General features: G+C 66.9%; 56 protein-coding genes, 4 tRNA genes and 1 pseudogene (1 of these 61 running past the window's edge). 27 read left to right on the forward strand and 34 right to left on the reverse strand.

What is annotated here, in order from left to right; genetic code table 11:
• Positions 1–213 precede the first annotated feature (213 nt).
• Positions 214–1,110 (reverse strand): M48 family metallopeptidase, encoded by an 897-nt coding sequence (locus V3B41_RS12655; RefSeq protein WP_100443791.1) that lies wholly within the window; start codon positions 1,108–1,110, stop codon positions 214–216.
• Positions 1,111–1,198: 88 nt separating this feature from the next.
• On the reverse strand, positions 1,199–3,091 hold the full coding sequence (locus V3B41_RS12660) for a formylglycine-generating enzyme family protein (RefSeq protein WP_049429330.1): 1,893 nt from the start codon (positions 3,089–3,091) through the stop codon (positions 1,199–1,201).
• Between the two features lie 84 nt (positions 3,092–3,175).
• Here V3B41_RS12660 and rnd point away from each other — a divergent pair, with 84 nt between their 5' ends.
• Both rnd and V3B41_RS12670 read left to right on the forward strand, forming a co-directional pair.
• Positions 3,176–4,255, forward strand: a complete 1,080-nt coding sequence (rnd, locus tag V3B41_RS12665; protein ID WP_049429329.1) for a ribonuclease D — start codon at positions 3,176–3,178, stop codon at positions 4,253–4,255.
• Between the two features lie 150 nt (positions 4,256–4,405).
• On the forward strand, positions 4,406–6,445 hold the full coding sequence (locus V3B41_RS12670) for a DUF4034 domain-containing protein (RefSeq protein ID WP_329861301.1): 2,040 nt from the start codon (positions 4,406–4,408) through the stop codon (positions 6,443–6,445).
• A gap of 88 nt (positions 6,446–6,533) precedes the next feature.
• Here V3B41_RS12670 and V3B41_RS12675 read toward each other — a convergent pair whose 3' ends face one another.
• Both V3B41_RS12675 and V3B41_RS12680 read right to left on the reverse strand, forming a co-directional pair.
• Entirely contained in the window at positions 6,534–8,864 is a 2,331-nt protein-coding gene (locus tag V3B41_RS12675) for a TonB-dependent receptor (RefSeq protein WP_329861303.1), read from the reverse strand.
• Positions 8,865–9,072: 208 nt separating this feature from the next.
• Positions 9,073–9,654 carry a TetR/AcrR family transcriptional regulator gene (locus V3B41_RS12680; protein WP_049429326.1) on the reverse strand — a complete coding sequence of 194 codons (582 nt, stop codon included), beginning with the start codon at positions 9,652–9,654 and terminating at the stop codon, positions 9,073–9,075.
• A 101-nt stretch (positions 9,655–9,755) separates the two neighbouring features.
• Here V3B41_RS12680 and V3B41_RS12685 point away from each other — a divergent pair, with 101 nt between their 5' ends.
• The 4 genes from V3B41_RS12685 (at position 9,756) to V3B41_RS12700 (ending at position 12,812) form a co-directional block, all read left to right on the forward strand.
• On the forward strand, positions 9,756–10,811 hold the full coding sequence (locus V3B41_RS12685; RefSeq protein ID WP_049429325.1) for a sugar phosphate isomerase/epimerase family protein: 1,056 nt from the start codon (positions 9,756–9,758) through the stop codon (positions 10,809–10,811).
• Positions 10,812–10,832: 21 nt separating this feature from the next.
• Complete coding sequence (locus V3B41_RS12690) at positions 10,833–11,726, forward strand: alpha/beta hydrolase (RefSeq protein ID WP_049429324.1); 894 nt, start codon at positions 10,833–10,835, stop codon at positions 11,724–11,726.
• A complete protein-coding gene (locus tag V3B41_RS12695) occupies positions 11,716–12,642 on the forward strand; it encodes an alpha/beta hydrolase (protein ID WP_329861306.1) in 927 nt (308 codons plus the stop codon). The genes V3B41_RS12690 and V3B41_RS12695 overlap by 11 nt, the downstream gene beginning before the upstream one ends.
• 94 nt (positions 12,643–12,736) lie before the next feature.
• Positions 12,737–12,812: transfer RNA gene (locus tag V3B41_RS12700), tRNA-Ala, on the forward strand.
• Between the two features lie 62 nt (positions 12,813–12,874).
• Here V3B41_RS12700 and V3B41_RS12705 read toward each other — a convergent pair.
• Positions 12,875–13,048, reverse strand: a complete 174-nt coding sequence (locus V3B41_RS12705; protein WP_180848969.1) for a hypothetical protein — start codon at positions 13,046–13,048, stop codon at positions 12,875–12,877.
• A gap of 158 nt (positions 13,049–13,206) precedes the next feature.
• On the opposite strand from V3B41_RS12705, the gene V3B41_RS12710 reads away from it, so the two are divergent.
• Positions 13,207–13,692 (forward strand): hypothetical protein, encoded by a 486-nt coding sequence (locus V3B41_RS12710; RefSeq protein ID WP_049429321.1) that lies wholly within the window; start codon positions 13,207–13,209, stop codon positions 13,690–13,692.
• 6 nt (positions 13,693–13,698) lie between these two features.
• Here the strand turns inward: V3B41_RS12710 and V3B41_RS12715 are convergent, their stop codons facing one another.
• The gene (locus V3B41_RS12715) at positions 13,699–14,460 is read right to left on the reverse strand and encodes an SDR family oxidoreductase (protein ID WP_329861308.1); all 762 of its coding nucleotides are present in this window, start codon (positions 14,458–14,460) and stop codon (positions 13,699–13,701) included.
• A 132-nt stretch (positions 14,461–14,592) separates the two neighbouring features.
• Here V3B41_RS12715 and V3B41_RS12720 point away from each other — a divergent pair, with 132 nt between their 5' ends.
• Positions 14,593–15,435, forward strand: a complete 843-nt coding sequence (locus V3B41_RS12720) for a methylated-DNA--[protein]-cysteine S-methyltransferase (protein WP_049429319.1) — start codon at positions 14,593–14,595, stop codon at positions 15,433–15,435.
• A gap of 61 nt (positions 15,436–15,496) precedes the next feature.
• Here V3B41_RS12720 and V3B41_RS12725 read toward each other — a convergent pair whose 3' ends face one another.
• Positions 15,497–16,522 (reverse strand): NADP-dependent oxidoreductase, encoded by a 1,026-nt coding sequence (locus V3B41_RS12725; protein WP_329861311.1) that lies wholly within the window; start codon positions 16,520–16,522, stop codon positions 15,497–15,499.
• Between the two features lie 367 nt (positions 16,523–16,889).
• Between V3B41_RS12725 and V3B41_RS12730 the strand changes: the two genes are divergently transcribed.
• From V3B41_RS12730 to dxs, 7 genes are all read left to right on the forward strand, one after another.
• Positions 16,890–16,965, forward strand: a tRNA-Phe gene (locus V3B41_RS12730).
• Between the two features lie 72 nt (positions 16,966–17,037).
• Positions 17,038–17,113 (forward strand) — tRNA-Phe (locus V3B41_RS12735).
• Positions 17,114–17,230: 117 nt separating this feature from the next.
• Positions 17,231–17,782: a lipocalin family protein gene (locus V3B41_RS12740; protein WP_049430349.1), complete on the forward strand. Its 552-nt coding sequence runs from the start codon at positions 17,231–17,233 to the stop codon at positions 17,780–17,782.
• Positions 17,783–17,946: 164 nt separating this feature from the next.
• On the forward strand, positions 17,947–18,423 hold the full coding sequence (locus V3B41_RS12745; protein WP_049430351.1) for an LEA type 2 family protein: 477 nt from the start codon (positions 17,947–17,949) through the stop codon (positions 18,421–18,423).
• Between the two features lie 65 nt (positions 18,424–18,488).
• Complete coding sequence (locus V3B41_RS12750; RefSeq protein WP_197632664.1) at positions 18,489–20,279, forward strand: acyl-CoA dehydrogenase C-terminal domain-containing protein; 1,791 nt, start codon at positions 18,489–18,491, stop codon at positions 20,277–20,279.
• A 288-nt stretch (positions 20,280–20,567) separates the two neighbouring features.
• Positions 20,568–21,233 carry an HNH endonuclease gene (locus V3B41_RS12755; RefSeq protein ID WP_019336875.1) on the forward strand — a complete coding sequence of 222 codons (666 nt, stop codon included), beginning with the start codon at positions 20,568–20,570 and terminating at the stop codon, positions 21,231–21,233.
• 105 nt (positions 21,234–21,338) lie between these two features.
• Complete coding sequence (dxs, locus tag V3B41_RS12760) at positions 21,339–23,246, forward strand: 1-deoxy-D-xylulose-5-phosphate synthase (RefSeq protein WP_049430382.1); 1,908 nt, start codon at positions 21,339–21,341, stop codon at positions 23,244–23,246.
• Between the two features lie 171 nt (positions 23,247–23,417).
• On the opposite strand, the gene V3B41_RS12765 is transcribed toward dxs, so the two are convergent.
• The 3 genes from V3B41_RS12765 to V3B41_RS12775 form a co-directional block, all read right to left on the reverse strand.
• Positions 23,418–23,621 carry a hypothetical protein gene (locus V3B41_RS12765; protein WP_049430354.1) on the reverse strand — a complete coding sequence of 68 codons (204 nt, stop codon included), beginning with the start codon at positions 23,619–23,621 and terminating at the stop codon, positions 23,418–23,420.
• Between the two features lie 168 nt (positions 23,622–23,789).
• Entirely contained in the window at positions 23,790–24,353 is a 564-nt protein-coding gene (locus V3B41_RS12770) for a DUF3011 domain-containing protein (protein ID WP_049430356.1), read from the reverse strand.
• Between the two features lie 129 nt (positions 24,354–24,482).
• On the reverse strand, positions 24,483–24,689 hold the full coding sequence (locus V3B41_RS12775; RefSeq protein ID WP_049430358.1) for a hypothetical protein: 207 nt from the start codon (positions 24,687–24,689) through the stop codon (positions 24,483–24,485).
• 404 nt (positions 24,690–25,093) lie between these two features.
• Between V3B41_RS12775 and V3B41_RS12780 the strand changes: the two genes are divergently transcribed.
• The 4 genes from V3B41_RS12780 (at position 25,094) to V3B41_RS12795 (ending at position 26,635) form a co-directional block, all read left to right on the forward strand.
• A complete protein-coding gene (locus V3B41_RS12780) occupies positions 25,094–25,378 on the forward strand; it encodes a hypothetical protein (protein WP_049430361.1) in 285 nt (94 codons plus the stop codon).
• Positions 25,379–25,390: 12 nt separating this feature from the next.
• Complete coding sequence (locus V3B41_RS12785; protein WP_049430363.1) at positions 25,391–25,624, forward strand: DUF1653 domain-containing protein; 234 nt, start codon at positions 25,391–25,393, stop codon at positions 25,622–25,624.
• A 92-nt stretch (positions 25,625–25,716) separates the two neighbouring features.
• The gene (locus V3B41_RS12790) at positions 25,717–26,289 is read left to right on the forward strand and encodes a TetR/AcrR family transcriptional regulator (protein WP_111113478.1); all 573 of its coding nucleotides are present in this window, start codon (positions 25,717–25,719) and stop codon (positions 26,287–26,289) included.
• Between the two features lie 13 nt (positions 26,290–26,302).
• Positions 26,303–26,635 carry an SMR family transporter gene (locus tag V3B41_RS12795; protein ID WP_049430384.1) on the forward strand — a complete coding sequence of 111 codons (333 nt, stop codon included), beginning with the start codon at positions 26,303–26,305 and terminating at the stop codon, positions 26,633–26,635.
• A gap of 24 nt (positions 26,636–26,659) precedes the next feature.
• On the opposite strand, the gene V3B41_RS12800 is transcribed toward V3B41_RS12795, so the two are convergent.
• The 3 genes from V3B41_RS12800 to V3B41_RS12810 form a co-directional block, all read right to left on the reverse strand.
• Positions 26,660–26,833, reverse strand: coding sequence for a DUF1328 domain-containing protein (locus V3B41_RS12800; protein ID WP_049430366.1), 174 nt, complete (start codon positions 26,831–26,833; stop codon positions 26,660–26,662).
• A gap of 94 nt (positions 26,834–26,927) precedes the next feature.
• Positions 26,928–27,569: a LysE family translocator gene (locus V3B41_RS12805; RefSeq protein WP_329861319.1), complete on the reverse strand. Its 642-nt coding sequence runs from the start codon at positions 27,567–27,569 to the stop codon at positions 26,928–26,930.
• A 97-nt stretch (positions 27,570–27,666) separates the two neighbouring features.
• Entirely contained in the window at positions 27,667–28,299 is a 633-nt protein-coding gene (locus tag V3B41_RS12810; protein ID WP_329861321.1) for a cation transporter, read from the reverse strand.
• A 151-nt stretch (positions 28,300–28,450) separates the two neighbouring features.
• Between V3B41_RS12810 and V3B41_RS12815 the strand changes: the two genes are divergently transcribed.
• Positions 28,451–29,143, forward strand: a complete 693-nt coding sequence (locus tag V3B41_RS12815) for an aspartate/glutamate racemase family protein (RefSeq protein ID WP_106548812.1) — start codon at positions 28,451–28,453, stop codon at positions 29,141–29,143.
• Between the two features lie 24 nt (positions 29,144–29,167).
• Here V3B41_RS12815 and V3B41_RS12820 read toward each other — a convergent pair whose 3' ends face one another.
• The gene (locus tag V3B41_RS12820; protein ID WP_197620259.1) at positions 29,168–29,563 is read right to left on the reverse strand and encodes a hypothetical protein; all 396 of its coding nucleotides are present in this window, start codon (positions 29,561–29,563) and stop codon (positions 29,168–29,170) included.
• A gap of 240 nt (positions 29,564–29,803) precedes the next feature.
• Here V3B41_RS12820 and V3B41_RS12825 point away from each other — a divergent pair, with 240 nt between their 5' ends.
• The gene (locus tag V3B41_RS12825) at positions 29,804–30,313 is read left to right on the forward strand and encodes a DUF3011 domain-containing protein (protein WP_099551918.1); all 510 of its coding nucleotides are present in this window, start codon (positions 29,804–29,806) and stop codon (positions 30,311–30,313) included.
• Between the two features lie 38 nt (positions 30,314–30,351).
• Positions 30,352–30,534 (forward strand): annotated as a pseudogene (locus V3B41_RS12830) (GNAT family N-acetyltransferase); the annotation flags it as partial.
• On the opposite strand, the gene V3B41_RS12835 reads toward V3B41_RS12830, so the two are convergent.
• The 11 genes from V3B41_RS12835 to thrS all read right to left on the reverse strand — a co-directional run bounded on the left by V3B41_RS12835 (position 30,513) and on the right by thrS (position 38,962).
• Entirely contained in the window at positions 30,513–30,854 is a 342-nt protein-coding gene (locus tag V3B41_RS12835; protein WP_049430374.1) for a phosphotyrosine protein phosphatase, read from the reverse strand. The pseudogene V3B41_RS12830 and the gene V3B41_RS12835 overlap by 22 nt on opposite strands.
• On the reverse strand, positions 30,851–31,051 hold the full coding sequence (locus V3B41_RS12840; RefSeq protein WP_014037933.1) for a hypothetical protein: 201 nt from the start codon (positions 31,049–31,051) through the stop codon (positions 30,851–30,853). Before V3B41_RS12840 ends, V3B41_RS12835 begins: the two co-directional genes overlap by 4 nt.
• 117 nt (positions 31,052–31,168) lie before the next feature.
• A tRNA-Pro gene (locus V3B41_RS12845) sits at positions 31,169–31,245 on the reverse strand.
• Positions 31,246–31,313: 68 nt separating this feature from the next.
• Positions 31,314–31,670, reverse strand: coding sequence for a MerR family transcriptional regulator (locus V3B41_RS12850; RefSeq protein ID WP_005410431.1), 357 nt, complete (start codon positions 31,668–31,670; stop codon positions 31,314–31,316).
• Entirely contained in the window at positions 31,651–31,950 is a 300-nt protein-coding gene (locus V3B41_RS12855; RefSeq protein WP_005410432.1) for an integration host factor subunit alpha, read from the reverse strand. The genes V3B41_RS12850 and V3B41_RS12855 overlap by 20 nt, the downstream gene beginning before the upstream one ends.
• Before the next feature lie 27 nt (positions 31,951–31,977).
• Positions 31,978–34,359 carry a phenylalanine--tRNA ligase subunit beta gene (pheT, locus tag V3B41_RS12860; RefSeq protein WP_049430388.1) on the reverse strand — a complete coding sequence of 794 codons (2,382 nt, stop codon included), beginning with the start codon at positions 34,357–34,359 and terminating at the stop codon, positions 31,978–31,980.
• Between the two features lie 87 nt (positions 34,360–34,446).
• A complete protein-coding gene (locus V3B41_RS12865; RefSeq protein WP_005417865.1) occupies positions 34,447–35,442 on the reverse strand; it encodes a phenylalanine--tRNA ligase subunit alpha in 996 nt (331 codons plus the stop codon).
• Between the two features lie 193 nt (positions 35,443–35,635).
• Positions 35,636–35,995, reverse strand: coding sequence for a 50S ribosomal protein L20 (rplT, locus tag V3B41_RS12870; protein ID WP_005410435.1), 360 nt, complete (start codon positions 35,993–35,995; stop codon positions 35,636–35,638).
• Positions 35,996–36,006: 11 nt separating this feature from the next.
• Positions 36,007–36,204, reverse strand: coding sequence for a 50S ribosomal protein L35 (rpmI, locus tag V3B41_RS12875; protein WP_005410436.1), 198 nt, complete (start codon positions 36,202–36,204; stop codon positions 36,007–36,009).
• Between the two features lie 265 nt (positions 36,205–36,469).
• On the reverse strand, positions 36,470–37,012 hold the full coding sequence (infC, locus tag V3B41_RS12880; protein ID WP_019660568.1) for a translation initiation factor IF-3: 543 nt from the start codon (positions 37,010–37,012) through the stop codon (positions 36,470–36,472).
• A gap of 48 nt (positions 37,013–37,060) precedes the next feature.
• A complete protein-coding gene (gene thrS / locus V3B41_RS12885; RefSeq protein ID WP_049430379.1) occupies positions 37,061–38,962 on the reverse strand; it encodes a threonine--tRNA ligase in 1,902 nt (633 codons plus the stop codon).
• 428 nt (positions 38,963–39,390) lie between these two features.
• Here thrS and V3B41_RS12890 point away from each other — a divergent pair, with 428 nt between their 5' ends.
• The 3 genes from V3B41_RS12890 to V3B41_RS12900 are packed head-to-tail and all read left to right on the forward strand — an operon-like array spanning position 39,391 to position 41,520.
• Complete coding sequence (locus tag V3B41_RS12890) at positions 39,391–39,687, forward strand: hypothetical protein (RefSeq protein WP_049434122.1); 297 nt, start codon at positions 39,391–39,393, stop codon at positions 39,685–39,687.
• Complete coding sequence (locus V3B41_RS12895) at positions 39,687–39,950, forward strand: hypothetical protein (protein WP_049427283.1); 264 nt, start codon at positions 39,687–39,689, stop codon at positions 39,948–39,950. Before V3B41_RS12890 ends, V3B41_RS12895 begins: the two co-directional genes overlap by 1 nt.
• Positions 39,951–39,960: 10 nt before the next feature.
• Positions 39,961–41,520, forward strand: coding sequence for a PepSY-associated TM helix domain-containing protein (locus V3B41_RS12900; protein ID WP_329861325.1), 1,560 nt, complete (start codon positions 39,961–39,963; stop codon positions 41,518–41,520).
• Between the two features lie 24 nt (positions 41,521–41,544).
• Here the strand turns inward: V3B41_RS12900 and V3B41_RS12905 are convergent, their stop codons facing one another.
• Positions 41,545–41,949, reverse strand: a complete 405-nt coding sequence (locus V3B41_RS12905) for a VOC family protein (RefSeq protein WP_197620254.1) — start codon at positions 41,947–41,949, stop codon at positions 41,545–41,547.
• Between the two features lie 83 nt (positions 41,950–42,032).
• Complete coding sequence (locus tag V3B41_RS12910; protein ID WP_197632661.1) at positions 42,033–43,223, reverse strand: glycosyl hydrolase family 18 protein; 1,191 nt, start codon at positions 43,221–43,223, stop codon at positions 42,033–42,035.
• A 222-nt stretch (positions 43,224–43,445) separates the two neighbouring features.
• Between V3B41_RS12910 and V3B41_RS12915 the strand changes: the two genes are divergently transcribed.
• Positions 43,446–44,453, forward strand: a complete 1,008-nt coding sequence (locus tag V3B41_RS12915) for a hypothetical protein (protein ID WP_285310378.1) — start codon at positions 43,446–43,448, stop codon at positions 44,451–44,453.
• A 106-nt stretch (positions 44,454–44,559) separates the two neighbouring features.
• Positions 44,560–45,624, forward strand: coding sequence for a serine hydrolase (locus V3B41_RS12920; RefSeq protein ID WP_080354967.1), 1,065 nt, complete (start codon positions 44,560–44,562; stop codon positions 45,622–45,624).
• Here V3B41_RS12920 and V3B41_RS12925 read toward each other — a convergent pair.
• The 7 genes from V3B41_RS12925 to nusA all read right to left on the reverse strand — a co-directional run.
• Positions 45,593–47,161, reverse strand: a complete 1,569-nt coding sequence (locus tag V3B41_RS12925) for a winged helix-turn-helix domain-containing protein (protein WP_049427273.1) — start codon at positions 47,159–47,161, stop codon at positions 45,593–45,595. The genes V3B41_RS12920 and V3B41_RS12925 overlap by 32 nt on opposite strands.
• A 133-nt stretch (positions 47,162–47,294) precedes the next feature.
• Positions 47,295–49,403, reverse strand: a complete 2,109-nt coding sequence (gene pnp, locus V3B41_RS12930; RefSeq protein WP_329861331.1) for a polyribonucleotide nucleotidyltransferase — start codon at positions 49,401–49,403, stop codon at positions 47,295–47,297.
• Between the two features lie 151 nt (positions 49,404–49,554).
• A complete protein-coding gene (gene rpsO, locus V3B41_RS12935) occupies positions 49,555–49,815 on the reverse strand; it encodes a 30S ribosomal protein S15 (RefSeq protein ID WP_005410445.1) in 261 nt (86 codons plus the stop codon).
• 173 nt (positions 49,816–49,988) lie between these two features.
• Complete coding sequence (gene truB / locus V3B41_RS12940) at positions 49,989–50,897, reverse strand: tRNA pseudouridine(55) synthase TruB (protein ID WP_197620257.1); 909 nt, start codon at positions 50,895–50,897, stop codon at positions 49,989–49,991.
• Positions 50,898–51,002: 105 nt separating this feature from the next.
• A complete protein-coding gene (gene rbfA / locus V3B41_RS12945; protein ID WP_005410447.1) occupies positions 51,003–51,386 on the reverse strand; it encodes a 30S ribosome-binding factor RbfA in 384 nt (127 codons plus the stop codon).
• A 125-nt stretch (positions 51,387–51,511) separates the two neighbouring features.
• Positions 51,512–54,157, reverse strand: coding sequence for a translation initiation factor IF-2 (gene infB, locus V3B41_RS12950; RefSeq protein WP_049427045.1), 2,646 nt, complete (start codon positions 54,155–54,157; stop codon positions 51,512–51,514).
• 92 nt (positions 54,158–54,249) lie between these two features.
• Positions 54,250–55,061 carry the 3' portion of a transcription termination factor NusA gene (gene nusA / locus V3B41_RS12955; RefSeq protein WP_006458580.1) on the reverse strand. It continues 700 nt past the right edge of the window, so the window shows 812 of its 1,512 coding nt (coding positions 701–1,512); the start codon falls outside the window, past its right edge; it ends in the stop codon at positions 54,250–54,252.

Raw genomic sequence — 55,061 nt, forward strand, 5'->3', positions numbered from 1 at the left:
TGGGTCCGGTTGCGGGAGTGTCCGCGGCATGGATGCCGCGGCCAAGCCCCCATGGACGGGTTTACGGCGTCTCCCGCAACCGGACCCACCCCGCCATCCCACGGAATGCACGCTGTTGCTGTTGCTGTTGCTGTTGCTGTTGCTGTTGCTGTTGCTGTTGCTGTTGCTCTGGCTTCGGCAGGTGCAGGGCTGCAAGCCCTGCCGAACACCCCCCTACTTTGCCTGCTCGCAGAACTTCTGCCGGTACTCGAGCGCCTTCGGCATCAGCGCCTGCAGGTTCTGGATGCGGGTGCCCGGGTTCGGGTGGGTGGAGGCGAACTCCGGCGGCGCCTGGCCGCCACTGGCCTGGCCCATGCGCTGCCACAGCGGCACCGCCTCGCGGGGATCGAAGCAGGCCGCTGCGGCCAGCATCAGCCCCACTTCGTCCGCCTGCGTCTCGTGGCTGCGCGCATAGGGCAGCAGATATCCATAGCCCATCGCCGACATCATCATCTGTTGCTGCTGCGCATCCATGCCACTGGCGGCGCCGGCCACCTGCCCGATCTGGGTCAGCTTCTGCTGTGCCATGCGCTGTGCACCATGGCGCAGCAGCGCGTGGGCGATCTCATGACCCATCACCACCGCCATCGCATCGCGGGTGCGCGCTACCGGCACCAGCCCGGTGTAGACCGCCATCTTGCCACCCGGCAGGCAGAACGCATTGGCCTGCTCGGACGGGATCACGTTCACTTCCCACTGGAAATCCCGCGCGAAATGCGCTGGCTGCACGCCATGCTCCTGCGCCAGCGCGGTCTCCACCACGTCCACCTTGGCGATCAGCCGCTGGGCGATGTCGCGCACATCGCGCGCGATCGGTGCATTGGGGTCCATCGGCCGTTCCTGCGACAGGATCTGCTGGTAGGCCTGCAGTCCCAGCGCGGTTTCCTGGCGCGCGTCCAGGCTGCTGTCGATCATCACCTTCTCGCCGGTGTACGGATCGACCGTGCGGTTGGAGAACCAGTAGAACAGCGCATAGCCGGCGGCAAGCAGCAGCACCCACCAGCGGATGTTGCCGAACAGGCCACGCCGCTGCGGACCTTGCGACGAGCGGGAGAAGGGATCGTTGCGCATCGGGGGACTTCCTGCTGGCCCCGCCGGCCGGCGGGCACGGCGCAATCTTAGTGCGCCACTGCCCGCAGCGGGTGAAGCCGGGTGCCGCTCAGATGCCGCGTACCAGGCGGAAGCCGATGCGGGCGTTGGTGGTATCCGAATCCTGGGACTGCCGCCAGGCCGCACGGGTCTGCTCGGGGGCATTGGCCCAGTTGCCACCGCGGATCACGCGCGACCGGCAGCCCGGGTTGAACCAGGCGACGCCATCGGACGGTGCGCGGCGGTAGCTGGCATGCCAGCAGTCGGCCACCCATTCACTGAGGTTGCCGCCCATGTCGTGCAGGCCGAATGCATTGGCCTGGAAGCTGGCCACCGGCGCCGGTCCCCACCAGCCATCGCCATACCCGATGAACGCGTTGTGCCAGTGCCGGCCCGAAGGCGAAACGTCCTTGCTGCCGGTAAAGTTGCCGCTGCCTGGCGGCGGCACGCCTGCATCGCCCCACGGATAGCGGCCACTGCTGCCAGCGCGCAGCGCGTACTCGAACTCGGCTTCGCTGGGCAGCCGGTAGCTGCGGCCGGTCTGCTCGGACAGCCACGCCGCATAGTTCTCGGCATCACGCACACTGACGTGCATCACCGGCGAGTTGCCCAGCGCGCGGCCGCCGTCATAGTCCGAGCGCCAGTCCACGCCACTGCGGCGGATGAAATTGCCGCTGCGTTCGTCGTAGACCACCGAATGGCCGCGCCGGGTCGCGCGTGGACGCGCATTGGATGCTTTCACGTAGCGCTCGAAATCGCTGACGGTGATCTCGGTGATCGCCATTGCAAAGCCACGATCGAAGCGCACGTAGTGCGACGGACGCTCGGCATCACTCGAGCCCGGCTCGGCATCGCCCGCGCCCATCTGGAAACCACCGTGAGGCACCACCACCATCTGCGGCCCGCGCCCGCCATCGCGCATGGCGTCGCTGAACACCTGTCCTGGCCGGAAGCTGCCGTAATGGGTAGCCAGGTCGATGCGCTCGCGCAACTGCCCCACCACGGCGTCACCCGGCAGGGCGATGCGCAGCGCTTCGGCCAGTTTCTCGCGAGCCGGTTTCAGGCCCTGCGGCGTAGCGAGGTCGCGCAGGCCGTCATCACGCAGCTGCAGCAGCGTGGCGGCGCGGATCTGCTCGATGCGCTCGAACGCGTCGGCAATCGTCGGCGACGAATCGCGCACTTTGCTGGCTTCGGCCAGCCAGGTACCCGCGCTGGCGAAATCGCGCGCCCGCGCGGCGTCTTCGGCACGGCGGATCAAGCCGCTCTCGGCTGCTGCCAAGCCCTGCCGTGCGCGGCTGTTGTCTTCATCCAGCGCCAGCGCCTCACGGAAATTGCCGATGGCACCGTCGCCATCCTCGCCGATCCGATCCGAGCGCAGGTCCTCCTCGCCGGCACGGTTGTAGGCCACCACGCGCTGCGCCAGCTCCACCCGCGCCTGCAGCGCACGCACCTTCTCATCCTTCGGCGCCAGGGTCAGCAGCACCAGTGCCTGGCGGCTGGCCTCGGCCAGTGCCTCGCGCTGCTTCAGCGGCCGCACCAGCAGGGCATCGGCCAGCTGCTGCAGTCGCTGCCGGGCACGCTGCAGGCCCAGCCGGGCCTGGCGATCATCCGGGTCTTCTTCCTGCACCGCCAGCCACAGCGGAATGGCAGCGTCCGCATCTTCATAGAGCCGCCCTTCGGCGAACGCCTGCTCGGCGCCGCGACGCAACTGGGCCAGGCTGCGGCCCTGGCGGTCCACCCGTGGCGGCGTCCACTGCTGTACGTCCTCGGCGGCATCTTCACCGGCGATGGTCACGCTGCCCTGCCCGGCCTGCGGACTGGCATCGGTGCCGGTGTCGGCCCCCTCGGCCCCGGGCGCCTCTCCGCTGGCGGCCCTGTCCGCCGGCGCGGACGGCGACGGCGTGCAGCCGGCCAGGGCCACGGCCAGGGCGGTGCACAGCACGGGCGACAACGGAAAACGCAAGCAGAGCCTCCTTCGGCACGGACGCGGACCGACGTTAGGCTATTCTCCCCTGCCTGAGCAAACCCGAGTAGTAGGCCCTGACCCGTGGCAACCTGGATCACCACCCCCGCCGAGCTGGATGCGTACTTCCAGCAGCGCCCGACCCGCATCGGCCTGGACACCGAATTCATCCGTGAACGCACGTTCTGGCCGCAGCTGGCGCTGGTGCAGATGGCCGTTGGGCAGGACATCCTGCTGATCGACCCGCTGATTCCCGGCATGACCGAGGCGCTGGCGCCGTGGCTGGCCGATGAATCCATCACCAAGGTGATGCACAGCGCCAGCGAAGACCTGGTTGCCTTCAAGTGGGCCTGCGGCGTCCTGCCGCGACCGCTGTTCGACACCCAGATCGGTGCCTCGCTGGCCGGCATCGGCGGCGGCATGGGCTACCAGAAGCTGGTGGCGGAGATCACTGGCGTGGCGCTGGCCAAGGGCGAGACCCGCTCGGACTGGATGCGCCGCCCGCTGTCCGAGTCGCAGCTGCAGTACGCCGCCGATGACGTCGAGCATCTGTTCGCACTGCACGACGCCATCAATGCCAGGCTGCAGGCGCTCGGCCGCCAGCAGTGGCTGCACGACGATGGCGAGCGGCTGCTGGCCAGCGTCGCCAACGATGAAGACCGCTGGCCGCACCTGGCGATGCGCTCGGCACAGTTCCTTGATGCTGCCGCCCAGCACCGCCTGCTGCGCCTGCTGCGCTGGCGCGACGTGCAGGCACGCAACAGCGACCGCCCGCGAAGCTGGATCCTGGACAACGAACTGGCCGCCACCCTCGCGCGCACGCCACCGGCCGACGAGGCTGCGCTGGGCAAGCTGTTCGAGCAGTTCCCGAAGGCACCGCGCAAGCTGGCCGGCGCTGTCTGGCAGGCGCTGTCCACGCCGCTGGCCGATGAAGCCGACGCGCCGCTGGCGCTGCCGGCCAACGACAGCAACAAGCAGGCCCTGAAGAAGCTGCAGGATGCGGTGGCCGAGCGCAGCCGTGAGCTGGGGCTGCCGGATGGCATTCTCGCCTCGCGCAAGCATCTGGAAAGCTATCTGGAACGTCGCCAGTGGCCGGCCGCACTGGCCGGCTGGCGCCAGCAGGAACTGGAGTCGCGGCTGCAGGCACTGTTGCCCGCGCACTGAGATCAACCGGCGCCGGGCAAACCGGCGCCGGCACCGCAGACATGAGCATCTGCCACGCTTGCCGGCGCGCGCGTGGACCTGTCCAATAGCGTCCCCGCTATTGTTGGATTGCATCAGATGACAAATGGACTTGCGAAAGGCGGTCTTTCCATGGACGACCTGGCCTGGCGCGCGCAGGCGCGCAGCGCACTGCAGGAACAGGACTACGCAGCGCTGGATGCACTGCTGGCACCACACGAACAGGCCTGGCTGAACGGCGCTCGGCCACTGCCCGGCATCCGCTGGCGCCTGCGCAACCTGCAGGACACAGCGCTGCCCCTGGATGAGCGCCTGCAGCAGGCGCAACGGTGGGTTGCCGCCGATCCGCACAGCTATTACGCACGCCTGCGCCTGGGTGCCTGCTGGGAATCGGCCGCTGGCGCCCTGCGCAGCGCCGACGTGGCCGCACTGGTGGAAGACAGCCAGTGGCTGGCCGCACAGCAGGCGCGCGACCACGCCGTGCATGCCTATCTGCAGGCGATCGCGCTGTCGCAGCGACCGGCGCTGGCGCTGGATGGCATCAAGCGCATCACCAGCTACCTGCGCGAACCAAACTGGTTGCGCGCGCTCCAGGCAGGGCAATCGCCGGAGTCCGATGAAGCCGCCCTGGCCGAGCACTATCCGCAGGCGTGGCCGCAGGCATTGCAGTTGCTGTCGCGCTTCGGTGCGCCCCTGCAGCACCTGCCGGAATGCCTGCCGCCGCTGTTGCGCGATCGCAGCGAGGACGATTTCGATGCCCCTCTCGCGTACTGGATGCGCCTGGTGCTGGAACAGCGTCCGGACGACCTGGGGACGCTGGAAGACACCCTCTACTACCTGTACCCGCGCTGGGGCGGCAGCCACGAGGCGATGGAGGATTTCATCGAAGGCAGCTGGTGCCGCGGCCTGGATCTGGCACAGCGCAACGCATTGCGCTGGTGCAAGGAACAGGACTGGATGGGCGAGCTGCCGCGCCGCGGCGATGCCGAAGCGGTGGCCGTGCACGAGCGTGCGTATGCGCAGATCCTGGACTGGCACCTGGAGGGCTGCGTGCGCGCTGAAGTCCTGACCCAGCGTGCCGCACTCCGCTTTCATCTCGGGCGCATCGAGGAGATCGAAGACCAGGTGCAATGGGATGCCGGATGCATGCAGTCCGCGCTTGAGGACCTGCAGGAGGCCTGGGCACTGGATCGTGACATGGTCCTGCACGGTGGTTTCAGCAGCCTGGAGGCCTGCACCTGGTTCGCTCATGTTGAAGGGGCCGAAACGCTGTTCGCGCAGGTGGTGGACTACGCCGCCCGCGAAGGTGATTCCGCGCTCGGCCTGCTCTGGGCCGCCACCGCCATCGAGCATGGGCTGCTCGGCCAGGCAGCCGATCCGGCACGTGCGCAGCCCTTGCTGCAGCGCGCCCTGAAACTGGCCGCGCAGCAGAAGACGTCCACGGTCACCTTTGCGTCCAACCTGTTCTGCGATGTCTCGCAGGACGCAGGCCTGTCGTTGTTGCAGCGCATGGCCGACGACGGCGACGCCGGTGCGATGGCCGCGCTGTGCGACCTGTACAAGGGCCGGCTGGGCGGCCGCGACCAGCCGGACTTCGTTGATGCCCAGAAGGCCCTGTACTGGCAGGAGCGTGCCGTCGAAGGCGGCGACCTGATCGCCACGTACAACCTTGGCGTGCGCCTGGTTGCCGCCGGTGGCGCTGACAACGAAGCGCGTGCGCGCGAACTGTACCTGCGCTGCCTGCGCGAAGCCGACGCCGGTGAACGCGTGTGGGGCCCGACCTGCCGCAACCTGGCCTGCCTGGCCCTCGATGGCCAGAACGACGCGCACAAGCGCGAAGCGGTCGAACGCGCCCTGATTCCGCTGTGGTGGCGCGGTGAGGACAACGACAAGCTGTGGGCCGCCGGCTACCTGGCCGACATCTACCACTTCGGCAACGGCGTGCCGGCCAACGCCTTCCTGGCCCTGACCTGGCTGCAGCGCGCCAGCGAGATCGATAGGGAGTACGTGGATGTGGTGCGCATGGCGCCGCTGATCAACGGCGAAGGCCGCTGGTTCGGCGCCAGCCGCGCGCGCAAACAGCAGGCGCAGGACCGCCAGCAGGTGGACAGCGCCACCTGGGCCCTGACCTTCGGCCAGCGCAGCCAGGACAGCGACCTTACCGCAGTCTGAAACAACGAAAAGGGCGGCCCGGAACTCCGGGCCGCCCTTTGCATTCCAGCGGTGCGATGACGGGAGAACCCACCACCGCGCCAGAGCCTTACCAGTTCATGTTCAGCGAGACACCCACGGTGCGCGGTTCGTTGTAGACCGCGGCCATGTAATTCTCGATCACGCCCTTGAGGTTCTTCTCGTTGGTGATGTTGCGCGCGAACAGCGCCACTTCGTAGGCACCGTAGTTGCCCGAGTAGCCGATCTTCAGGCCGCCTTCGAAGTCACCCTTGGAGTTGAACTCCTTGCTGTCGTACAGCACGAAGCTGGTGTAACCCTGCTTGTTCCAGTCGGTGGAGACGAACATGGTGCCGGCGTCGCTGACCGGGAAGTCGTAACGGGCGGCCAGGTTCACGTTGTACTTCGGCGCGTTCGGCAGCGGGTTGCCGTCGATCTGCGCGAAGGTGTTGGCGCCGACCTTGATGGTCGGGTCATTCACCGTGCAGACCACCTGGCCGTTGAGGCCGCAGACCTGCGCGTACACGCGCTTGTCCTTGATCTCGCTGTGCAGCAGGCTCAGGCCGGCACTCAGGGTCAGGTTCGGGATCGGGCGCAGTTCCATGTCCGCTTCGAAGCCGTAGGCCTTGGCCTTGTCGGCGTTGAACAGCACGCCGTTGCCGTCCGAATCGTTGCCGTTGAGCTGGATGTCGTTGACGGTGTAGGTGAACGCGGTGGCGTTCAGGCGCAGGCGGTTGTCCCACAGGCTGCTCTTCACGCCCGCTTCCCAGGACAGGATGGTCTCGGAATCGGCGGTAGTGAAGTCGGCATTGAACACTGCCGAACGGCCCTGGATGGTCGGGCCGCGGAAGCCGCGGGCGACCTTCGCGTAGACGCTCACGTCCGGCGTGATCTGATACATCGCGCTCAGATCCCAGCTCGGGGTGGTGTCGGACATCTTGACGTCGGTGCGGCCCTTGTAGGTCACCACGCCGGCGGCGGTGTCAGCGGTCTTCAGCAGGCGGGTGTGCTTCTCGTCCTTGGTCTGGCGCAGGCCAGCGGTGACGGTGAACTTGTCGGTGAAGGCGTAGCTGATCTGGCCGAAACCGGCCCACGAGGTGTTCTTGTTGCGCAGGCGCACCCAGTTGTTCGGGTTACGTGCCGCGCCCTGCAGGAACCACGCGCGCTGGTAGAAGTCGGTGGTGTCGCTGCCGTTGAAGTAGAACGCACCGGCCTGCCACTGCAGCGCACTGTCGTCATGGCTGGCCAGGCGGAATTCCTGGGTCCACTGGTCCAGGTCGCGGATGCGGCCCATCGACTGGCCGTAGCCGTTCGGCACGCCGTTCACCGGGAAGTTCGCCGCTGCGCCACCGTCGGTGTCGCCACGGCTGTAACCGGAGGTGGTCTCGTAAGCGGTGATCGAGGTGAAGTCGATCGCACCGAAGTCGTAGCGTGCCTTCACCGAGCCGCCGTAGGTCTTGTACGCCTGCGGGTTGTTGTCGGCTTCGTCGTAGGCGACCTTGTCGCGCGGCACGTCGGTCTTGTTCGAGCCCTTGGTCAGCGCACTGCGCAGGAACAGGGTCGAGGTGCCTTCATAATCGCGGGCGTGGGCCGAGGCCAGGATCGAGAACTGGTCGCTCGGGGTCAGCAGCAGCTGCGCACGCACGTTGCGGTCATCGAAGCCGCCCATGGCGTTCTTCTTCGGGCTGACCGTGCCATCGGCGCTCGGGCCCTTGTAGGTGTTGTCGACGTAGTCGTCGCGGTGCTGGTACAGGGCCGACACGCGGAACGAGGCCACATCGTTGATCGGGCCGCCGAAGCCGCCGTCGATCGACACGCTGTTGTAGGTCGCATAGCTGGCGCTGACGCGGCCGGTGTAGTCCTGGGTCGGCTTCAGGGTGTCGAACTTGACGATGCCGGCGGTGGTGTTGCGACCGAACAGCGAGCCCTGCGGGCCGCGCAGCACTTCCACCTGGTCCACGTCATAGACCGGGTTGGACTTCAGCACCACGTGCTCCAGCACCACGTCGTCCTGGATGATCGAGACCGGCTGCGAGGCACCCAGGTAGAAGTCGATGTTGCCCAGGCCGCGGATGTAGAAGCGCGGGAAGATGCGGCCGGTGGTGGTTTCCGCATACAGGCTCGGCACGCGGCCGGACAGCGCCAGCAGGGTGTCGTCGCCGCCGGCGGTGAAGTCGCGCATGCGCTCGCCCTGCACCACACCGACCGAGACCGGCACTTCCTGCAGGTTCTGCTCGCGGTGTTCGGCGGTCACGGTGATCGTGTCCAGGCCGGTAGGGGTCGGCGCACTGTCCTGCGCGGCGGCACCGAAGCTGCCGACCAGGGCCAGACCGGCACAGGCCAGTGCCAGCGGGTGGCGGCGGAAGGAAACAAGGGAAGACGACAGACCCGACAGGCGGCGGGAATCGGTATGGGAGGGCATGCAATGCTCTGAGGAGGCGTCCGTGCGGCCTGCGCGGGCCGGGCGGCAAAAAGGAGGAAAACTGCGCAAGCGGCCATTATCCCCCAAATTGTTACGATTTCGTTGCGAAGCACCCAAACCCGGCGAAACAAGCGATTTCGGCACAGTCAGCCAGCACCGCCTGGGGTCAGATCCGTTTCCCAAGGAAAAACGGATCTGACCCCGGATCTCAGGGCAGCGGGGTCAACGCGACATCGACCATCGCCAGCAGGCGCTCGCGGCTGATGCCGTCACGCGCCTGCACCGAGATGCCATGCAGCACCGTGGCGAAGTGGTCGCCCAGCGCCTGCACCGCCGCGCCGTCGGCCAGCTCACCCTCGGCCTGCGCCTGCTGCAGCCGCGCGATGATCGCCGCCGTGCGCTGGCGACGATGGCTGGCCAACCAGTCCCGCACGCCTTCGCCATCGGGCGACACGCTGCTGGCCGAAGATACCACCAGGCAACCATGCGGACGCCCACGACGGGTGTAGGTCAGCACCGCCTCGCGCAGCATGGACCCGATCGCCTCACGCAGCGTGGCCTGCTCCAGCGCGCGCGGCGCGAAACCACCCTCGCCCTCTTCGTACAGCGCCACGGCTTCGCGGAACAACTGCTCCTTGCTGCCGAACGCGGCGTAGATGCGTGCAGAAGCAATGCCCAGCGTTTCGACCAGTGCCGACATCGACGTGCCTTCGTAGCCGTGCTGCCAGAACAGCAGCATCGCCTTGCGCAACGCCTGGTCCCTGTCGAATTCGCGCGGTCGCCCTGCCATCTGCCTGCCTGCTCCAGTGAGGCGCGCAGTGTAACGCGGGTGTTGACCATCGCGAGAGTCGCGCCTATTCTTTGTCGACCGACAAACAATTGGAGCAACACATGCAGACCCTCAAGGGCCCCAGCCTGCACCTGGCGCAGTTCGCCGGCGACCAGGCACCGTTCAACTCACTTGCCAGCATTGCCGAGTGGGCCGCTGGCCACGGTTTCAAGGCACTGCAGATCCCGGCCTGGGATGCACGCCTGTTCGACCTGGCCACCGCCGCCGACAGCCAGGACTACTGCGACGACATCCGCGGCACCCTGGCCGAGCACGGCCTGCAGGTCAGCGAGCTCACCACCCACATCCTTGGCCAGCTGGTGGCCGTGCATCCGGCCTACGATGAACTCTGCGATGGCTTCGCGCCGGAAGCACTGCGCGGCAACCCGAAGGCGCGCAGCGAATGGGCGCAGCAGCAACTGCACCTGGCCGCCCGTGCCTCCCGTCGGCTGGGCCTGCAGGACATGGGCACCTTCTCCGGCTCCTTCGCCTGGCCCTACCTGTTCCCGTTCCCGCAGCGCCCGCCGGGCCTGATCGATGCCGCCTTCGACGAACTGGCGCGCCGCTGGCGGCCGATCCTCGATACCTGCGAGGACAACGGCATCAACCTCTGTTACGAGATCCATCCCAGCGAAGACCTGCATGACGGCACCAGCTTCGAGCGCTTCTTCGAACGCGTCGGCCAGCACCAGCGCTGCCGCATCCTGTTCGATCCCAGCCACTTCGTGCTGCAGCAGCTGGACTACCTGGAGTACCTGGACATCTATCACCCGCTGATCCGCATGTTCCATGTCAAGGATGCGGAGTTCCGTCCCAGCGGCCGCCAGGGCATCTATGGTGGCTACGCCGACTGGACCGAACGGGCCGGTCGCTTCCGCTCGCTGGGCGATGGCCAGGTCGACTTCAAGTCGATCTTCTCCAAGCTGGCCCAGTACGACTACCAGGGGTGGGCGACGCTGGAGTGGGAGTGCTGCCTGAAGGACCAGGAAGCCGGTGCACGCGAAGGCGCTGCATTCATCCGCGACCACATCATTCCGGTCACCGACAAGATCTTCGACGACTTCGCCGGTGCACCGATCAGCACCGCGCAGATGCAGCACATGCTCGGCATCGCCTGAGCCCCCACGGAGCACTCCCCCATGACGACTTCCCTTCCCGCTGGCGCTGCCGGCGACGACACCCTGCACCACCACTACCTGCGCATCGATGGCCAGCGCGTGCATTGCGTCTCCGCCGGCCACGGCGAACCGGTGCTGCTGATTCCCGGCTGGCCGCAGACCTGGTATGCCTGGCGCCATGTGCTGCACGCCCTGGCCGACGCCGGCTTCGAAGCGATTGCCGTGGACCCGCCGGGCATCGGCGAATCCGATCGCCCCAGCCACGGTTACGACACCGGCAGCGCCGCCGCCGTCCTGCACCAGACCATGCAGGCACTGGGCCACGAGCGCTACCAGGTGGTCGGGCATGACATCGGCATGTGGATTGCCTATGCACTGGCCAGCGACCAGCCGCAGGCGGTGCGCCAACTGGCGGTCACCGAAGCGGTGATTCCCGGCCTGGCGCCGGAACCGGGCATCTTCGCCGCACCGGCCGACAACATCTTCCTCTGGCATTTCATGTTCAACCAGGTGGCCGACCTGCCCGAGGCACTCATCAGCGGTCGCGAGCGCGCCTACCTGGAATTCATGTTCGACCGCTGGTCATATCGCCGCGACGCGGTGGCTGCCGATACCTACATCGCCGCCTACAGCCGCCCCGGTGCACTGCGGGCCGGCTTCGCCTGGTACCGCGCGATTCCGGAAACCATCCGCCAGAACAAGGAACGTGCTCAGCGCCGGCTGGCGATGCCGGTGCTGGCCATCGGCGCCGAGCACGCCACCGCCGATGCGCCGATGCTGACCCTGCAACCGCATGCCGACAACGTGCGAGGCAGCATCGTGCCGGGCTGCGGCCACTTCATCATGGAAGAAGCGCCGCAGGCGTTCCTGGCGCAGCTGCTGCCGTTCCTGCAGGAGGCGCGCCATGCAGCTTGAACCCGCGCTGCAGCAGTTCGTCGATGCCGTTGCGGCCCATCCACTGCCGGACGACCTGCGCGAGCTGCGTGCGATCAGCGAGAGCGCGCTGCCTCAGCTGCAGGGCGCGCCGGAGCCGGTTGCGCATGTGATCGAGCATGCGGTGATCGCACGCGACGGCCACGCGTTGGAAGTGCGCCTTTACACACCGGAAGGGCTGCCCGATGGACCGGCACCGGCGTTGTTGTTCGCGCATGGCGGCGGATGGTTCCAGTGTTCGCTGGCGGTCTATGACGGCCCCTGCCGCGCGCTGGCCAATGCCAGCGGCTGCGTGATTGTCGCCGTGGGCTACCGGCTGGCGCCGGAACACCCGTTCCCGGTGCCGCTGCACGACCTTGCCGATGCCTGGTCGTGGCTGCAGGACAACGCCGAGCTCCTCGGGGTGGACCCGCAGCGATTGGCGATCGGCGGCGACAGCGCCGGTGGCAATCTGGCCGCCGCGTGCTGCCTGCAGCTGCTCGATCTTGGCCTGCCGCAACCGCGCCACCAGTTGCTGCTGTACCCGGCACTCGATGCAGGGATGGGCAGCGATTCCTACCGCGAGTACGCCAGTGGCTTCTACCTCAGTGCCGAACTGATGCAGCGCTGCTGGCAGGCCTATCTTGGCGAACTGCACCCGCCGCTGGCACAGGCCTCGCCGGCCCATGCAACGGATCTGCATGGGCTGGCGCCGGCCTCCGTGCTCAGCTGCGAGCACGACCCGCTGCGGGATGAGGCCGAACAGTACGCACGGCGGCTGCAGGCGGCAGGTGTCGACTGCACGCTCGAGCGCTTGCCCGGGATGATTCACGCCTGCATCCACCTGCACGCGGTCAGTGCCAGCACCGACGTGGCAGCACGTCGTGCCGGCGCGCTGCTGCGCCGGGCCCTGTCCTGAACCGGTCAGGGGCGGTAGCCGACGCGGCGCGACCACCGTCCCGGCCCGGCGCTTGGCAAGCCCGGCAGGCAGCGCTACACTGAAACCCTGCCGTGGGGCCATAGCTCAGCTGGGAGAGCGCGTCGTTCGCAATGACGAGGTCAGGAGTTCGATCCTCCTTGGCTCCACCACTATTCAGAAGAACCCGTAGATCCCCGTGATCTGCGGGTTTTTTCTTCCCAGCGCCCGCGGCTCAGGCCGGCTCCTCGCCGCCGTCCTTGCGCCGCGGACTACGCGAATGCGCATCACGCACCTGTTCATCACGCTGCGCCGGCCGGCGCTTTGCCACGTCATCCTGCTTCCGGTCCTGACGGCTTTCCTGAACGCCCTGCTTCGGGTCGCCCTGGCTGTTGTCGCGCTCACTCATCGACATCTCCCTCATCGGCGAAGATCCAACCTGCCATCACGCTAGACGCTGCAGAGTGATCTGCCGGTCAGCCTGGCGCGAACAGGGCGTGCAGCCTCGGCTTGCCGGTACTGTCCCCACGCCTCCAGAATCCGATACACCCGTTTCTGCGGTGCGCCATGCCCCTTTCTGTCCTGCACGCCTCGCAAGCACTGCCGATGCTCTTCGATGCGACCGACGGCAGCATCCGTCTCGGCAACCTGCCGACGCTGATCGGCCCCACCCTCTCGCTGGATGAGGCGCGCATCGCCTTCGCCACGCTGATGCATGGCGAGCGCGATGTCGGCACCGGCTATCACTGGCTCAGCCTGCACCGGCTAGGCCTGGCCGGTGCACCCGCTGGGATCAGCCTGTGCTTCCATGGGCAACAGCTCGACATGGTGACGATGGGTGTCGATCTGCCCGGTGCAGCACTGGAAAACGGCTGGCCGACCCAGGCGGCGATCGATGCCGAAGTAGCGTTCATGAAGCGTACGCTGGGCGCGGCGCTGGGTCGCAAGCTGGCGGGTGGCCACGCCCGGTTCGACTGGGGAGAAGCCTGGGCCCGTTTCGATCCGAAGGGCTTCATGGCCAGCAGCGGCCTCCGCTACTTACCACGCTCGTAACCCCACTCAGGTGCGCGTGATCGACACCCCACCCTCCACGCGCATCGCGGTACCGGTAACGAAACTGCTTTCATCGCTGGCCAGGAACAACGCCGCGTTGGCGATCTCCTCCGGCTCGGCCATGCGCTTCAGTGCGTGCAGCGAGCGCACGAAGTCGCGGGCGTCGCCGGTGGGAGCGGCCTGCCGCCCCATCTCGGTATCGGTGCCACCAGGCAACAACACGTTGCTGCGTACGCCGCGCGCGCCATACTCGGCAGCGATCACCTGGCTCAGGCCGATCAACCCTGCCTTGCTCGACGCATAGGCCGCCATGCCCGGGAAGCCCACGGTGTGGCCGACGAACGTGCCAACGAACACCAGCGAGCCGCCGCCGCGCGCCAGCAGTGCCGGCAACTGCGCGCGTGCAGCATGGAAGGCGGCATCCAGATTGGTCGCCATCACCTCGCGCCAGGCGTCCACGGGGAACTCCGCCGCCGGCACGCCCGGGCCAAGCATGCCGGCATTGTTGATGGCGATGTCCAGGCCGCCGAATGACTGCTGGGCCAGATCGACCAGCGCCTGCGCCGTGCCCGGGTCGGCGACGTCGGCGGCATGCACCACGGCGTCGCCACCGGCGGCGCGAATCTGCTCGGCCAGCGCCTGCAGCGGCTCCGGCCGCCGTGCATTCAGCACCAGCTTTGCCCCTTCGGCAGCAAAGCGCAGCGCGCTGGCGCGGCCGATGCCGGCGCTGGCTCCGGTGATGAGTGCGATCTTGTTGTTCAAGCGCATGGTCGTGGCATCCGTTGTGAAGTAGCCGCAACGATGCCCTGCCTCTGGACTGCCAACACTCCGTTTCCGGGCCTCGCTGGCAAGTGCAGGAAACGGAGTTTTCGTGGCTGCGGCACATGCCAGAATCCGCCCATGGACAGCACCGCCTCCCCCACCACCGACGCCCGCGTCGAACGGGTCTGCCGCCACCTTCAGGCCAGCCTCGACGAACCCTCGCTGCAGGAACTGGCCGACATCGCAGGCTGCAGCCCGACCCGCCTGCATCGCCTGTTCAAGGAGGCAACCGGGCTGACGCCGAAGCAGTACGCTGCGGCACTGCGCGCCGACCGCCTGCGCACCGGGCTGCAACAGCAGGAACGCATCACCGACGCCTTCCACGATGCCGGCTTCGGCTCCAGCGGACGCTTCTACGAGAACGCACCGAAGTTGCTGGGCATGACTCCCAAGCAATGGCGCGCAGGTGGTCGTGGCGAAGTCATCCACTTCGCGCTTGCCGAAAGTTCACTGGGCAGCGTGCTGGTGGCCAGCAGTGCCACCGGCGTGGTCGCGATCCTGCTCGGCGACGATCCGGAAGCGCTGCTGCAATCGCTGCAGCACCGCTTCCGCCAGGCCAAGCTGGTCGGTGCCGACAGCGGTTATGAACAACTGGTGGCACAGGTGGTAGGTCTGGTCGAGGACCCGACACGGGGCGCCACGTTGCCGCTGGATATCCGCGGCACCGCCTTCCAGCAGCGCGTGTGGCAGGCGTTGCAGCAGATCCCACGTGGCCAGACCGCCTCGTATGCCGACATCGCCACGCGCATCGGCGCCCCGCGATCAAGCCGTGCGGTGGCTCGCGCCTGCGCCAGCAATCCACTGGCGGTGGCCGTCCCTTGCCACCGCGTCGTACGCCGCGACGGCGACCTGTCCGGCTACGCCTGGGGCGTGGCGCGCAAGCGCGAACTGCTGCGCCGGGAAAAGGCCTCGACTGCCTGAAGTGGGTGCCGACCTTCGTCGGCACGCCCGGAGGTAGCGCCGGGCCATGCCCGGCGAACACTCAATCCAGCTTCACCACCAGCTTGCCGAAGTTCTGCCCCTTCAGCGCCCCGAAGAACGCCTCCGGCGCATTCTCCAGCCCTTCCACCACATCCTCGCGGTACTGGATGCGGCCCTCACGCAGCCACTGCGGCATCTCGCGCTCGAAGTCCGGCCACAGATGGTTGAAGTCGTGCACGATGAAACCGCGCACGGTCAGGCGCTGGCGCAGGATCTGGCTGAACAGCGCTGGCAACCGGTCCGGCCCGGGCTGTTCAACGCCGCGTTCGTTGTAGGTGGCGATGGTGCCGCACACCGGAATGCGGGCGAAGTCGTTGAGCAGCGGCAGCACCGCATCCAGCACGTGCCCGCCCACGTTCTCGAAATACACGTCGATGCCCGCGGGCACCGCCGCGCGCAGCTGTTCGGCAAAGTCGGCCGCACGATGATCCAGCGCCACGTCCACGCCCAGCGTCTGCAGGTAGGCACGCTTGGCTTCACCACCGGCGATGGCGACCACGCGCGCGCCTTGCAGTTTCGCCAGCTGCGCAACCGTTGCGCCCACCGGACCGGTCGCGGCCGCGACCACCAGCGTCTCGCCCGGCTTCAGGCGGGCGATCTCATGCAGGCTGGAATACGCAGTGAATCCGGGCATGCCATACACGCCCAGCGCCGTGCTCAGTGGCAGCCCGGCCGGATCGAGGCGACGCCCCAGTGCCTTGCCCGGCAGTACCGCATGGGTCTGCCATCCGCCTGGCGCCAGTACCAGCTCACCTGCGGCCACTCCCTCGGCGTTGGACTGCAGCACCTCGGCCACGGTCTGGCCTTCCATCACCGCATCGATGGCCACCGGTGCGGCATACGAGGGGCCCTCGTCCATGCGTCCACGCATGTACGGGTCCAGCGACAGGTAGCGGTTGCGCAGCAGCACCTCACCCTTCGCCAAGGCCGGCAGTGTCGCCTGTTCAAGGCGGAAGTTGGCTGCCGTGGGCGCGCCCTGCGGGCGCGAGGCCAGCACGATGCGGGAGGTAACGAGGGAATCGGACATGGTGACCGGCTCTGCTGTTGCCAGCATCAGGAAAGGAATACCGACACTACGCCGCAACGATCGCCGGAAACGGCCACGAAAACAGCGTTCCATCGCCCGCCCAGACGCGGCACCGACACAGGCCTTGCCGTTGCGGCATTGCCGATCACCGCGGCCTGCTGATTTCCGCCACAGGGGATGATCAGGATCGCGCCGGGGCGTCCGGATCGATTCCAGGCCCTTCCCGCCCTGCACCGCGACGGCGGATCAAGTACTTGCAGGCGCGCAGACGGCAATGTGAAGAATTCTTGGCAAAACGCTTGCCGAAGACTGCCGACCTCCGTAATATACGCCTCCTTGGCAGCGACCTCGCTGCTACGAAACATGTGGCCGAGTAGCTCAGTTGGTAGAGCAGGGGATTGAAAATCCCCGTGTCGGCGGTTCGATTCCGTCTTCGGCCACCACTTTCGAAGGCCTGCAGAAATGCGGGTCTTTTTTTTCCGGAAACCGCATTCACCGCGGTCGCCACACAATTTGGCCGAGTAGCTCAGTTGGTAGAGCAGGGGATTGAAAATCCCCGTGTCGGCGGTTCGATTCCGTCTTCGGCCACCATCTTCAGAGACCTGCAGAAATGCAGGTCTTTTTTTTTTGCCTGCGGCCGGTTGACGAAACATTTACACCGCTACCCGGCGCGGCACCTACGCTGCAGATTCCTGCCGGAGCCTGCCGATGCAACTGCGCCCCACCCTGCTCGCCTGCCTGCTGCTGGCCGCCGCCCCGGTGATCGCCGCCGAGCCATTGCGGGCGGTCGACAGTCTGGACATCGATCGCTACGCAGGCCAATGGCACGAGATCGCTCACCTGCCGGTGTCGTTCCAGAAGCAATGCGTCGGCGAGATCACCGCCAACTACGGGCTGCGCCGCGATGGTCGCATCAGTGTCACCAACGCCTGCCGCAGCGCCGACGGCGAACGCGTGGTCGCTGAAGGCGTGGCACGCCTGGTAGCCGGCCATCCAGGCCAGCTGCAGGTGCGCTTCGTTCCGGACTGGCTGAGCTGGGTGCCACTGGTCTGGGCGGACTACTGGGTGCTGGCGCTGGACCCGGACTACCAGTGGGCGCTGGTTGGTGAACCGGACCGGAAATACCTGTGGATTCTCTCGCGCCTGCCGGAAATGGATCGCGCCCGATTCGAGCAGCTCAAGGACAAGGCTGAAGCGATGGGCTACGACCTCGGTCCGCTGCGGGTGATGGCGCCACTGCGCGATACCCCCGCCGATTGAACCGCAACGCGATCCGCGCGCAGCACGCGCCCGATCCGGCGCCGCGCACGCCCGGCCGCCATCTTCACGCGCTACCCTCTGCGACGGGTCGCCACAGGCGATCCAAACGACCATACGCCGTAGTATGCTTATTCCAACGCACCGCCTCCAGAGGACCTGCGCCCATGCTCCACCGTTTCCGTATCGCCTTGATCGTCCTGAGCACCCTCGCCCTTGCCGCCTGTGGCAACGGCATCGTCAAGCGTGTTTCGGAACCGGCGGCCAGCCTCCAGCAGCTGACCGTGCGCGCCGACGGCAACTGGACCGTGGCCCTGCGCCTGCAGAACTTCAGCTCGATGCCGATGACCTTCGACGATGTCTCGCTGGCGCTGACCGTTGGCGACAGCGACGCCGGCACCCTGCAGGCCAAGCCGGGCATTTCCATCGGCGGCACCTCGGCCGACGTCATCAACGTCGACCTGGTACCCAGTTCGGCCGCACGCCTGGTGGTGGCCGATGCACTGGCCGGCAACCGCACCCTGGCCTATGGCCTGAAGGGAACAGTCGCGGCCACGCCGCAGGAAAAGAAGCAGCGCAGCTTCGATATCAGCAGCCGCAGCACCCTCAACCAGGCCCCGGGCCTGCCGGGCGTGCTGCGCTGATTCCCACCTTCCGTCGCGGCGCCTGGTGCCGCTCTCCCCTGCCCTGATCAAATCGAGACGTACCGATGAGCAGCTACACCGCCCCGCTTTCCGACCTCCGTTTCGCCCTGCACGACGTGCTCAAGGTCGAATCCCTGTTCGCCCGCCTGGGCTTCACCGACGCCACCGCCGACGTGGTCGATGCCGTGCTGGAAGAAGCTGGCCGTTTCAGCGCCACCGTGCTGGCCCCGCTCAACAGCGTTGGCGATGAGATCGGCTGCGTGCTCGACCAGGCCACCGGTGAAGTGACCACCCCGCCCGGCTTCAAGCAGGCCTACGACCAGTTCGTCGATGGTGGCTGGACCGGCCTGACCGCCTCGCCGGAACTGGGTGGCCAGGGCCTGCCGCACACCCTGGGCGTGCCGCTCAACGAAATGATCAACGCCGCCAACCTGGCGTGGGGCAACTTCCCGCTGCTCTCGCACGGCGCCATCGAAGCGCTGAAGCAGCACGGCGAGGCCTGGCAGCACGAGGCCTTCCTCAAGCCGCTGATCGAGGGCCGCTGGACCGGCACCATGTGCCTGACCGAGCCGCACTGCGGCACCGACCTGGGCCTGCTCAAGACCAAGGCCGAGCCGAACGCCGACGGCAGCTATTCGATCACCGGCACCAAGATCTTCATCACCGCCGGCGAGCACGACCTGACCGGCAACATCGTGCACCTGGTGCTGGCCAAGCTGCCCGACGCCCCTCCGGGCGCCAAGGGCATCTCGCTGTTCGTCACTCCCAAGTTCAAGGTCGACCGCGACGGCAACGTCGGCGAGCGCAACGCGCTGCGCTGCGGTTCGATCGAGCACAAGATGGGCATCAAGGGCTCGGTCACCTGCGTGATGAACTTCGATGGTGCGCAGGGCTACCTGGTGGGCCAGCCGCACAAGGGCCTGCAGGCAATGTTCACCATGATGAACACCGCACGCTTGGGCGTCGGCCTGCAGGGCATCGGCCTGTCCGAACGCGCCTACCAGAACGCGCTGAAGTACAGCCGTGAGCGCCTGCAGTCGCGCGCCCTCAGCGGCGCCAAGTTCCCGGACAAGCCGGCCGACCCGATCCTGGTCCACCCGGATGTGCGCCGCATGCTGCTGACGGTGAAGTCACTGGTCGAGGGCAGCCGCCTGCTGGCCCTGCACGCCGCCACCCTGATCGATGTCGCCCACCACGCCGAGGACGCCGCCGAGCGCGAGCGCGCCGACACCCTGGTGAGCTTCCTCACCCCGATCTCCAAGGCCTGCCAGACCGAGTGGGGTATCGAGAACACCTACAACGCCCTGCAGTGCTTCGGTGGCCACGGCTACATCCGCGAGCACGGCATGGAGCAGCTGGCGCGCGACGCCCGCATCACCACGCTGTATGAAGGCACCACCGGCATCCAGGCACTGGACCTGATCGGCCGCAAGACCGCGTCCAGCCAGGGCGCCGGCCTGAAGCTGATGCTGGCCGAGATCGAAGCCTTCGCCAAGGAACACGAGGGCAACAAAGCGCTGGCCGAGTTCATCGGCCCGCTGCGCGCCAAGGCGGCCGAATGGGGCAAGCTGACCCTGGACGTGCTGCAGCGCGCGGCCGCCAACCCGGACGAACTGGGCGCGGCCAGCTACGACTACCTGTTCTATTCGGGTTATGTGGTGCTGGCCTACTGGTGGGCCCGCAGCGTGGCCGCCGCCGATGCCAGCGCGCACGGCGCCGCCTTCGCCCAGGGCAAGCGCGAGACCGCGCGGTTCTACTTCGCCCGCGTGCTGCCGCGCACCCTCAGCCACGCCGCCGCCATCCAGGCCGGCGCCGCCCCGCTGATGGCGATGGACGACGAGCGCTTCGGCGCCTGAGCCCACAGGGTCGGATCCCTTTCCGCAGAAAAGGGCTCTGACCCTCGCATCCACACATGGCGTGGATCTGCCCGAATTGGGGTCAGAGCCTTTTCCCTGCGGGAAAAGGATCCGACCCCGGCCTGGCAGCCCCCAGTCTCTCTCTGGAGAAAAGCCCCCTTTTGTTAAAGGGGGCGCGCCGAAGGCGCGGGGAATAGGAAGAATGCGCGGACCTGAATCGTTGCGATTTGCGTATCGCCCACAGGCGATACACAAATCGTCAACATTCAGGTATAAGCTGTTCTCCCGATGGAGACAGACACTACACGCTTGGGTCTGATCGAAGCCGGAGCTCCGTTTTCTGCTCCGGGCGCCGAAGCATCGCCCAACGCCACGACGCTGCATCGACCCGGTTCCGTCCGGCTGCTCTCGCTTGATGCCCACGGACGCGTACTGGACTGGATCACCTGGCAGGACGCGGCGTGCCTCTACGCCCGCGAAGCCGTCGCCTGGACACTCGGCGATCCCTGCCTGCACATCCATGGCGGCACCAACCGCTTCAGCGGCCTGCAGAGCGGGATGGACCTGCACCCGATCATCGCCGCGCGCGGCCACGCCCGCTCCCGCGCGATCGACCCGACGCCGAACCTGACCAACCCGGCCCTGTTCGCCCGCGATGCCCATCTGTGCATGTACTGCGGCCAGCAGTTCAACCGCCCCACGCTCACCCGCGACCACGTCATGCCCTTGTCCAAGGGCGGCCTGGACTGCTGGGAAAACGTGGTCACCGCCTGCTTCCACTGCAACTCGCGCAAGAGCGACCGCACCCCGCAGCAGGCCGGAATGCCCCTGCTGGCGGTGCCCTACCGGCCCAGCTGGATCGAGCATCTGATCCTGTCCAACCGCAACATCCTGGCCGACCAGATGGCCTTCCTGAAGGCGCAATTGCCGAAGCGTTCAAAACTGAGCACTTGAATCGCCGAAAATGCAACCCTCACCGTCCTGTCACGGGCGGCGGCGTTTGCTTGCCCCACCCCCGTTTGAGGGCGAAAATGGGCATTCAGAACAAGTGCGAACATGATGATCGACTCTGCCCGCTATCCCCGCCTCGCGCGCATCCAGACACCGGATGACCTGCGCACGTTCGACGAATCCGAATTGAGGGCGGTCGCCGACGAACTGCGCGCCTACCTCATCGAATCGGTGGGCAAGAGCGGCGGCCACTTCGCCGCCGGCCTGGGCGTGATCGAACTCACCGTGGCCCTGCACTACCTGTACCAGACCCCGCAGGACCAGCTGGTCTGGGACGTCGGTCACCAGACCTACCCGCACAAGATCCTGACTGGGCGCCGCGACGAGATCCACACCGTCAAGCAGAAGGACGGCGTGGCGCCGTTCCCGAAACGTGAAGAGAGCGAGTACGACACCTTCGGCGTCGGCCATTCGTCGACCTCGATCTCCGCCGCGCTTGGCATGGCCATCGCTCGCCAGTCCGAAGGCGACAACCGCCAGGTCGTTGCGGTGATCGGTGACGGTGCAATGACCGCCGGCATGGCCTTCGAAGCGCTGATGCACGCCGGCGGCATGGAGCCGGAGCCGAACCTGCTGGTGATCCTCAACGACAACAACATGTCGATCTCCGAGGCGGTCGGCGGCCTGACCAAGATGCTCGGCCGCGCCACCGGCAGCCGCACGCTCAATGCACTGCGCGAAGGCGGCAAGAAGATCCTCGGCGACAAGAAGAACAACCCGGCGCGCTTCGTGAAGCGCTGGGAAGAACACTGGAAGGGCATGTTCGTGCCGTCCACGATGTTCGAGGAAATGGGCTTCCACTACACCGGCCCGATCGACGGCCACGACATGCCCGCCCTGCTGTCCACGCTGAAGACGCTGCGCGCCTCCAAGGGCCCGAAGCTGCTGCACGTGATGACGACAAAGGGCAAGGGCTACGAGCCGGCCGAAGGCGATCAGATCGGCTATCACGCGGTGGGTCCGTTCGATCCGGACAAGGGCCTGGTGGCCAAGGCCGGCGCCAGGAAGCCCACTTACACCGACGTGTTCAGCGACTGGCTGTGCGATGCAGCCGCCGCCGAGCCACGCCTCTACGGCATCACCCCGGCGATGCGCGAAGGCTCCGGCCTGGTGCGTTTCAGCAAGGAATACCCGCAGCGCTACTTCGACGTGGCGATTGCCGAACAGCACGCGGTCACGCTGGCCGCCGGCATGGCGACCCAGGGGGGCAAGCCGGTGGTGGCGATCTATTCGACCTTCCTGCAGCGCGCGTACGACCAATTGGTGCACGACGTGGCCATCCAGGACCTGGATGTACTGTTCGCGATCGACCGCGCCGGCGTGGTCGGCCCGGACGGTGCGACCCACGCCGGCAACCTCGACCTGAGCTTCCTGCGCTGCGTGCCGAACATGGTGGTGATGGCGCCATCCAATGAAGCGGAGTGCCGGCAGATGCTCAGCACCGGCCTGCAGCACCCGGGCCCGGCCGCCGTGCGCTATCCACGCGGCACTGGCACCGGCGTCGCCGCCGGCACCGACCTGTCCACCCTGCCGATCGGCAAGGGCGAGCTGCGCCTGCAGGGCAGCCGCATCGCCCTGCTCGCCTTCGGCAGCACCGTGGCCGCCGCCGAACAGGTTGGCCGCGAACTGGGCCTGAGCGTGGTCAACATGCGTTTCATCAAGCCGCTGGACCGCGAGCTGGTGCTGGCTGTCGCCGCCCAGCACGAGGGGCTGGTGACGATCGAAGACAACGTGGTGGCCGGTGGCGCCGGCTCCGGCGTCGGTGAGCTGCTCAATGCCGAAGGCGTGCTGCGCCCGATCCTGCACCTGGGTCTGCCCGACAGCTACCAGCACCACGCCAGCCGCGAGGACCTGCTGGCCGAAGCCGGCATCGACGCTGCGGGCATCCGTGCAGCGATACTCAAGCGTTGGCCTCAGCTGGCCGCGGGTACCCCACCGCTGAGCGCGGCGGGCTGAAGCAGCTCAGCAGACGGCGGATCCACGCATGGCGTGGATCTACCGGAGACACGCATCCATTCCCCGAACGGGTGCATCCACGCTACGCGTGGATGCCACACCCGGTAGATCCACGCCATGCGTGGATGGCATGGACAAAGCCCCCGGTTGCCGCCACCTGCGCCCCCGCGCTCAGCCGTAGCTGACCGCTTCCACGAAGGCGCCGCTGGCTTCCACGCGCACGGCAGCGCGCTGCCCGGTATCGACAAAGTGCAGGCGCGCCAGGGTTTCAGCGAAGTCGAAGGCCCGGGCACCGTCGCGGAAATCGATCGGCTCCGGCCGTTCCGGATGCAGCACGCGCCATTGGCGCTGTTCGCATTGCAGGCGGATCAACATGCGGCTCACTCCTTGAGTCAGCGTATCGACGGTAGCGGAACATTCCTGCCGATCACGGCAGGCATCATCGCAACAGATCAGGGACACACAGAGGTGCCCTGATCGCAGAAGATACGACAGTTCAAAATGTGAGCTGTATCAGATTTTTCTGATTTTAGAGGGCCACGCTCAATTCACCTGGAACTGGGCCCGGCAGCCGTCGCTGACCCAGATACCCCGGCGATCCCAGCCCCAGGTCTGGCCCTCGATGCAGGCACTGCGCGAATCCTGGCGAACCAGGCGCACGCCGCGGCGGATGCGGGCGTCGCAGTACTCCTGGCGGTGGCCATTGGAATGGCAGGTGATCACCTCACCGCCGCCCCAACCGTTGCCATTGCCGTTACCCCAGCCTCCACCATTGCCCCAACCGCCACCACGACGGTACTCACCGACGAATTCGGCGCGGCAGCCCTGGGTTACCCAGACGCCGTAGCGTGACTGGCCCCAGGTCTCACCTTCCACGCAGGGCGAACCGGACAGCTGGCGGATCATCCGCGCCCGCCCCTCCAGGCGGCACTCGTTGCTACGATTCTTGATCGACTCGCAGCGTACGATGCCGCTGCCTTCACGGCCGCCATAGCGGTCATCGTCATAGCCGTAACCGTAGCTCTGTGCCTGAGCGCCGCCGGCGGCGGCGGCCAGCATTGGCAGCAGGGTGCAGGCCGCAGTGCGCCAGGTGAGTGCCTTGCCCATCGATATCTCCAGATGAATACGATGGCGCAAGCATCCGGGATTCGTGGCGCGGCGCACAGGGGGGCACACCACCACGGTTTTTCCCCATTCAAACAACTCAACCGCGGCTGACTGCGCCGCCGAGAGGCTTCAGCCGCCGACGTGCAACGCATCCACCGCGCTGCCCAGCGCCTCGACCCGCACCGTGCTGCGCTGGCCGGTGCGACGGTGATGCTCCAGGGCAAGTGCTGCGGCGGCATCGAACGCATCGGCACCCCGCGCGTAGCTGCTGGCCTCACCGGCGCGTGGATCCAGCACGGACCAGTGCCGTGCATTGCATTGGACAGTGATGACCATGGAAAACTCCTGCAGGACGGAAAGATGCACCGGCAGCGGCCCCCTCCTGCAGCCGGTACACCATCAGGCTAGCGAGCGCCTGCGCTGCGGCCTATCAGACATGTACGAAAATGCCGCGCCATTGGGTCGGATTCCCGCGCCCTCACAACCCTGAGCCGGTTTAACGAGTTCATTTTCGTGATCCTTGTCACGGAGTCAGCGGAGCTTCACACTATCGTCATCAACAGGGGCCCCTTCCACATGCGCACCTTCTTCTCACAGCAGCGCGGCACGCTGCTGAAGTTCTATTTCGTTGCCAGCTACGTCGTGCTGATCGAGGAGCTGATCCGCGCTGCCGTGCATTGAGTGCTTGATGCCGGATTGAGCACGGCGGACACTGTTGCTTTAGGCACGGAGCCCGCCCGATGAAAGCGCTTTTTCTGATTCCAGCCCTGCTGCTCCTGGCCGCCTGCGCGAGCCAGGATCAGGCAGCCGCCCGCGCCGATGCCGCAGCTGCTTCGCCTGCCACGCCGGTTGTCGGCGGTGATCGAGATGCCCACGGCTGCATCGGTTCGGCCGGCTACCAGTGGTGCGAGCACAGCCAGCGATGCGAACGCCCGTGGGAACTGGCGCAGGACCAGGGCCTGGCCAATACCGCCGAGGCCATCGACAGTTATTGCGCGAAGCCGGCCAGCCCGGCCCGCAAGTGAGCAGTGCCCGCCATGGCTGAATTGAGCCCGCTGCCCTCCCTCCCCCCGGGCCGCTACCGCCACTTCAAGGGCGGCGAGTACGAAGTGATCGACATCGTGCGCAGCAGTGAAACCCTGCAGCCGATGGTGCTGTATCGCGCCCTCTATGGTGAAGGTGGCCTCTGGGTCCGTCCGTATCCGATGTTCATTGAACAGGTTCCTGGCGAACACGGACCGCAACCGCGCTTCGCCCGTATCGGCGATTGAGTCCAGGCTGCCGGCCTCTTGCCGGCGGTGGCAGCGCAGCGCAAAGCAAAGCCTGCGCTACAATCGTACCGTCCAGTCGGTTTCTTCCTGCCATGTCCGCATCCCCTTCCCGCTCGCGCCGCAAGGCGCCCGACAGCGTGCGCCAGTCGCTGCTGCAGGCCACCATCGCAGTGATCGGCCAACAAGGCCTGGCGGCCCTGACCGTCCAGGACGTCGCGCAGGCAGCCGGGGTCAGCAAGGGCGCGCTGTTCCATCATTTCAGCAACAAGCAGGCCCTGGTCGACGAAGCCATCGGGGCACTGATTGGCGAATTCGAAGCGCGCGTGCGTGCCCTGCTGCAGGAAAACCCGAAGGGCCATGGCTGTTTCAGCCGTGCCTATGTGCAGGCCAACTTCGAACATCTGCTGCAGCAGGAACAGGAGAACGACATCGGCCTGACCCTGGGCAACCTGATGGAACCGGGCCTGCTTGCGCACTGGCGCGACTGGAAGCGCGCGATGCTGGCCGAGTTCCCTGACGAAGCCGGCGACCCACGGCTGTATGCCGCGCGCTGCGCCGCCGATGGCTACTGGGCCACCGCCTACGGGCGCCCGCTGGACGAAGACGAGCGCATCAACGCAGTGGCGATGGCCGAGCAGGCGCTGAAGCTGTGCGACCCGCAGTGAACCGGAGCCGATGATGAACCCCTACGCCTATCTCGCTGCCGCCATCGTGCTGGAGGTGATCGCCACCTCGCTGCTGAAGGCTTCCGATGGCATGAGCCGGCTGGCGCCGACGCTGGGCGCACTGGTCGGCTACGGGCTGTGCTTCTACCTGCTGTCGATGACCATGAAGTCGGTGCCGACCGGCATCGCCTATGCGATCTGGTCCGGTGTCGGCATCGTGCTGATCTCGCTGATCGGGCTGGTGGTGTTCAAGCAGCGCCTGGATGCACCGGCCCTGATCGGCATCGGGTTGATCTGCGCCGGCGTGCTGGTGATCAACCTGTTCTCGCGCAGCAGCGCGCACTGAGCACACTGCCGCGCGACCACGGCGCTAGCTGACCTTCTTGGCCACGCTCATGCCGAGCAGGAACAACACCACGGCAATGATGATGCCGGCCCAGAACAGGAACTTGGCGATGCCGACCGCGGCACCGGCAATGCCACCGAAGCCGAGCACGCCCGCGATGATGCCGATGACGGCGAAAATGATGGCCCACTTGATCATGTCGATCCTTTCCCCGCAGGGATTCCAAACTGGAGGATCAACTTAGGCTGCGGCCGATGCCGCAGTCGTGAACAGGCCGCGTGCACGGCGTGAATCAGCGCGGGCGGAAACGCAGCAGCGCCACCGCGAACGCCAGGAACACACTTCCCACCAGGCGCTCGAACCAGCGCCGCGCGAATGGCTTTGCGAGCCAACGCCGCAGGCCGTGACCGCCGGCCGCGTACATCACGTACCAGAACAGTTCGCAGGCCGCGAAGGTGGCGACCAGCACGCTGTACTGCACCGCCTGGCTGCGCGACGGATCGACGAACTGCGGCAGGAACGCCGCCGCGAACAGCAGCAGCTTGGGATTGCTCAGACCCACCAGAAGGCCACCACGGAACACGGTCCAGACACCAAGCGTCGGCGTCATCGGCAGTGCGGCATCCACCGTCACCGGAGGCGCGGGACGGCAGCTGTCGCGCCATGCCCTCAGGCCCAGCCAGGCCAGATAGGCCACGCCCAGATAGCGCAGCACCTCGAACAGCATCGGCGAGGAATGCAGCAGCGCACTCAGGCCCGCTGCGGAGGCCGCCAGCACCAGCAGCATCGCCAGCAGGCAACCGGCCATCGCCGGCACACTGCCGCGGAAGCCGAGTCCGACGCTGCGGCCGAGGATATGCAGCATGTTCGGCCCAGGCGTGCCGCACAGGACAAAGACCGTGGCCAGGAACCACCACCAGGTATGCAGGGCCATTTCAACATCCACGCAGGAAAACCCAGCAAGCTTAGAGCGTGGCCATGGCCTGCGTCACATACAGCCTGGCGCGGATGCGACGGTTACAGACGCGCACTCACGACGCCAGCAGGCGCGCGCTGCGCAGTTCCTCCCAGGCCGAGCGCAGGACCCGCAACGCCGAGCGCAGGAACAGCACCAGCAGTGCGACCGCTACCAGCAGATCCGGCCAGCCCGCACCGAACAGCGCTACCAGGCCCGCGGCCAGCAACACCGATGCGCCCTCATACAGGTCATTGCGCGAGCATTCCCAGGCGGACGCCAGGTTGATGTCGTCGTTGCGATAAGGGGTCAGCAACCACAGGCACGCCGCGTTGGCGGCCAGGTTGAGCAGCGCCGCCAGGCCCATGCTGGCAAACAGGGGCACCTCCGGGTGCAGCAACCGCCATCCGATCTGCGCAGCCACCACGAGGGCCGCCGCCAGGATCAGCAATCCCTTGAACAGGGCAACCCGCGCTTTGGCCACGAGGCCTGCGCCGACCACCGCCAGGCTCAACGCATAGGTCGCCGCGTCACCCAGGTTGTCCAGGGCGCCGGACAGCAACGAGGACGAATGGCTGTACCCGGCGGCAGCGACCATCAACGCAAAGGTGGCCAGATTGACCAGCAGCACGATCCACAGCACGCGCCGGTGCCGCGCCTGCATCGCCGTCACGTCCAGGGTCTTGCCACAGCCGCAACACTCGCCCATCGCCCTGCCCTCCCATTGGTAGCAACATTATCGCGCCGCAGCAGCACCGGGGTCGATCAGACCCCACCCGCGTGGCCTGCCCAACGCCCATGCGTTGTGCAATGCCCTTCCTCATTGTGCTGCAATGGCCGCCTCTTCCCTGGAGCAGCGCATGAAGACCCTCGGCCTGATCGGCGGCATGAGTTGGGAAAGTTCGGCCCAGTACTACCGCCTCATCAATGAGCAGGTCCGGCGGCGGCTCGGAGGCGCGCACTCCGCGCAGCTGCTGCTGTGGTCGGTGGATTTCGCCGGCATCAAGCAGCTGCAGCACGACGGCGACTGGGACGCCCTGGGTGATCACATGGTCGATGGCGCGCGGCGCCTGCAGGCGGGCGGCGCCGACCTGCTGCTGATCTGCACCAACACCATGCACAAGCTGACCGATCGCATCGAGGCGGCCTGCACGCTGCCGCTGCTGCACATCGCCGATCCGACCGCGACTGCGATCCTGCAGGCAGGCGCGCGCAAAGTGGGCCTGCTCGGTACGGCCTTCACCATGGAGCAGGACTTCTATCGAGGCCGCCTGCAGGAACGCTTCGGCCTGGAGGTAGTGGTGCCTGACGCCGATGACCGCCGCAACGTGCACGACATCATCTACCAGGAGCTGATTGCCGGCGTGGTCAGCGAGCGCTCGCGGCAGCTCTACGCCGGCGTGATCGCGCGCCTGGTCGAGCGCGGCGCTGAAGCGATCATCCTGGGCTGTACCGAGATCATGCTGCTGGTACGGCCGGAAGACAGCGCAGTACCGCTGTTCGACACCACCACCCTGCATGCGCTGGCTGCGGTGGATGCAGCACTCGGCTGAGACGCCGCAATGCGCGACGCGGAATCAGCCCGCGTCGCGGACTTCCAGCGCGGTGATCAACCAGTCGACCACGGCCTGCGAATCGCACAGGAAGAAGACGCCATCTCCCGAGCGCGCATCGGTGAGCAGGCGATAGACGGTGATCGCCACCGCAGACTGGTTGGCAATGAACACTTCCGGGCTGCGCGGCCCCTCGCTGTGCCCTGCCACGGACTGCAGCGCCTTGCGCGCAGCCACAGTGGCAGCCGGGTCCGCGCTGCGGGTCAGTTCCGGCCCGCGCAGCCCCCAGGCAACGAACACATGCTTGCCCTTGAACGTGGTGTCCAGGACCTGCACCTCGGCGGCGCCTGCGCCTACCGAGCGATGAATGACGATACTGCTGATCAACGCAACCCCCTGTGGTCGTCGTGGTCCGCGCATCGTCCTCCACAGGCCGGCCGCGCGCCAGTGACGGCCGCCACAGGCCGCGCCGACAGGCGTGGAAGACATGTAAGAAGGTGTAACCCGATGCGATCGGATGTGCAGCGATGATACGGGATGTAAGCCTCTGCATGGACCCGCGCGCACTACTAAATCCCCACTGAGCCACGTCGGGAACGAAGCGTTCCAATGGACCCGGGCTGGGTCATTCTTGCCGCCCGCTCCCTCAACGAGGCCCCCATGACCCATCGCCTGCTGCTGCCGATTGGCGGCATCTCCCTGGCCATGCTGCTTGCAGCCACCACCGTGGCTGCCCAGGATTACGACGCAGCGCACATTCCCGCACTTCGCTGCGAATCCCAGTTCAACAAGACCGAGCAATGCCCGATCGAGGGCCCGATGCGCCTGGCCAGGCAACTATCGGTCACCCGCTGCGTGGAAAACCAGAACTGGGGCCAGAGCCGTCGCATGCTGTGGGTGACCGATGGCTGCCGTGCCGAGTTTGTCGCCGATGAACATGGCCGCTGGCCGGGACGCGGCAGGGGCCGTGATCGCGACGATGAGGGTGAACGCCTGGTCTGTGAGTCCTACGAAAAGAAGGACAAGGAATGCCGCATCCGCGTGCGTCATGAGGTGCGCATGGTCAAGCAGAAATCGGTGACGACCTGCATCGAAGACCACAACTGGGGCTGGGACCGCCGCGGTATCTGGGTCAGCGATGGCTGCAGGGCCGAGTTCCGGGTGTATTGACTGCCGGCCGCGCGCTGGCTGCAGCGATTGCTCACGCGCACGCCATCGCGCTGCAGGGCCATGGCAAGCGCTTCACTTCGCCCCATGCATCCAGCACCAGCACCAGCACCAGCACCAGCATGCAACGCTTGCTCGCCACGCCCGGTTTCATCGACCACGGCATCGTGCATGGACTGGACAAAGGCGATCCGGAGTTGATCTACCGCTTTGCCGGCAGCTGATCGAGATACACGGCCACCTTGGCGTCCAGCAGGTCCATCAACACCGGATCCATGCAGCGATAGTCGTCGGGGATGTCCAGGCAATGCAGGCGCTTGTGTTCCAGCAGGCGTGCGTACGTGGCCTGCAGGCGATGCTGGTGCTTGGCCTCCATCACGAAGATGACATCGGCCCAGCGGATATCCGCCGGGCCGATGGGGCGTCGTGCATGTGGGCTGGTGCCGGCCGACAGCGCTGCGAAGCCGGGCCGCCGTCGCCACATGGCTTCGGCGGTCGGGCTGCGCAGCTGGTTGCGGCTGCAGACGAACAGCAGGTTGATCATTCCTGTTCCTGCAGTTGGCGGGCGCTGAGGACCGGATAGGTGAAGCCCAGCTGGCGTGCACGCGCGAGCTTGGCATCGCGCGTATACAGCAGCTTCCAGTTCTTCTCGGGCTTGTAGCTGTAGGCGGTCGTAGCGCGGTCGCCACCGCGGTTGCGAGCCTGGCTGCGACGCCAGGCACGGTTTCTTGCAGATTCCATGATGTGTTCTCGTGAGTACCGGGTTCAGCAGCCGCGGTAGTACGAGTGGCGCGCAGCATACACCGCGCTCACAAAAAAGCCCACGCATCGCTGCGCAGGCTTCTTGATTCATCACAGTGGTCGGGACGGCCGGATTCGAACCGACGACCCTCTGCCCCCCAGGCAGATGCGCTACCAGGCTGCGCTACGCCCCGACTGATGCTGCGATGTGCCCGCCAGTGCGGCGGGCCGTGAAGTATAGCGGATTACGATGGAAATGGGATCAGCGGCGCAGCAACTGCAGCACTTCTTCCAGCTCCATGCGCACCTGCTTGATGATCTGGTTGCTCAACGCCGATTCCTCGCGGGCATCGGGGCCATCCAGGCGCAGGCGTGCACCACCGATGGTGTAGCCCTGTTCGTACAGCAGGCTGCGGATCTGCCGGACCATCAGCACGTCGTGGCGCTGGTAGTAGCGGCGGTTGCCTCGGCGCTTGGCCGGCTCAAGGCTGGGAAACTCGGTTTCCCAGTAGCGCAGGACGTGCGGCTTGACGTCGCACAGCTCGCTGACTTCACCAATGGTGAAGTAGCGCTTGGCCGGGATCGGCGGTAGTTCGCGGTTACTGCCCGGATCCAGCATAAGCTTCCACCCTCTCCTTGAGCTTCTGGCCCGGACGGAAGGTGACCACCGTACGGGCGGAAATCGGAATTTCCTCGCCGGTCTTGGGGTTGCGACCCGGGCGCTGGTTCTTGCGCCGCAGATCGAAATTACCGAAGCCCGACAGCTTCACCTGACGTCCCTGTTCCAATGCTTCACGCAGCACATCGAAAAACGCGTCGACGAATTCCTTGGCTTCCCGCTTGTTCAGACCGACTTCGTCGAACAGCTTTTCCGCCATCTCCGCCTTGGTCAATGCCATTGCCTGCTACCCCCGAGTGCTGCCCGCTCAGCCGCGGATCCGGGCGTGGTGTTCACGCTCGATGGCAGTGACCGCCTCGGCCACCACCGCATCCACGTCGCGGTCCGTCAGAGTGCGCGACTTGTCCTGCAAAATCAAGCCCATAGCGAGACTCTTGAATCCCGGCTCGACGCCCTGGCCGACATAGCGGTCGAACAGGTTCAGGTCGCGCAGCAGTGGGCCGGCGGCCTGGCGGACGGTCGCCGCCAGGTCGGCCCAGGCCACCTGTTCAGGCACCAGGAACGCCAGGTCACGGCGCACTGCCGGGAAGCGCGACAGCTCGCCCGCACGCGGCAGGCGACGGGCGGCCAGCGGTTCCAGGTCCAGTTCGAAGGCATAGACGTCGGCTTCGATGTCCATCGCCCTGGCCAGGCGCGGGTGGATCTGGCCGATCCAGCCGATCGCCACGCCATCGCGGAACACCTCGGCCGAACGCGCCGGGTGGCCATAGGGACGGGCCGACGGGCGGAACTCCAGCTGCGCACCACTGGCCGCGGCCAGCGATTCCAGGTCGCCCTTCAGGTCGTGGAAGTCGACCTTGCGGGTCGGCAGGCCCCACTGCACCGCCTGCGCATCGCCACAGACCGCAGCGGCCACGCGCGGGGTTTCCAGCGGTGCCGGTTGGCCGTCCCCGGCCTGCTGGACAAACACGCGCCCGATCTCGAACAGGCGCACGCGGCCGAGCTGGCGCGCGGCATTGCGGCCGAGGGTGGCGACCAGGCCCGGCAGCAGCGACGGGCGCATCACCGCCAGTTCCGCCGACAGCGGGTTGGCCAGCGGCACCAGGCCGTCGCGCAACTGCCACTGGGTCAGCAGCGCGTGGTCGACGAAGGCGAAGTTGACGGTTTCCTGCTGGTCGCGGGCGACCAGCTGGCGACGCACGCTCAGCGCGTCCAGCTGGGTCTCGCTCGGCATCGCCACGCGCGAGGCACCGCCCGGCAGCGTGGTCGGGATCTGCTCGTAACCGTGGATGCGGGCCAGTTCTTCGATCAGGTCTTCTTCGATGGCAATGTCGAAGCGACGGCTCGGCGCGGCGACCTGCCAGCCCTCGGCCGTGGCAGCCACGTCCATGCCCAGCGCGCGCAGGATGCGCTCGACTTCGGCGTCGTCGATGGTGATGCCGAGCACGCGGGTGATGCGGGCGCGGCGCAGCACGATGGTTGCCGGCTGCGGGAGATCGGCTTCACGCACGGCCTCGGTGACCGGCGCCGGGGTACCGCCGGCCAGGTCCAGCACCAGGCGGGTGGCGTATTCGATGGCGGTGCGCGGCAGTGCCGGATCGACGCCACGCTCGAAGCGATGACCGGCATCGGTGTGCAGGCCCAGCTTGCGGCCACGGCCCATGATCGCGGCCGGCGCGAAGTGCGCGGCCTCCAGGAACACCGCGGCGGTGTCATCGGTGACGCGGGTGTCGAAGCCGCCCATCAGGCCGGCCAGGCCGACCGCACGGTCGGCATCGGTGACCACCAGGAAGCTGTCGTCCAGCGCGGCGTCACGGCCGTCCAGCAGCTTCAGGCTCTCGCCCGCGCGCGAACGGCGCACGGCGATGCTGCCCTGCAGGGTGCCGAGGTCGTAGGCATGCATCGGCTGGCCCAGCTCCAGCATCACGTACTGGGTGATGTCGACCAGCAGCGAGACCGGACGCACGCCGCTGCGGCGCAGGCGCTCGGCCATCCACAGCGGGGTCCTGGCGGCGGCGTTGACGCCTTCGATGACGCGGCCCAGGTAACGCGGCGCTTCGGCGCCGGCATCGAGCTGGATCGACAGTTCACGGCTGCCGACCGGCGCAATGGCATCGGCGGCGAAATCCAGCACTTCGCTGCGGGTGGCCGCGGCGACGTCGTAGGCGATGCCGCGCAGGCTGAAGCAGTCGGCGCGGTTCGGGGTCAGCTTGATCTCGATGCTGGCGTCCGGCAGCCCCAGATACTCGACCAGGGACTGGCCGACGGGTGCATCGTCCGGCAGCTCCAGCAGGCCGGATGCATCATTGTCCAGGCCCAGCTCCTTGGCCGAGCACAGCATGCCGTTGGATTCGACGCCACGCAGCTTGGCCGGCTTGATCTTCAGCTCGCCGATCTGCGCACCGACCATCGCCAGCGGCGCGACCAGGCCCGGGCGCGCGTTCGGTGCGCCGCACACGATCTGCAGCAGCTCGCCCTGCCCGGCATCGACCTTGCACACCTGCAGGCGATCGGCTTCGGGATGGCGCACGGCTTCGACGATGCGAGCCACGACCACGTGGTCGAGGCCTTCGCCAAGCGCGGTCACCTCTTCCACTTCCAGGCCGATGGCGGTCAGCACCGCGCTCAGTTCATCGCGCGAGGCGGAGGTCGGGACGTGGCTGCGCAGCCAGTTTTCGGAGAATTTCATGGTGTCACCCTGGTGGGCCCGGCGCATGCGCCTGGGCCTGCGAATTTAGGAGCAGCCGAGCATGGCTCGGCTCTACATGGTTGCGGCTTACGCGAACTGTTTCAGGAACCGCACATCGTTCTCGAAGAACGCGCGCAGGTCATTGACGCCGTAGCGCAGCATCGCGAAACGCTCCACGCCCATGCCGAAGGCAAAGCCGGTGTAGCGCTCCGGATCGATGCCGACGTTGCGCAGCACGTTCGGATGCACCATGCCGCAGCCGAGCACTTCCAGCCAGCGGGTGCTGCCATCGGGCTGCTGCCAGGCGATGTCCACTTCCGCGCCCGGTTCAACGAACGGGAAGTAGCTGGGACGGAAACGCATCTCGAAGTCGCGCTCGAAGAATGCGCGCACGAACTCGGCCAGCGTGCCCTTCAGGTCGGCGAAGGTCGAATGCTCGTCGACCAGCAGGCCTTCGACCTGGTGGAACATCGGCGAGTGGGTCTGGTCGCTGTCGCTGCGGTACACCTTGCCGGCGGCGATCATGCGCAGCGGCGGCGCGTGGTCGCCCATGTAGCGCACCTGCACACCAGAGGTATGCGTGCGCAGCAGGCGGCCGTCGCCGAAGTAGAAGGTGTCGTGCATGGCGCGCGCCGGGTGGTGCGGCGGGAAGTTCAGCGCCTCGAAGTTGTGCCAGTCGTCCTCGATCTCCGGCCCTTCCGACAGCTCGTAGCCCAGCCGGCCGAAGATGCCGGTGATGCGTTCCAGGGTGCGGGTGATCGGGTGCAGGCCGGCACGGTCGCCATTGCGGCCCGGCAGGGTGATGTCGATGGCTTCGGCGGCCAGGCGCGCATCCAGTGCCGCGTCTTCCAGCAGCGCCTTGCGCTCGCCCAGCGCGCGGGTCAGCGCGTCACGGGCCTGGTTGATCGCTTCACCGGCGGCCTTGCGCTCGTCGGCCGGCAGGGCGCCGAGCTGCTTGAGCTGCGAAGTGATGCTGCCACTCTTGCCAAGCAGGGCCACGCGCAGCTGTTCCAGCACGTCGGGGCTCTGTGCGGCGGCCACATCGGCCAGCGCCTGGGTGGTGAGGGATTGGATGTCGCTCATGGGGGGCCGGAACTCCAGTCGATCTGCCATCGCGATGCGCGAAGGGCCGACCCCTGTCGCCACCGCCGTCCCCGCGCTGCCGTCGTGGCCTCGCCGGGACCCAAAAAAGAATGGGGAAGGACTTGCGCCCTTCCCCATGCATTGCCTTGACCTGACACCGTTCCGAGTGAACGGTTACGGCATCGGGAAGGACTTATGCCGCCAGCGCGCCCTTGGCCTTTTCGGCCAGCGCAGCAAAACCGGCTGCGTCGTGCACGGCGATGTCAGCCAGGACCTTGCGATCCAGGGTGATGCCGGCCTTCAGCAGACCGTTCATGAAGCGGCTGTAGCTCAGGCCGTTGATGCGGGCAGCCGCATTGATACGGGTGATCCACAGCGAACGGAAGTTGCGCTTCTTCTGCTTACGGCCGATGTAGGCGTACTGCTGTGCCTTGATGACCGCCTGCTTGGCGACGCGGAAGACCTTGCGACGGGCGTTGTAATAGCCCTTGGCGAGATCCAGAATCTTCTTGTGGCGGCGACGCGCCTGTACGCCACGCTTAACTCGTGCCATTTTTCAGTTCCTCAGAGGTAAGGGAGCATGCGGTCCAGACGGCCTGCGTCTTCTGCACGGACATGGCCCGTCTGACGCAGATTACGCTTACGCTTGGTCGCTTTCTTCGTGAGGATGTGGCTACGGTTGGCGTGGCCGCACTTGTACTTGCCCGAGGCGGTCTTGCGGAAACGCTTGGCCGCTGCCCGGTTGGTCTTGATCTTGGGCATTGCAATGTCCTTGATGGGATATGACCCTGGTTTCTGACTGATCTGGCGGCGGCCTGGGCCGCTCTTTCCGTCCTGCCATGATCGGCGTACGACCCGTCCTGGGTGGGTCGAGCCGGGCATGATACAGGCAAAACCGCCTTGCCACCAGCCCCTGCAACCCTTTACCGGCAATTCACCGGCCTCCTGCAAAAGCAAAGGGACGCCAGCGGCGCCCCCTTACCCTGAACCATTCAGCCAGGCGCCCCGGAAGGCGGCCCGTCAGGCCTCAGGTCTTCTTCTTCGGCGCGATCATCATGACCATCTGACGCCCTTCCAGGCGCGGACGGGATTCAATGACGATGTCCTCGCCCAGATCGGCCTCGATCCGGTTGGCCATTTCGCGACCCAGTTCCTGGTGGCTCATTTCACGGCCACGGAAGCGGATGTTGACCTTGATCTTGTCACCATCCTCGAGGAACCCGCGCATCTTGCGCAGCTTGATCTGGTAGTCGCCCTCGTCCGTGACCGGACGGAACTTCACTTCCTTGATCTCGACCTGCTTGGTCTTCTTCTTGGCCTCGCTGGCCTTCTTCTGCGCTTCGAACTTGAACTTGCCGAAGTCCATGATCTTGCAGACCGGCGGATCGGCCTGCGGCTGGATCTCGACCAGGTCCAGGCCTTCATCTTCGGCCATGGACAGCGCTTCGTCGCGCGACAACACGCCGATCATTTCTCCGTCACTGCCGATCACGCGGACGCGCGGCACACGGATTTCCTGATTCTTGCGGTTCTGTTTGTTGTCAGGGGTGCTGATATTACGTTCTCCCAAGGGTATCGAACCGGTCCGGGTGCCTGTGCGCCCGGACCGGACCTTTGCTTACGCGCCCTCGGCGTGGAGCCGCTCGATGAAGGCCTGCAGGCTCATGCTGCCCAGATCTTCGCCAGAACGCGTACGCACCGCCACAGCCCCATTTTCCTTCTCGCGGTCACCGATGACCAGCAGGTAGGGCACGCGCTGCAACGTATGCTCGCGGATTTTATAGCCGATCTTCTCGTTACGCAAATCCGAGCTGACGCGGAAGCCTTGCTCCGCAAGGGTTTTGGTCACACCCGAGACGTAGTCGGCCTGGGCATCGGTGATGTTGGCCACCACCACCTGGGTCGGGGCCAGCCAGGCCGGGAACTGGCCGGCATGGTGCTCGATCAGGATGCCCAGGAAGCGCTCCATCGAGCCGACGATGGCGCGGTGCAGCATGACCGGGTGCTTCTTCTGGCTGTTCTCGTCCACGTACTCGGCGCCCAGGCGGCCCGGCATCATGAAGTCGACCTGCATGGTGCCCAGCTGCCAGGTACGGCCAATGGCGTCCTTCAGGTGGTACTCGATCTTCGGGCCATAGAAGGCACCCTCGCCCGGCAGCTCCTGCCATTCCACGCCACAGGCGGTCAGTGCCGAGCGCAGCGCGCCTTCGGCCTTGTCCCAGGTGGCGTCGTCACCCAGCCGCGATTCCGGGCGCAGGGCGATCTTGATCTGGATCTCGTCGAAGCCGAAGTGCTGGTAAACCGCCAGCGCCTGCTGGTGGAAGGCCGTCACTTCCGACTCGATCTGGTTTTCCGTGCAGAACACGTGGCCGTCGTCCTGGGTGAAGCCACGCACGCGCAGGATGCCGTGCAGCGCGCCGGACGGCTCGTTGCGGTGGCAGGAACCAAACTCACCATAGCGGATCGGCAGGTCGCGGTAGCTGTGCAGGCCCTGGTTGAACACCTGGATGTGGCCCGGGCAGTTCATCGGCTTGACCGCGTACGTGCGCTTCTCCGATTCGGTGAAGAACATGTTGTCCTGGTAGTTGTCCCAGTGGCCGGACTTCTTCCACAGGCTCACGTCCAGGATCTGCGGGCAGCGCACTTCGCCGTAGCCGCTGTTGCGGTAGACCTTGCGCATGTACTGCTCGACCACCTGCCACAGCGCCCAGCCCTTGGGGTGCCAGAACACCAGGCCCGGCGCTTCTTCCTGCAGATGGAACAGGTCCTGCTGCTTGCCGATGCGGCGGTGGTCGCGCATCTCGGCTTCCTCGATGCGCTTGATGTACGCCTCGAGCTGCTTCTTGTCGGCCCAGGCGGTGCCGTAGATGCGCTGCAGCTGTTCGTTCTGCGCGTCGCCACGCCAGTAGGCGCCGGAGATGCGGGTCAGCTTGAAGGCCTTCAGGAAGCGCGTGTTCGGCACGTGCGGGCCGCGGCACATGTCCACGTATTCCTGGTGGTAGTACATGCCCATCGCCTGGATATCGTCGGACATGTCCTCGATCAGGCGCAGCTTGTAGTCCTCGCCACGGGCCTTGAAGATCTCGATCACTTCCGCGCGCGGCGTCATCTTCTTGATGACGTCGTAGTCCTGGGCGATCAGCTCACCCATGCGCTTCTCGATCGCGGCCATGTCGTCCGGGGTGAACGGGCGCTCGGAGTAGATGTCGTAATAGAAGCCTTCGGCGATCACCGGGCCGATCACCATCTTCACGTCCGGGTACAGCTGCTTGACGGCGTGGCCGACCAGGTGGGCGCAGGAGTGGCGGATGATCTCCACGCCCTCCTCGTCCTTGGCGGTGATGATGCGCAGGCTGGCATCGTGGTCGATGACGTCGCTGGCATCGACCAGCACGCCATCCACGGCACCGGCGATGGTGGCCTTGGCCAGGCCGGCACCGATCGACTGGGCGACGTCCATGACGCTGACGGGGGTTTCAAACTCGCGGCGGCTGCCGTCGGGAAGGGTAATGTTGATCATCGCAGTGGCTTCGTGCGGGGCCCGCGGGGCGGGCTGGAAAGCGGTCCCGGGACGGCGCCCGGGCAATAAAAAAGCGCCACGAGGGCGCCTGGAACACAGGGCCTTCGGGGGCAGGTCAACAGTGGGCGGTGGTAGTGCTCATGTCGCACGCTCGGCCGGCGCTGGGCGCGGGCCACCTTGTTCCAGTCGGGGAGTGTGATGATCTTAAACCAGCGCACCGGAAAGCCCAAGGGCTACCGTACGGTCCGCTGAATGGCCGCCGCTGGCGGCGTGAAAACGCAATGACTACCATGTGCACGCAGCCCGCCCCGTGCCAGCCTGCCCGCTTTCCCCCAGGACCTCGTGATGCGCCACCCGCTCCGACCGGCTCCCGCCGGCCCCGCCCGTGCCCCGCGTTCGCCGGCCCGCTGCCGCGGCAGCCGTCCGCAATGATCACCGTCGGCCTTTCCACGCTCGGCTTCTGCAGCCTGGGCATGCTGGCGGCGATGTTCTCGGCGCTGGCCTTCTATGCCGCCTCGCCGCACTGCCGCTGGCCGCGCCTGCGCCGCGCCGGTCGCCTGGGCCGCCAGATCGGCCTGGTCGCGGCCGCCGCTGCGCTGTGGCTGTGGATGGCAGAACTCGGCTTCGCTGCCGGCCTGGTGGCGATGCTGTGCACCTGGATGCTGGCGGCGATGCTGTTGCCGGCCCTGGCCGCCTGGCACCGTCCCGGCCCGGAGTCGCCCTGATGTGGCCGCGCGCCTTCGCTGGCATCGTCGCCGGTTTCTTCCTGGCCGCCGCCGCGACCGGCCTGCTGGCATGGCTGCCGCCCGGCCCCTGGCAGCGGGCGCTGGTGCCGTCCCTGATCGCTTTCATCCCGCTGTGGATGCTGGCCGCCCTGTGGGCGTTCAGTTTCCGCAGCGCGCTGCGTGCCTGGCTGGTGCTGGGTGGCAGCGCCGCCGCCGGCTTCGCCGTGCTTGGGCTGCTGCGCCTGTTCGGCGCGGTGCAATGAGACCTGCCCCATGAAGTTCAGCTCGCAGACCCTGCGCACGTTCACCACCCTGCATACCTGGGTCGGCCTGGTGGCTGGCTTCGGCCTGTTCGTGGCCTTCTACGCCGGTGCGTTGACCCTGTTCCACCACGATCTGCCGCTGTGGCAGACGCCGGGCGCAGCCACTGCGCTGCCGGCAGGACTGGATGATGCGCAGTACCTGCTGGAGGACGTACTGGCCACGCATCCGGAAGCCCGCCGCCACGTCGGCATGACCTTCCCCGGCGCCGACCACCCGCAGCCACTCGCGTACTGGCAGGCCGAAGACGGCAGCTGGCGCTACGCCTGGCCGGGTCAGATCGCCGGCAGCCCGACGCCGCCGCAGACCGGGCTGGCGGAACTGGTCAACGAGCTGCACTACAGCCTCGGCCTGCCCGTGGCCGGCATCTACGTGATGGGCATCGTCAGCCTGCTGTACGGCATGGCCCTGCTGAGCGGCCTGGTGATCCATCTGCCGAAGCTGCTCGGCGACCTGTTCGCGCTGCGTCCGGGGCGCAACCTGAAACAGCTGTGGCAGGACGCGCACAACGTGATCGGCGTGCTGAGCCTGCCCTTCCACCTGATGTTCGCGGTGACCGGGGCCCTGCTCTGCCTGGTGTTCGTGCAGATGGCCCTGCTCAACCCGCTGATCTTCGACGGCAAGGCCCTGCAGGCCGTGCCAACAGCGATGGACACCGCACCGGTGCGTGAAGCGACCGGCATCCCCTCGCCGCCGGGCAGCCTGCGCGTGCTGCATGCGCGGGCGCTGGAAGTGGCGCGCGCACAGGGCGTGACCAGCTTCGAGCCGGCCTACCTGAAGCTGGCCAACGCCGGCGACGCCAACGCCACCATCGAGATCACCGGTGAATCCACCGGCACGCTCGGCCCCCTCGGCGCTGTGGCGCTGGACGTTGCCACCGGCAATGTACTGGCGACCCAGCTGCCGGGCCAGCGCGACGCCAACCACGCCACGCTCAGCGCCGCCTATGCGCTGCACTTCGGCGAGTTCGGCAACGGCGTGGTGGTCTGGCTGTACTTCCTGCTCGGCCTCGGCGGTGCGTTCCTGTTCTACTCGGGCAACCTGCTGTGGATCGAGTCGCGGCGCAAGCGTCGCCAGCCGCAGCAGCCGCGCGCCGGAGTAAACATGGCACGGGCCACGGTCGGCGTGTGCATCGGCCTGTGCGTGGCGATCTCGGTCGCGTTCCTCACCGCGCTGGTGCTGGAACGGCTGGCGCCGGCGGCGGTAGACCATGGCATCCGCTGGGCCTGCTTTGGCAGCTGGGCGGCCTGTGCGCTGTGGGCCGCGCTGCGACGCCCGGCGCAGGCCGCACGCGAGCTGCTGTGGGCGGCGGCGATCAGTACCGCGCTGGTGCCGGTGCTGCACGGCGCACTCAATGGTGACTGGCTGTGGCGCGCTGCCTCGCAGGGCCAGTGGCCGTTGTTCTGGATCGATGCCATCGCGTTGGCCATGGCCTTCGGCTTCGCCCGCCTGGCAGTCGCCAGCCAGCGTCGCGCCCGCAACGGCGATCCGAACAGCGTCTGGGCGAACTGACGCGTCGCCCCGCATGGTCCGGCGCTACCGGAGCAGTTGTGCTTCGTCGGGGTAATGGCTGACTTCGATCAGGTTGCCATCCGGGTCGCGGAAGTACACCGATTCGATCGGACCCAGCGCGCCGGTGCGTGCAACCGGCCCCTCCTCCACCGCAACGGACTGCGCCTGCAGGTGGGCCAGCACATCGGCCATGGCGGTACGCGTGATCAGGCAGAGATCGGCGCTGCCCGGCGTGGGTTGCAGCGCATGCGGCTGCAGCGGGGCGCTGGCCGGATGCAGGTTGATCTTCTGCCGGCCGAACTGCAGCGCGGTGCGGCCGGCGCCGAAGCGCACGACCTGCATGCCGAGCACGCGCTGGTAGAAATCACAGCTGCGTTCGATGTCGGCCACGGTGAGGACCAGATGGTCCAGGCGTTCGAGATGGATCATGCCCGCAGCGTAACGCTGCGGGCATTGCCACGATGTGCGGGGTTGGGCCGATGGCGTTGCCGCATCCGCCGCCAGCGGGTGGCTCAATCGCCGATGCGGGCTTTCTGCCACGGGCCGAGCATGGCGTTGAGCAGGCTGGCCTGTTCGTCGTCGCCGGTCAGCTCCCACATGAACACGCCGGCCAGGCCCTGCTCGCGGGCGAACTGCGCACGCAGGCCGATCGAGCGCGGGTCCTCATAGCTGATGAAGACCTTCTGTTCGGCGTTGTACAGCCACGGGCTCTGCGCCTGCGGCTGCCAATGCTTCGTCCAGCCCGGCTGGTCGAGATAGCGCGCCTTGATCACCCGCCAGTCGCCGGCATCGGCCGGTGCACTGTAGGGCTGGTACAACCCATCCGGGGCATCACCGGTCACCTTGAAGCCGCGCCCGTAGAACGGCACGCCCAGCACCAGCTTGCCGGCCGGTACGCCGTGCTCGCGGTAGAACTGCACGGCACCGGCCACGTTGTTCCAGCGCCGCAGTTCCGGCGCCAGTGGATCGGCCGCCACCTCATGCAGCGGTGCGTTGAAGGTCGACACCGCCGAGAAGCCGGTGCCCATGTCGTAGCTCATCAGGTTGATGAAATCGAACACCTTGGCCAACGCCGGCAGGTCGTAGCTCGCCGCCGGATCGTAGGGGCCATCGGTCTGCAGGCGACCGGCGGCCAGCGCGGCGGTCAGCAGCATCGGCTGTCCCATCTTGCGACCGCGCGCATCGAGTGCCACGCGGAACGCCTGCGCGAGCCGGGTCAGGTTGGCGCGGTCCTGCGGACGGTGCGCCAGCTCCTTCGGGCCACCACTGACCGGGAACTCCCAGTCGATATCCACCCCATCAAAGCTGCCGGCGTGGCGATCGAAGAACAGCACCATGCACGAATCCACCAACCGCTTGCGGCTGGCCTCGGTCAGCGCCGCATCGGAGAACCCGCCCGCGCCCCAGCCGCCAATCGAAATAAGCGTGCGCAGGTGCGGGTGTGCCTTCTTCAGCTCGGCCAGCGCGGCGAAGTTCTTCGGTGCTTCCGCACCGATCGTGCAGCGCCCATCCTCGATGGTCGAGAACGCGTAGAACAGGTGGGTCAGGCGCTCGGCCGGAATGCTCGACACCGGATAGCGCTCGGCGGAACCGCCGGGGTAGTAGGCACCGAAGATCGGCGGCTGTGCGGGCGCGGCGTGCGCGGCAATGGGCAGGGCGCCGGCAATCAGCACGGCAAGGACGGCCACGGTCTGGCGGAACATGGAATCTCCCGGTTCGAAGGCGCCGCCACGTTAGCAAACCGATGAGGCCATGGGACCGATGTCGTGGCATGTCGTCCAGTGGACAGCAACGATCAGCCAGAGGGCGACAACGTGGCAGTCATGCCACTGCCATCATGCATTGCAGCAGGACACGCACCGACGCAGCGCACCCGGCCCCCTGCATCGGCTAAGGTGGCCGCGGATCTTCAACCGCACATGGACATGAGCACCGATCACGACACCACTCCCGACGGCGACCTGCTGGACGGCGCATCCCTCGACGAACACCAGATACTGGAAGCGCGCGCCTACGACGCGTTCCACGAAGGCGACCTGCCGCAGGCGGTGGCGCTGTTCGGCGAACTGATCGCCATCGCTCCCGAGGTGCCCTACCTGCACTACATGCGCGGGCTGGCGCACAAGTACCTGCGCGACTGGGCGGCCTCGCTGCAGGACAACCTGCGATCGGAGCAGCTGCGCGGGGAATTCGATGTCGCCACCGCCTGGAATGCCGGGATCGCGGCCACCGGCATGGCGGACTGGGCCGAAGCACGACGCCAGTGGATCCGCTGTGGCATTACCCTGCCCGAGGGCGAAGGCCCGATCGAGGGCAGCTTCGGCGTGGCCTGCATGCGCCTGGCGCCGTGGTCCGATGCCGAGGTGGTGTACATGAGCCGCATTGATCCGGTGCGTGCACGCATCGACAACGTACCGCTACCCGAAAGCGGCTTCCGCTTCGGCGACATCGTGCTGCATGACGGTGCGTCGACCGGCCGACGTACGTACGGCGAACACGAGGTACCGGTGTTCAACGCAATGCAGCGCCTGCAGCGATCGGACATGGCGACCTTCACCGTGTTCGTGCAGTGCGATTCTGCCGATGACATCGCTGCCCTGGGGGCCATGGACCTGCCCGGCATCGGCATGGTCGAGGACTGGACCGCGACCGTGCGCCGGCTGTGCCGCCGCTGCAGCTATGGCACCCCGCATCAACATGACGACGATGCAGAGGCCGTCGAAGAAGGTACCTGGGCGCGCGAGCGCGATCTGGGCATTGCCGCGCAGGGCCGGGCTGCGGTGGAGAAGCTGCTGGCGACGTGGACCGCCGCGGCCCCGGGACGCGTGCTGGAGGCCATCGAACAGCGAGAGCATGCGCTGAGTGACCCCGAGCCGGGCCAGGTGTGGTGGCTGGGCGAGGAAGAAGAGGAAGAGCGCGTCAACCCGGGTTGACACCTGCGAGCCTTGTGGCACAGGGCCTTCAGAATTCTTCAGGCCGGTTTCCAGCACTTCAGACGCAGCGCAGGCTCAATCGGGCTCCCTTTGATGGAGTCCGACGATGCGTTCGATCCTGCCTGCCCTCACCCTGCTCTGCGCCATCTGCAGCCAGCCCTTCGCTGCCCGCGCCACCCCACCGGACCAGCCCCGTCTGCAGGCCCTGCAGCAGGCCATCGCCAGCGATGAACTGAAACAGATCCGCAGCGTGCTGCTGCAGGTCGATGGCAAGGTCGTCTACGAGGGCTACTTCAACGGTGCCGACGCGCAGACCCTGCACGACGTGCGATCGGCCAGCAAAGGCGTGACCGCGCTGCTGGTCGGTGCAGCCATTGGCGAAGGCACCCTGCCCGGCGTGCAGGCCCGGGTGTATGACTACTTCCCGACGTTCACTGCCCAGCACGCGGTCGACCCGCGCCTGCGTGCCACCACCGTGCAGGACCTGCTGACCATGAGCAGCCTCTGGGAGTGCGATGACGAAAACCCGTTCTCGGCCGGCCACGAGGAACGCATGTACGTGTCCGAGAAGTGGCTGGACTTCACCCTGGGCCTGCCGGTGAAGGGCTTCGCGCCGTGGATGCAGCGGCCGGAGGACAGCCCGCATGGGCGCGCGTTCGCCTACTGCACCGCCAATCCGTTCGTTCTGGGCGCGGTACTGGAGAAAGCCAGCGGCCAACCGCTGGCCGACTACGCCGCGCGCGTCCTGGAGCGACCGATGGGCATCACCCGCAGCCAGTGGAACCGCTCGCCGGAGGGCATCGGCATGGGCGGCGGCGGCACCCGCTACCGCACGCAGGACCTCGCCCGCTTCGGCCAGCTGGTGCTCGATGGCGGCCGCTGGCAGGGCCGCCAACTGGTACCGAAGGATTACATCGAGGCGATGGTGCGACCGCAGACGAGCACCTCCGACGGCAGCGACTACGGCTACCAGTGGTGGGGCCTGAAGCTGGACGTGCAGGGTTCACCGCGCACGGTGTGGGCGATGTCCGGCAATGGCGGCAACTACGTGTTCGTGCTGCCCGAGCAGCGCGTGGTGGCGGTGGTCACCAGCCAGGCGTTCAACCGCAACTTCGCCCATCCGCAGTCGCGGCGCATCCTCACCGAGTTTCTGCTGCCGGCGCTGCGCTGAGCGCGGCCAGGTCGTCGGGTCGCCAGCTGGCGGCCAGCACCTGCGCACGTTGCCGGGCAATGTCGGCGTCCAGGCGCTGCAGCAGGGCCGGCCAGCCGGGCGCGCTGCGCAGGCGGACGAACAGCGGCGTGGCACGCAGCCACGCCACGTCGCGGAAGCCGTCATCGACCGCCTGCTGCAGTGCCGTCACCGCGTCGCCTGCATGGCCCTGGGCCTGCAGCAGCAGCGCCCGCTCCAGCGCCGCATCGGGCCAGCCGTCGCCCGCTCCCGCGCTGGTAGCGAGCTGCTGCAGGCGCTGGTCGATCCAGGTGGCGTCCGCAGCCTGCGCGCCATGCAACGCCGCCAGGGTCTGGCCCAGCGATTGCTGCGGCCGCAGCTGGCGGCCACGCTCGAACGCGTCGGCGGCGCCTGCAGCGTCGCCGGCCAGCAACGCCAGTTCGCCCTGCAGGCGCAGCAGCTGCGGATGCGGCGTGCCACGCGCGAGCGCTTCATCCAGCGCCTGCCGGGCCCGCTGTGGCGCGCCGGCCAGGTACAGGCTGCGCGGCCAGGCGATGTTGGAGAACACGTTGTCGGGATACAGCTGGAAATTGCGCGCGTGGCGATCCGCGGCCGCCTGGGTGAAGCCGAGCAGTTCGAGCTCGCGCGCGACCTGCACGTCACGGAAGCGGATGCGCTCGGGCGCCTTCAGGGACAGGTTGGCCTGCAGCGCCGTGGCGAGCTGGCCGCGTTCCTGCTGCAGGTAGGCCAGCGATGCGCGGCTACGCTCGTCGCCCGGCTCGAGTTCGATCGCGCGGCTGTAGCCGGTGATCGCCTGGCGCATGTCGCCAATGCAGTCCTGCGCATACCCCCACAGAGCGTGCGCGGCGGCATCGCCGGGTGTGCGCTGGAGCTCCTGCTCGGCCAATGCCAGCGCCTCGCGCAGCTGCTCGGGCGTGCCGTTGAACAGGCAGCCCTGCGCCGCCAGCGCACGGGACAGGCCGCGCCGTGCCGGCGTGGATTCGGGATCTGCCTGCAGCGCCTGCCGGTACAGGGTGATGGCCACGCGGTTGTTGCTGGCCTGGCCGATCCCCGCGTAGTACTCGGCGCGCTGCAGCAGCGACTGCCCTGCCCCCTGTGGCGTCGACCGGGGCCACAGCAGCAGCGTGGCCACCACGCCCAGCACCGCGACAGCCGCCACGCCCCAGCCGAGCCTGCGGGCGCGCGAGGATGGCGCAGGCGGCACGCTGGCCGGCAACGGCGACGCACACAGCTGGTAGCCACGACCACGTACCGAACGGATGTAGCGCGGGCGCCGGCTGTCATCGCCCAAGGCCTGCCGCAGCAGCTTCACCCGCTGGCTGACCGCATCCTCGCCGACCACCGCCGGTGCCCAGACCTGGGCGGCCAGGGTGTCGAAATCCACGACGTCGTTGCCGTGCTGGAGGAGTACGTCGAGCAGGGTCCAGCTGAGGCCGCTGACGGGCAGGATCTCGCCGTTGCGACTGACGCGTTGCGCCGAGCGATCGATATCCAGGTCGAGCAGGCGCAGGGTGTCCATGGGCGAAGCATAGCGTTGCGGCTGCGCTGGGAGACAGGCAAAGAAAAAGCGGGCCGAAGCCCGCTTTTTCATTTTGGCGATTCCAGAAGTGTGTCAACCAAGGTTGACACCTACCGGGAACCAGCTCGGTCGATTACTCGGCGCTGACGGCGTCGCCTTCTTCCACGGCCTTCATCGACAGGCGGATACGGCCCTGCTTGTCGACTTCCAGCACCTTGACCTTGACCACATCGCCTTCCTTCAGCACGTCGCCGACCTTCTCGACGCGATCGCTGGAGATCTGCGACACGTGGACCAGGCCGTCCTTGCCCGGCAGGATCGTGACGAACGCACCGAAGTCCATGATCTTGGCGACCTTGCCTTCGTAGATGCGGCCAGGCTCGACGTCCGAGGTGATCTGCTCGATGCGGGCCTTGGCGGCCTGGGCAGCGATGGCATTGACCGAAGCGATGACGATGGTGCCGTCGTCCTGGATGTCGATCTGGGTGCCGGTTTCCTTGGTGATGGCCTGGATGGTCGAACCACCCTTGCCGATCACTTCGCGGATCTTGTCCGGGTGGATCTTGATGGTCAGCAGGCGCGGCGCGTAGTCCGACAGCTCTTCGCGCGGAGCGGTCAGGCCGTGGGCCATTTCGCCCAGGATGTGCAGACGGCCAGCCTTGGCCTGCTGCAGGGCCTGCTTCATGATCTCTTCGGTGATGCCTTCGATCTTGATGTCCATCTGCAGGGCGGAAATGCCCTCAGCGGTACCGGCCACCTTGAAGTCCATGTCGCCCAGGTGATCTTCGTCACCCAGGATGTCGGACAGGACGACGAAGCGCTCGCCTTCCTTGACCAGGCCCATGGCGATACCGGCAACCGGCGCCTTCACCGGCACGCCGGCGTCCATCAGGGCCAGCGACGAGCCGCAGACCGAGGCCATCGACGAGGAACCGTTCGACTCGGTGATTTCCGAGACGACGCGGATGGTGTACGGGAAGGATTCCAGCGACGGCATGACAGCCAGCACACCGCGCTTGGCCAGGCGACCGTGGCCGATTTCGCGGCGCTTCGGGCCCATCATGCGGCCGCACTCACCCACCGAGAACGGAGGGAAGTTGTAGTGGAACAGGAAGTTTTCCTTGTACTCACCGGCAACGGCGTCGATGACCTGGCCGTCACGGGCGGTGCCCAGGGTGATGGTCACGATGGCCTGGGTTTCGCCACGGGTGAACAGCGAGGAACCGTGGGTACGCGGCAGCACGCCGGTCTTCACGGCGATCGGGCGGACGGTGTCCAGCGCACGACCGTCGATGCGGACCTTGGTGTCCAGCACCGAGTCACGCATGGTGCGGTATTCCAGCTCGCCGAATTCCTTCGACAGCTCGGCCGGGTTCCAGCCCTCGGCAGCCACGCGGCCAGCCAGGGCTTCGAACACGTCCTTCTTGATCGCCGAGATGGCGTCGCGGCGCTGCAGCTTGTCGCGCACCTGGAAGGCTTCGCCCAGGCGCGGGCCGATGGCTTCCTTCAGGGCGGAAATCAGCGCGTCGTTCTTGGCCGGGGCTTCCCAGGTCGACGGCTTGGTGCCGGCTTCGACGGTCAGCTCGTTGATCGCGTTGATGACCTTCTGCATTTCGCGGTGACCGAAGGTCACGGCGCCCAGCATCACTTCTTCGGACAGCAGCGCGGCTTCGGATTCAACCATCAGCACGGCGTTGGAGGTACCGGCAACGACCAGTTCCAGCTGCGAGTCAGCCAGTTCGCTGACGGTCGGGTTCAGGATGTACTCGCCGTTCTTGTAACCGACCTTGGCAGCGCCGATCGGACCCATGAACGGGGTGCCGGCCAGGGCCAGGGCAGCCGAGGCGCCGATCAGGGCCGGGATGTCGCCGTCCACGTCCGGGTTCAGCGACATGACCGTGGCGATGATCTGCACTTCGTTCTTGTAGTCTTCCGGGAACAGCGGGCGGATCGGACGGTCGATCAGACGCGAGATCAGGGTTTCCTTCTCGGTCGCACGGCCTTCACGCTTGAAGAAACCACCCGGGATACGGCCGCCGGCGTAGAACTTTTCCTGATAATCGACGGTCAGCGGGAAGAAGTCCTGGCCTTCGCGCGCGCTCTTGGCGGCGACGGCGGTGACCAGCAGTACGGTGTCGTCCATCTTGACGATGACGGCACCGCTGGCCTGACGGGCGACTTCGCCGGTCTCGAGCGTGACGGTGTGCTTGCCGTACTGGAAGGTTTTGGTGATTTTTGCCACGGAGGGTGTCCTTGGGGATGCTGTCTGCGAATTTGGACCGTCGGCGACCCTTGCCGCCAGCGGGTGGCCGGATCGTTCCGGCCTGAATCGGGGATTGCGGTGCTACAAAACAAAACCGCGGCGCATCGCTGCGCCGCGGGGGATTCGTTGCTTAGCGACGCAGGCCAAGCTTTTCAATCAGGGCCTTGTAACGCTCGACGTCCTTCTTCTTCAGGTAGTCGAGCAGGCTGCGACGGCGGTTGACCATCTGCAGCAGGCCGCGGCGGCTGTGGTGGTCCTTCTTGTGGGTCTTGAAGTGGCCGGTCAGCAGCTCGATGCGGGCGGTCAGCAGGGCCACCTGGACTTCCGGGGAGCCGGTGTCAGCCGAGCTGCGCTTGTTGTCTTCAATGACCTTCTGGGTGTCGATCGACATTTCTTTTTTCTCTGTGATGCGTGGCCGGCAGGAACGCGCTTCGCGCACCGCCAGGCTCGCCGTGGACTACGAGGATGAAACCTGCGCGAGGCAGGCTGCCGGAAAACGGCCGCGAAATTGTAACGGTCGGGGGGGCCGGGAACAAGGTCCGGGGCTGAACCACCCTGCCCCGTTCAGAGGTTGAAGCGGCGCTGCGGGGCCAGCAGCCCGCTGTCGTCGACCTGCCCGAGCCCCTGGACAGCATCGTCCGGACCGAACACGGCGACCAGGCCATGCGGCCAGGACGGGTCGCGCTGGCGCTGGCCGACGCAGAAGCGGTGGGCCTGTCCGGCATCGAGGTCGACCCGCGGGTATTCCGCCAGCCCCGCCGCCAGCGGCAGCAGCAGCGCGTCCATGCCCGCCTCGTCGCCGGCCTCGACCATCGCCCGCAGCTGGTCCAGGGTGACCATGGCCGGTTCGCGGAACGGTTCTACCCAGAGCCGGCGCAGCGCGCTGATGTGGGCGCCACAACCCAGCGCCTCGCCCAGATCGCGGGCCAGGCTGCGGATATAGGTGCCCGAGCCGCAGGTCACGCGCAGGCGCAGCCGTTCCGGCTGCTGCTCCAGCACCTCGATGGCATGCACCTGGACCTCGCGCTCTGGCGCTTCGATGACATCCCCACGGCGGGCCTTCACATACAGCGGCTCACCGCCCTGCTTCAACGCCGAATAGATCGGGGCACGCTGGCGGATGCTGCCGCTCAGCGGCGCCAGTGCGGCCTGCAGCGCTTCGGCACTGATCACCGGCACCGGGCGCTGCAGCAGCACCTGGCCTTCGGCGTCATCGGTATCGGTGGTCTGGCCGAGCACGATCTCGGCGTCGTAGGCCTTGGCCGAGCCGAGCAGCAGGCCGGCGATCTTGGTCGCCTCGCCGAAGCACAGTGGCAGCAGGCCGGTGGCCAGCGGGTCGAGGCTGCCGGTGTGGCCACCCTTCTCGGCGCGGAACAGGCGGCGGGCCACCTGCAGGGCGGCATTGGAGCTCATGCCGGTCGACTTGTCGAGCAGCAGGATGCCATCCAGGCGGCGGAACTGAATTCGGGTCATGACAGGATGTTGTAGAGCCGAGCCATGCCCGGCTGCCGCAGCGCGGCCGGCACAGGCATCGCGTTGCCGGAATGGAAAGACGCCGGGCATGGGCCCGGCGCTGGCTTATTCTTCGTCGCTCTCGCGACGCTTCTCCGCGGCCAGCGTATCGGGCAGGTCGCGCAGGATGTTGTCGATGTGCTCACCACGGTCGACCGAGTCGTCGTAGTGGAAATGCAGCTCCGGCACGTGGCGCAGCTTCATCGCACGGGCCAGGTCCATGCGCAGGCGGTAGCCCAGCTCCTTCAGGCCGGCTACGGCTTCAGCCGAACGCTCCGGCATCAGCGCGGTGACGAACACCTTGGCATGGGCCATGTCGCGGGTGATTTCCACGTCGGACACGCTCACCGAGGGCAACCCGTGCTCGCGCACGGCGTTGTGCACCAGGGTGCCGAGTTCACGGCGCAGCTGGGCGGAGACACGGTCGGTTCGATGGAAAGTCTTGGGCACGCGGTCAGGCTCTTGATTTGAATGTGACCCGACCAAGGTCGGGTCCTACCAGGGAAGGCGGCCCGACCGAGGTCGGGCCCCACCAGGGTGGCGGACCGGTCCGCGAGGACCGGCCCCTTGCAGCATTACAGGGTGCGCGGCACTTCGATACGCTCGAAGCACTCGATCTGGTCACCCGGCTTGACGTCGTTGTAGGCCTTCACCGCGATACCGCATTCGGTACCGTTGCGGACTTCCTCGACGTTTTCCTTGAAGCGGCGCAGCGATTCCAGCTCGCCTTCGAAGATCACCACGCTGTCGCGCAGTACGCGGATCGGCTTGTTGCGCTTGACCACGCCCTCGATGACCATCGAACCGGCGACGGCGCCCAGCTTGGAACTGCGGAAGACGTCGCGGACCTCGGCGATACCGATGATCTCTTCACGGATCTCCACGCCCAGCAGACCGGAAGCCACCTGCTTCACCTGATCGATCACGTCATAGATGATCGAGAAGTAACGCAGGTCCACGCCATTGGATTCGATGATGCGACGGGCCGAAGCATCCGCACGCACGTTGAAGCCGATGACGGTGGCCTTCGAAGCGGCCGCCGAGTTGGCGTCCGATTCAGTGATGCCGCCCACGCCGGAGTGGATAACGTTGATGCGGATGTCTTCGTTGGACAGCGCGACCAGTGCCTGGCTGAGGGCCTGCACCGAACCCTGCACGTCGGCCTTGATGACCAGGTTGAGGACCTGCTGGCCCTCGCCCTTGCCCAGGGTCGCCATGATGTCTTCCATGCGGCTGCCGGCGGTGGCGACCAGGCGCGATTCACGGCGCTTGGTCTCACGCTGCTGGGCAACGTCCTTGGCCAGGCGCTCGTCCTCGACGACCACGAAGTCGTCACCGGCTTCCGGCACGCCGGACAGGCCCAGGACCTGCACCGGGATGGACGGGCCGGCGAACTCCGGCTGCTTGCCGGTTTCGTCGAACAGCGCACGCACGCGGCCGTACTGGATGCCGCACACCAGGTAGTCGCCCTTCTTCAGGCGGCCCTGCTGCACCAGCACGGTGGCGACCGGGCCGCGGCCCTTGTCCAGCGACGATTCGATCACCACGCCCGAGGCGCGGCCTTCGTCGACGGCCTTCAGTTCCAGCAGTTCGGCCTGGATCGAGATGGCGTCCAGCAGGTCGTCGATGCCCAGGCCGGTCTTGGCCGAGATCTCCACCATCTGGGTATCACCACCGAAATCTTCGGCCACGACCTGCTCGGACAGCAGTTCGTTCTTGACCCGCATCGGGTCGGCGTCGGACTTGTCGATCTTGTTGATCGCCACGATCAGCGGCACACCCGCCGAACGGGCGTGCTGGATCGCTTCCTTGGTCTGCGGCATGACGCCGTCATCGGCGGCCACGACCAGCACCACGATATCGGTCAGCTTGGCACCGCGGGCACGCATCGAGGTGAAGGCAGCATGGCCCGGGGTATCCAGGAAGCTGATCACGCCCTTCGGCGTATCCACGTGGTAGGCACCGATGTGCTGGGTGATGCCGCCGGCTTCGCCGGTGGCGACCTTGGTGCGGCGGATGTAATCCAGCAGCGAGGTCTTGCCGTGGTCGACGTGGCCCATGATGGTGACCACCGGCGGGCGCTGGGTGGCTTCGCCCTGGTTTTCACCGGTCGAGGCCAGCAGTGCGTCTTCGGCGTCGTTGTCGTTGGCACGGATCGCCTTGTGGCCGAGTTCTTCGGTCACCAGCGCGGCGGTGTCATGGTCGATGGACTGGGTGATGGTGGCCATCACGCCCATCTTGAACAGCGCCTTGACCACCTCGCCACCCTTCAGCGCGAGCTTCTGCGCCAGGTCGGCCACGGTGATCGTGTCGCCGATCGCCACTTCACGCACCACCGGCGCGGTCGGCCGCTCGAAGGCGTGCGGACCGGCATTGTTGCCACCGCGCGACATGTCGCGACGGCCACCGGCTTGGTTACGCCCGCCCGGACGACCACGGGTGTTGCTGTTGTTGCTGTTGCCACGACGCGCGCGGTCGGCAGCCGACAGGTGCATCTGGCCGGCGAAACGGTCGCCCGGGCCACGCTCGTTGCGCGGTGCGCTGCGGTTGTTGCGGTCGTCGTTGCGCGGCGGCGGCGGTGCACTGCGCGGCGCAGCCGGAGCGGCGGCCGGAGCACGCGGCGGGCGCGGCGCGGTTTCATCGATCGGAGCGCGCTTGGGCTTGCTGGCAGCCAGCGCCTCGGCAGCCTTGGCGGCAGCCGCAGCTTCCTCGGCGGCCTTCTTCTCGGCCTCCGCGCGTTCCTTGGCCGCAACCTCTTCTTCACGGGCACGGACGATGGCTTCGTCGCGCAGACGATCCTTCTCGGCCAGGGCCTGCTGTTCGGCAAGGTTGCGGGCACGCGACTCTTCCAGCTTGCGCAGGATGTCGGCGCGCTCTTCGTCCGGCGTCATGGCGCGAGCACCATCCTTGACGTAGGTACGCTTCTGGCGCACCTCGACATTCACGGTCGTCTTGCTGCGACCGGAATTGACCGTCACTTCCTGCTGCTTCCGGCGGTTGAGCGTGATCTTCTTTGCAGACTGATCGGTCTCTTCCGGGGCCTGCTCGGGCTTGCCGTGCGAACGACGAAGGAAGCCCAGGAGCTTTACCTTCTCGGAGCTGGTCACGACCTGGTCGGGACCGCTGAACTTCATGCCGGCACCGGCCAGCTGTTCCAGCAGTTTTTCGACCGGCGTGTTGACCAGTTCGGCAAGCTTGCGGATGGTGGTTTGCTGCGACATTCGGATCCTATGATCTTGTGGGCGCCCCCCCGCATCTGGAGGTGGCGCGGATTCTACGCCCTGAGCGGCTCAGGGCCCTGTTCATTGCCGGCTCATTCGCCGCGTTCCAGTCGGGCGATCTCTTCGGCACGGGCGGCCAGGATCAGCGCAGCGGCGCGCGCCTGATCCAGTCCTTCGATGCCGAAGTCCATGACCTCGTCGGCGGCCAGGTCGGACAGGTCCTCGCTGGTACGCACGCCGTGGCCGGCCAGCGCATACGCGGTGGCTTCGTCCATGCCCTTCAGGGACAGCAGGTCCTGCGCCGGCTGGCCGTCTTCAAGGCCTTCCTCGACTGCCAGGGCCTCATTGAGCAGCGCATCGCGGGCACGAGCGCGCAGCTCTTCGACGATGTCTTCGTCGAAACCTTCCACGGCCAGCAGTTCGCCGACCGGGACATAAGCGATTTCCTCGACGGTGCCGAAGCCTTCGCTGACCAGGATGCCGGCGATCTCTTCGTCCACTTCCAGCTTGTCCATGAACAGCTGGCGGGCCGAAGCCTGCTCGGCTTCCGACTTGGCGGTGACCTGGTCCTGGGTCATCACGTTGAGCTGCCAGCCGGTCAGGCGGCTGGCAAGGCGCACGTTCTGGCCGCCCTTGCCGATCGCCTGGGCCAGGCGGTCTTCAGCGACGGCCAGGTCCATCGAGTGCTTGTCTTCATCGACGATGATCGACTGCACTTCGGCCGGTGCCATCGCGTTGATGACGAAGTTGGCCGGGTTGTCGTTCCACAGCACGATGTCCACGCGCTCGCCATTGAGCTCGTTGGACACGGCCTGCACGCGCGAACCGCGCATGCCGATGCAGGCGCCGATAGGATCGGTGCGCTGGTCGTGGGCGAGCACGGCAATCTTCGCGCGGTCGCCAG

The organism is Stenotrophomonas sp. SMYL89 (genome assembly GCF_036319985.1).
GTDB classification, from domain to species: domain Bacteria; phylum Pseudomonadota; class Gammaproteobacteria; order Xanthomonadales; family Xanthomonadaceae; genus Stenotrophomonas; species Stenotrophomonas maltophilia_Q.

Bases quoted from the DNA above. Each gene is read 5' to 3' on its own strand.
- V3B41_RS12655 (WP_100443791.1), bottom strand. From the start codon at position 1,110: ATGCGCAACGATCCCTTCTCCCGCTCGTCGCAAGGTCCGCAGCGGCGT.
- V3B41_RS12670 (WP_329861301.1), top strand. From the start codon at position 4,406: ATGGACGACCTGGCCTGGCGCGCGCAGGCGCGCAGCGCACTGCAGGAA.
- V3B41_RS12675 (WP_329861303.1), bottom strand. From the start codon at position 8,864: ATGCCCTCCCATACCGATTCCCGCCGCCTGTCGGGTCTGTCGTCTTCC.
- V3B41_RS12680 (WP_049429326.1), bottom strand. From the start codon at position 9,654: ATGGCAGGGCGACCGCGCGAATTCGACAGGGACCAGGCGTTGCGCAAG.
- V3B41_RS12685 (WP_049429325.1), top strand. From the start codon at position 9,756: ATGCAGACCCTCAAGGGCCCCAGCCTGCACCTGGCGCAGTTCGCCGGC.
- V3B41_RS12690 (WP_049429324.1), top strand. From the start codon at position 10,833: ATGACGACTTCCCTTCCCGCTGGCGCTGCCGGCGACGACACCCTGCAC.
- V3B41_RS12695 (WP_329861306.1), top strand. From the start codon at position 11,716: ATGCAGCTTGAACCCGCGCTGCAGCAGTTCGTCGATGCCGTTGCGGCC.
- V3B41_RS12705 (WP_180848969.1), bottom strand. From the start codon at position 13,048: ATGAGTGAGCGCGACAACAGCCAGGGCGACCCGAAGCAGGGCGTTCAG.
- V3B41_RS12710 (WP_049429321.1), top strand. From the start codon at position 13,207: ATGCCCCTTTCTGTCCTGCACGCCTCGCAAGCACTGCCGATGCTCTTC.
- V3B41_RS12715 (WP_329861308.1), bottom strand. From the start codon at position 14,460: ATGCGCTTGAACAACAAGATCGCACTCATCACCGGAGCCAGCGCCGGC.
- V3B41_RS12720 (WP_049429319.1), top strand. From the start codon at position 14,593: ATGGACAGCACCGCCTCCCCCACCACCGACGCCCGCGTCGAACGGGTC.
- V3B41_RS12725 (WP_329861311.1), bottom strand. From the start codon at position 16,522: ATGTCCGATTCCCTCGTTACCTCCCGCATCGTGCTGGCCTCGCGCCCG.
- V3B41_RS12740 (WP_049430349.1), top strand. From the start codon at position 17,231: ATGCAACTGCGCCCCACCCTGCTCGCCTGCCTGCTGCTGGCCGCCGCC.
- V3B41_RS12745 (WP_049430351.1), top strand. From the start codon at position 17,947: ATGCTCCACCGTTTCCGTATCGCCTTGATCGTCCTGAGCACCCTCGCC.
- V3B41_RS12750 (WP_197632664.1), top strand. From the start codon at position 18,489: ATGAGCAGCTACACCGCCCCGCTTTCCGACCTCCGTTTCGCCCTGCAC.
- V3B41_RS12755 (WP_019336875.1), top strand. From the start codon at position 20,568: ATGGAGACAGACACTACACGCTTGGGTCTGATCGAAGCCGGAGCTCCG.
- dxs (WP_049430382.1), top strand. From the start codon at position 21,339: ATGATCGACTCTGCCCGCTATCCCCGCCTCGCGCGCATCCAGACACCG.
- V3B41_RS12765 (WP_049430354.1), bottom strand. From the start codon at position 23,621: ATGTTGATCCGCCTGCAATGCGAACAGCGCCAATGGCGCGTGCTGCAT.
- V3B41_RS12770 (WP_049430356.1), bottom strand. From the start codon at position 24,353: ATGGGCAAGGCACTCACCTGGCGCACTGCGGCCTGCACCCTGCTGCCA.
- V3B41_RS12775 (WP_049430358.1), bottom strand. From the start codon at position 24,689: ATGGTCATCACTGTCCAATGCAATGCACGGCACTGGTCCGTGCTGGAT.
- V3B41_RS12780 (WP_049430361.1), top strand. From the start codon at position 25,094: ATGAAAGCGCTTTTTCTGATTCCAGCCCTGCTGCTCCTGGCCGCCTGC.
- V3B41_RS12785 (WP_049430363.1), top strand. From the start codon at position 25,391: ATGGCTGAATTGAGCCCGCTGCCCTCCCTCCCCCCGGGCCGCTACCGC.
- V3B41_RS12790 (WP_111113478.1), top strand. From the start codon at position 25,717: ATGTCCGCATCCCCTTCCCGCTCGCGCCGCAAGGCGCCCGACAGCGTG.
- V3B41_RS12795 (WP_049430384.1), top strand. From the start codon at position 26,303: ATGAACCCCTACGCCTATCTCGCTGCCGCCATCGTGCTGGAGGTGATC.
- V3B41_RS12800 (WP_049430366.1), bottom strand. From the start codon at position 26,833: ATGATCAAGTGGGCCATCATTTTCGCCGTCATCGGCATCATCGCGGGC.
- V3B41_RS12805 (WP_329861319.1), bottom strand. From the start codon at position 27,569: ATGGCCCTGCATACCTGGTGGTGGTTCCTGGCCACGGTCTTTGTCCTG.
- V3B41_RS12810 (WP_329861321.1), bottom strand. From the start codon at position 28,299: ATGGGCGAGTGTTGCGGCTGTGGCAAGACCCTGGACGTGACGGCGATG.
- V3B41_RS12815 (WP_106548812.1), top strand. From the start codon at position 28,451: ATGAAGACCCTCGGCCTGATCGGCGGCATGAGTTGGGAAAGTTCGGCC.
- V3B41_RS12820 (WP_197620259.1), bottom strand. From the start codon at position 29,563: ATGCGCGGACCACGACGACCACAGGGGGTTGCGTTGATCAGCAGTATC.
- V3B41_RS12825 (WP_099551918.1), top strand. From the start codon at position 29,804: ATGACCCATCGCCTGCTGCTGCCGATTGGCGGCATCTCCCTGGCCATG.
- V3B41_RS12835 (WP_049430374.1), bottom strand. From the start codon at position 30,854: ATGATCAACCTGCTGTTCGTCTGCAGCCGCAACCAGCTGCGCAGCCCG.
- V3B41_RS12840 (WP_014037933.1), bottom strand. From the start codon at position 31,051: ATGGAATCTGCAAGAAACCGTGCCTGGCGTCGCAGCCAGGCTCGCAAC.
- V3B41_RS12850 (WP_005410431.1), bottom strand. From the start codon at position 31,670: ATGCTGGATCCGGGCAGTAACCGCGAACTACCGCCGATCCCGGCCAAG.
- V3B41_RS12855 (WP_005410432.1), bottom strand. From the start codon at position 31,950: ATGGCATTGACCAAGGCGGAGATGGCGGAAAAGCTGTTCGACGAAGTC.
- pheT (WP_049430388.1), bottom strand. From the start codon at position 34,359: ATGAAATTCTCCGAAAACTGGCTGCGCAGCCACGTCCCGACCTCCGCC.
- V3B41_RS12865 (WP_005417865.1), bottom strand. From the start codon at position 35,442: ATGAGCGACATCCAATCCCTCACCACCCAGGCGCTGGCCGATGTGGCC.
- rplT (WP_005410435.1), bottom strand. From the start codon at position 35,995: ATGGCACGAGTTAAGCGTGGCGTACAGGCGCGTCGCCGCCACAAGAAG.
- rpmI (WP_005410436.1), bottom strand. From the start codon at position 36,204: ATGCCCAAGATCAAGACCAACCGGGCAGCGGCCAAGCGTTTCCGCAAG.
- thrS (WP_049430379.1), bottom strand. From the start codon at position 38,962: ATGATCAACATTACCCTTCCCGACGGCAGCCGCCGCGAGTTTGAAACC.
- V3B41_RS12890 (WP_049434122.1), top strand. From the start codon at position 39,391: ATGATCACCGTCGGCCTTTCCACGCTCGGCTTCTGCAGCCTGGGCATG.
- V3B41_RS12895 (WP_049427283.1), top strand. From the start codon at position 39,687: ATGTGGCCGCGCGCCTTCGCTGGCATCGTCGCCGGTTTCTTCCTGGCC.
- V3B41_RS12900 (WP_329861325.1), top strand. From the start codon at position 39,961: ATGAAGTTCAGCTCGCAGACCCTGCGCACGTTCACCACCCTGCATACC.
- V3B41_RS12905 (WP_197620254.1), bottom strand. From the start codon at position 41,949: ATGATCCATCTCGAACGCCTGGACCATCTGGTCCTCACCGTGGCCGAC.
- V3B41_RS12910 (WP_197632661.1), bottom strand. From the start codon at position 43,223: ATGTTCCGCCAGACCGTGGCCGTCCTTGCCGTGCTGATTGCCGGCGCC.
- V3B41_RS12915 (WP_285310378.1), top strand. From the start codon at position 43,446: ATGAGCACCGATCACGACACCACTCCCGACGGCGACCTGCTGGACGGC.
- V3B41_RS12920 (WP_080354967.1), top strand. From the start codon at position 44,560: ATGCGTTCGATCCTGCCTGCCCTCACCCTGCTCTGCGCCATCTGCAGC.
- V3B41_RS12925 (WP_049427273.1), bottom strand. From the start codon at position 47,161: ATGGACACCCTGCGCCTGCTCGACCTGGATATCGATCGCTCGGCGCAA.
- rpsO (WP_005410445.1), bottom strand. From the start codon at position 49,815: ATGTCGATCGACACCCAGAAGGTCATTGAAGACAACAAGCGCAGCTCG.
- truB (WP_197620257.1), bottom strand. From the start codon at position 50,897: ATGACCCGAATTCAGTTCCGCCGCCTGGATGGCATCCTGCTGCTCGAC.
- infB (WP_049427045.1), bottom strand. From the start codon at position 54,157: ATGTCGCAGCAAACCACCATCCGCAAGCTTGCCGAACTGGTCAACACG.